This is a genomic window from Streptomyces sp. GQ60, from assembly GCF_059758875.1.
In genome coordinates this window covers 112,285-169,955 of record NZ_JCAXEG010000012.1, presented here as the reverse complement: position 1 = coordinate 169,955, position 57,671 = coordinate 112,285, and the positions used below count along the sequence as shown (strand labels likewise).

The 57,671-nt window shown below is 68.3% G+C and carries 51 protein-coding genes (2 of these 51 only partly in view); 28 read left to right on the top strand and 23 right to left on the bottom strand.

The genetic code is table 11. From position 1 onward, the window contains the following. Positions 1–2,089, bottom strand: the 5' end (the start) of a protein-coding gene (locus AC6CKD_RS27195) for a caspase family protein (protein ID WP_498330729.1). The gene continues 3,242 nt to the left of window position 1, outside the view; the window shows 2,089 of its 5,331 coding nt (coding positions 1–2,089); the start codon lies at positions 2,087–2,089; its stop codon lies beyond the left edge, outside the window. Positions 2,090–2,194: 105 nt separating this feature from the next. Between AC6CKD_RS27195 and AC6CKD_RS27190 the strand changes: the two genes are divergently transcribed. From AC6CKD_RS27190 to AC6CKD_RS27135, 12 genes are all read left to right on the top strand, one after another. Continuing rightward, positions 2,195–2,836 carry a Crp/Fnr family transcriptional regulator gene (locus tag AC6CKD_RS27190; protein ID WP_498330727.1) on the top strand — a complete coding sequence of 214 codons (642 nt, stop codon included), beginning with the start codon at positions 2,195–2,197 and terminating at the stop codon, positions 2,834–2,836. 129 nt (positions 2,837–2,965) lie between these two features. Then, a complete protein-coding gene (locus AC6CKD_RS27185; RefSeq protein WP_498330725.1) occupies positions 2,966–3,865 on the top strand; it encodes a hypothetical protein in 900 nt (299 codons plus the stop codon). Continuing rightward, entirely contained in the window at positions 3,862–5,934 is a 2,073-nt protein-coding gene (locus AC6CKD_RS27180; RefSeq protein ID WP_498330724.1) for a hypothetical protein, read from the top strand. Before AC6CKD_RS27185 ends, AC6CKD_RS27180 begins: the two co-directional genes overlap by 4 nt. Further along, positions 5,931–6,854, top strand: a complete 924-nt coding sequence (locus tag AC6CKD_RS27175; RefSeq protein WP_498330722.1) for a hypothetical protein — start codon at positions 5,931–5,933, stop codon at positions 6,852–6,854. The genes AC6CKD_RS27180 and AC6CKD_RS27175 overlap by 4 nt, the downstream gene beginning before the upstream one ends. Further along, complete coding sequence (locus AC6CKD_RS27170; RefSeq protein WP_498330792.1) at positions 6,854–7,393, top strand: Pycsar system effector family protein; 540 nt, start codon at positions 6,854–6,856, stop codon at positions 7,391–7,393. The genes AC6CKD_RS27175 and AC6CKD_RS27170 overlap by 1 nt, the downstream gene beginning before the upstream one ends. 145 nt (positions 7,394–7,538) lie before the next feature. Beyond that, positions 7,539–11,981 (top strand): NACHT domain-containing protein, encoded by a 4,443-nt coding sequence (locus AC6CKD_RS27165; RefSeq protein WP_498330720.1) that lies wholly within the window; start codon positions 7,539–7,541, stop codon positions 11,979–11,981. A 128-nt stretch (positions 11,982–12,109) separates the two neighbouring features. Then, positions 12,110–12,811: a Crp/Fnr family transcriptional regulator gene (locus AC6CKD_RS27160; protein WP_362731402.1), complete on the top strand. Its 702-nt coding sequence runs from the start codon at positions 12,110–12,112 to the stop codon at positions 12,809–12,811. A gap of 109 nt (positions 12,812–12,920) precedes the next feature. Next, positions 12,921–13,712: a hypothetical protein gene (locus AC6CKD_RS27155; RefSeq protein ID WP_498330718.1), complete on the top strand. Its 792-nt coding sequence runs from the start codon at positions 12,921–12,923 to the stop codon at positions 13,710–13,712. After that, positions 13,709–13,993, top strand: a complete 285-nt coding sequence (locus AC6CKD_RS27150; protein WP_498330717.1) for a hypothetical protein — start codon at positions 13,709–13,711, stop codon at positions 13,991–13,993. Before AC6CKD_RS27155 ends, AC6CKD_RS27150 begins: the two co-directional genes overlap by 4 nt. Next, positions 13,990–14,745, top strand: coding sequence for a hypothetical protein (locus AC6CKD_RS27145; RefSeq protein WP_498330715.1), 756 nt, complete (start codon positions 13,990–13,992; stop codon positions 14,743–14,745). Before AC6CKD_RS27150 ends, AC6CKD_RS27145 begins: the two co-directional genes overlap by 4 nt. After that, positions 14,742–15,050, top strand: a complete 309-nt coding sequence (locus AC6CKD_RS27140; RefSeq protein ID WP_498330713.1) for a helix-turn-helix domain-containing protein — start codon at positions 14,742–14,744, stop codon at positions 15,048–15,050. The genes AC6CKD_RS27145 and AC6CKD_RS27140 overlap by 4 nt, the downstream gene beginning before the upstream one ends. Next, positions 15,047–16,183, top strand: a complete 1,137-nt coding sequence (locus tag AC6CKD_RS27135; RefSeq protein WP_498330712.1) for a hypothetical protein — start codon at positions 15,047–15,049, stop codon at positions 16,181–16,183. The genes AC6CKD_RS27140 and AC6CKD_RS27135 overlap by 4 nt, the downstream gene beginning before the upstream one ends. A gap of 279 nt (positions 16,184–16,462) precedes the next feature. On the opposite strand, the gene AC6CKD_RS27130 is transcribed toward AC6CKD_RS27135, so the two are convergent. The 10 genes from AC6CKD_RS27130 to AC6CKD_RS27085 form a co-directional block, all read right to left on the bottom strand. Beyond that, on the bottom strand, positions 16,463–16,786 hold the full coding sequence (locus tag AC6CKD_RS27130; RefSeq protein ID WP_498330710.1) for a hypothetical protein: 324 nt from the start codon (positions 16,784–16,786) through the stop codon (positions 16,463–16,465). Between the two features lie 38 nt (positions 16,787–16,824). Continuing rightward, positions 16,825–17,043, bottom strand: a complete 219-nt coding sequence (locus tag AC6CKD_RS27125; RefSeq protein WP_453351873.1) for a hypothetical protein — start codon at positions 17,041–17,043, stop codon at positions 16,825–16,827. Between the two features lie 72 nt (positions 17,044–17,115). Next, a complete protein-coding gene (locus tag AC6CKD_RS27120; protein ID WP_356652635.1) occupies positions 17,116–17,778 on the bottom strand; it encodes a Crp/Fnr family transcriptional regulator in 663 nt (220 codons plus the stop codon). Positions 17,779–17,921: 143 nt separating this feature from the next. Then, entirely contained in the window at positions 17,922–18,977 is a 1,056-nt protein-coding gene (locus tag AC6CKD_RS27115; RefSeq protein ID WP_498330707.1) for a serine hydrolase domain-containing protein, read from the bottom strand. Between the two features lie 87 nt (positions 18,978–19,064). Further along, entirely contained in the window at positions 19,065–20,162 is a 1,098-nt protein-coding gene (locus AC6CKD_RS27110) for a glycosyltransferase family 4 protein (protein ID WP_498330705.1), read from the bottom strand. Continuing rightward, entirely contained in the window at positions 20,159–20,695 is a 537-nt protein-coding gene (locus tag AC6CKD_RS27105) for a dCTP deaminase (RefSeq protein ID WP_498330703.1), read from the bottom strand. Before AC6CKD_RS27105 ends, AC6CKD_RS27110 begins: the two co-directional genes overlap by 4 nt. Continuing rightward, on the bottom strand, positions 20,692–21,228 hold the full coding sequence (dcd, locus tag AC6CKD_RS27100; protein WP_498330701.1) for a dCTP deaminase: 537 nt from the start codon (positions 21,226–21,228) through the stop codon (positions 20,692–20,694). The genes AC6CKD_RS27105 and dcd overlap by 4 nt, the downstream gene beginning before the upstream one ends. Beyond that, positions 21,225–22,445 carry a bifunctional UDP-sugar hydrolase/5'-nucleotidase gene (locus AC6CKD_RS27095; RefSeq protein WP_498330699.1) on the bottom strand — a complete coding sequence of 407 codons (1,221 nt, stop codon included), beginning with the start codon at positions 22,443–22,445 and terminating at the stop codon, positions 21,225–21,227. The genes dcd and AC6CKD_RS27095 overlap by 4 nt, the downstream gene beginning before the upstream one ends. Beyond that, the gene (locus tag AC6CKD_RS27090) at positions 22,442–23,761 is read right to left on the bottom strand and encodes a carboxyvinyltransferase (RefSeq protein ID WP_498330697.1); all 1,320 of its coding nucleotides are present in this window, start codon (positions 23,759–23,761) and stop codon (positions 22,442–22,444) included. The genes AC6CKD_RS27095 and AC6CKD_RS27090 overlap by 4 nt, the downstream gene beginning before the upstream one ends. A gap of 4 nt (positions 23,762–23,765) precedes the next feature. Further along, positions 23,766–24,206, bottom strand: coding sequence for an ATP-binding protein (locus tag AC6CKD_RS27085; protein ID WP_498330695.1), 441 nt, complete (start codon positions 24,204–24,206; stop codon positions 23,766–23,768). 176 nt (positions 24,207–24,382) lie between these two features. Here AC6CKD_RS27085 and AC6CKD_RS27080 point away from each other — a divergent pair, with 176 nt between their 5' ends. Beyond that, positions 24,383–25,660: a helix-turn-helix domain-containing protein gene (locus AC6CKD_RS27080; protein WP_498330693.1), complete on the top strand. Its 1,278-nt coding sequence runs from the start codon at positions 24,383–24,385 to the stop codon at positions 25,658–25,660. Continuing rightward, positions 25,657–26,211 (top strand): flavoprotein, encoded by a 555-nt coding sequence (locus AC6CKD_RS27075; protein WP_498330691.1) that lies wholly within the window; start codon positions 25,657–25,659, stop codon positions 26,209–26,211. The genes AC6CKD_RS27080 and AC6CKD_RS27075 overlap by 4 nt, the downstream gene beginning before the upstream one ends. A 109-nt stretch (positions 26,212–26,320) precedes the next feature. Here the strand turns inward: AC6CKD_RS27075 and AC6CKD_RS27070 are convergent, their stop codons facing one another. From AC6CKD_RS27070 to AC6CKD_RS27050, 5 genes are all read right to left on the bottom strand, one after another. Then, positions 26,321–26,704, bottom strand: coding sequence for a hypothetical protein (locus AC6CKD_RS27070; protein WP_498330689.1), 384 nt, complete (start codon positions 26,702–26,704; stop codon positions 26,321–26,323). Positions 26,705–26,816: 112 nt separating this feature from the next. Continuing rightward, positions 26,817–28,502, bottom strand: coding sequence for a relaxase/mobilization nuclease domain-containing protein (locus tag AC6CKD_RS27065; protein WP_498330687.1), 1,686 nt, complete (start codon positions 28,500–28,502; stop codon positions 26,817–26,819). Beyond that, positions 28,499–28,894: a plasmid mobilization protein gene (locus AC6CKD_RS27060; protein WP_498330685.1), complete on the bottom strand. Its 396-nt coding sequence runs from the start codon at positions 28,892–28,894 to the stop codon at positions 28,499–28,501. Before AC6CKD_RS27060 ends, AC6CKD_RS27065 begins: the two co-directional genes overlap by 4 nt. An 859-nt stretch (positions 28,895–29,753) precedes the next feature. Further along, positions 29,754–30,452, bottom strand: a complete 699-nt coding sequence (locus tag AC6CKD_RS27055; protein WP_498330683.1) for an ATP-binding protein — start codon at positions 30,450–30,452, stop codon at positions 29,754–29,756. Beyond that, entirely contained in the window at positions 30,449–31,372 is a 924-nt protein-coding gene (locus AC6CKD_RS27050; RefSeq protein ID WP_498330681.1) for a hypothetical protein, read from the bottom strand. The genes AC6CKD_RS27055 and AC6CKD_RS27050 overlap by 4 nt, the downstream gene beginning before the upstream one ends. Before the next feature lie 568 nt (positions 31,373–31,940). On the opposite strand from AC6CKD_RS27050, the gene AC6CKD_RS27045 reads away from it, so the two are divergent. From AC6CKD_RS27045 to AC6CKD_RS27035, 3 genes are all read left to right on the top strand, one after another. After that, positions 31,941–32,192, top strand: a complete 252-nt coding sequence (locus AC6CKD_RS27045; protein ID WP_267040274.1) for a helix-turn-helix domain-containing protein — start codon at positions 31,941–31,943, stop codon at positions 32,190–32,192. A 277-nt stretch (positions 32,193–32,469) separates the two neighbouring features. After that, a complete protein-coding gene (locus AC6CKD_RS27040) occupies positions 32,470–32,706 on the top strand; it encodes a helix-turn-helix transcriptional regulator (protein WP_498330679.1) in 237 nt (78 codons plus the stop codon). A 57-nt stretch (positions 32,707–32,763) separates the two neighbouring features. Beyond that, complete coding sequence (locus tag AC6CKD_RS27035; RefSeq protein ID WP_384027909.1) at positions 32,764–34,041, top strand: tyrosine-type recombinase/integrase; 1,278 nt, start codon at positions 32,764–32,766, stop codon at positions 34,039–34,041. Between the two features lie 26 nt (positions 34,042–34,067). Here the strand turns inward: AC6CKD_RS27035 and AC6CKD_RS27030 are convergent, their stop codons facing one another. Beyond that, positions 34,068–38,348: a hypothetical protein gene (locus AC6CKD_RS27030; RefSeq protein ID WP_498330677.1), complete on the bottom strand. Its 4,281-nt coding sequence runs from the start codon at positions 38,346–38,348 to the stop codon at positions 34,068–34,070. A gap of 189 nt (positions 38,349–38,537) precedes the next feature. Beyond that, positions 38,538–39,722, bottom strand: coding sequence for a magnesium and cobalt transport protein CorA (locus tag AC6CKD_RS27025; protein WP_498330675.1), 1,185 nt, complete (start codon positions 39,720–39,722; stop codon positions 38,538–38,540). 154 nt (positions 39,723–39,876) lie between these two features. Here AC6CKD_RS27025 and AC6CKD_RS27020 point away from each other — a divergent pair, with 154 nt between their 5' ends. Further along, a complete protein-coding gene (locus tag AC6CKD_RS27020; RefSeq protein WP_498330673.1) occupies positions 39,877–41,019 on the top strand; it encodes a winged helix DNA-binding domain-containing protein in 1,143 nt (380 codons plus the stop codon). 232 nt (positions 41,020–41,251) lie between these two features. Beyond that, complete coding sequence (locus AC6CKD_RS27015) at positions 41,252–42,793, top strand: AMP-binding protein (protein WP_498330671.1); 1,542 nt, start codon at positions 41,252–41,254, stop codon at positions 42,791–42,793. 103 nt (positions 42,794–42,896) lie between these two features. On the opposite strand, the gene AC6CKD_RS27010 is transcribed toward AC6CKD_RS27015, so the two are convergent. Both AC6CKD_RS27010 and AC6CKD_RS27005 read right to left on the bottom strand, forming a co-directional pair. Further along, entirely contained in the window at positions 42,897–43,385 is a 489-nt protein-coding gene (locus AC6CKD_RS27010; RefSeq protein WP_478688332.1) for a glutathione peroxidase, read from the bottom strand. 39 nt (positions 43,386–43,424) lie between these two features. After that, on the bottom strand, positions 43,425–44,333 hold the full coding sequence (locus AC6CKD_RS27005) for a hypothetical protein (RefSeq protein WP_498330669.1): 909 nt from the start codon (positions 44,331–44,333) through the stop codon (positions 43,425–43,427). A gap of 276 nt (positions 44,334–44,609) precedes the next feature. On the opposite strand from AC6CKD_RS27005, the gene gcl reads away from it, so the two are divergent. Further along, positions 44,610–46,391, top strand: a complete 1,782-nt coding sequence (gene gcl, locus AC6CKD_RS27000) for a glyoxylate carboligase (protein ID WP_498330790.1) — start codon at positions 44,610–44,612, stop codon at positions 46,389–46,391. A 695-nt stretch (positions 46,392–47,086) separates the two neighbouring features. Continuing rightward, positions 47,087–48,001 (top strand): class A beta-lactamase, encoded by a 915-nt coding sequence (bla, locus tag AC6CKD_RS26995; protein ID WP_498330667.1) that lies wholly within the window; start codon positions 47,087–47,089, stop codon positions 47,999–48,001. A 458-nt stretch (positions 48,002–48,459) separates the two neighbouring features. On the opposite strand, the gene AC6CKD_RS26990 is transcribed toward bla, so the two are convergent. The 3 genes from AC6CKD_RS26990 to AC6CKD_RS26980 all read right to left on the bottom strand — a co-directional run bounded on the left by AC6CKD_RS26990 (position 48,460) and on the right by AC6CKD_RS26980 (position 51,960). After that, the gene (locus AC6CKD_RS26990) at positions 48,460–49,917 is read right to left on the bottom strand and encodes a catalase (RefSeq protein WP_498330788.1); all 1,458 of its coding nucleotides are present in this window, start codon (positions 49,915–49,917) and stop codon (positions 48,460–48,462) included. A gap of 244 nt (positions 49,918–50,161) precedes the next feature. Beyond that, positions 50,162–51,052 (bottom strand): 2-hydroxy-3-oxopropionate reductase, encoded by an 891-nt coding sequence (locus AC6CKD_RS26985; RefSeq protein ID WP_498330665.1) that lies wholly within the window; start codon positions 51,050–51,052, stop codon positions 50,162–50,164. Positions 51,053–51,126: 74 nt separating this feature from the next. After that, the gene (locus tag AC6CKD_RS26980; protein ID WP_498330664.1) at positions 51,127–51,960 is read right to left on the bottom strand and encodes a TIM barrel protein; all 834 of its coding nucleotides are present in this window, start codon (positions 51,958–51,960) and stop codon (positions 51,127–51,129) included. Positions 51,961–52,086: 126 nt separating this feature from the next. On the opposite strand from AC6CKD_RS26980, the gene AC6CKD_RS26975 reads away from it, so the two are divergent. From AC6CKD_RS26975 to AC6CKD_RS26945, 7 genes are all read left to right on the top strand, one after another. Then, positions 52,087–52,338 carry a YkoF family thiamine-binding protein gene (locus AC6CKD_RS26975; RefSeq protein WP_498330662.1) on the top strand — a complete coding sequence of 84 codons (252 nt, stop codon included), beginning with the start codon at positions 52,087–52,089 and terminating at the stop codon, positions 52,336–52,338. Next, entirely contained in the window at positions 52,335–52,733 is a 399-nt protein-coding gene (locus tag AC6CKD_RS26970; RefSeq protein WP_478690747.1) for a helix-turn-helix domain-containing protein, read from the top strand. The genes AC6CKD_RS26975 and AC6CKD_RS26970 overlap by 4 nt, the downstream gene beginning before the upstream one ends. Positions 52,734–52,887: 154 nt before the next feature. Further along, positions 52,888–53,403, top strand: coding sequence for a 2-oxo-4-hydroxy-4-carboxy-5-ureidoimidazoline decarboxylase (gene uraD / locus AC6CKD_RS26965; RefSeq protein ID WP_389699372.1), 516 nt, complete (start codon positions 52,888–52,890; stop codon positions 53,401–53,403). Positions 53,404–53,411: 8 nt separating this feature from the next. Further along, positions 53,412–53,819 carry a hydroxyisourate hydrolase gene (gene uraH, locus AC6CKD_RS26960; RefSeq protein ID WP_498330661.1) on the top strand — a complete coding sequence of 136 codons (408 nt, stop codon included), beginning with the start codon at positions 53,412–53,414 and terminating at the stop codon, positions 53,817–53,819. 3 nt (positions 53,820–53,822) lie between these two features. Further along, on the top strand, positions 53,823–54,746 hold the full coding sequence (gene pucL / locus AC6CKD_RS26955; RefSeq protein WP_327255912.1) for a factor-independent urate hydroxylase: 924 nt from the start codon (positions 53,823–53,825) through the stop codon (positions 54,744–54,746). A 208-nt stretch (positions 54,747–54,954) separates the two neighbouring features. Continuing rightward, the gene (locus AC6CKD_RS26950; RefSeq protein WP_498330660.1) at positions 54,955–56,358 is read left to right on the top strand and encodes an 8-oxoguanine deaminase; all 1,404 of its coding nucleotides are present in this window, start codon (positions 54,955–54,957) and stop codon (positions 56,356–56,358) included. Positions 56,359–56,730: 372 nt separating this feature from the next. Continuing rightward, a protein-coding gene (locus AC6CKD_RS26945; RefSeq protein WP_498330786.1) for a nucleobase:cation symporter-2 family protein crosses the window boundary here: on the top strand, positions 56,731–57,671 show its 5' portion. 481 nt of this gene lie beyond the right edge of the window; only the first 941 of its 1,422 coding nucleotides appear in the window; the start codon lies at positions 56,731–56,733; its stop codon lies beyond the right edge, outside the window.

Here is a 57,671-nt window from a genome sequence, read left to right as displayed (position 1 = left end):
CGACGAGCGAGCGCAGAGCTCGCACGATCGACCGTTGGACCTGCTCCGCCGACCGATCGGCAGTGGCACGCAGATGCTCGGCGAGCGCCTTGTGGTACAGGCGGTACGCGGACCTTCGGTCATCGTCGATGACTTCGGCGACGTACGCCTCTGCCACATCCAGGACCCAAGTGATGTCCGCCTCCGTGCAGGGAACCCCTGAGATCACCGAGCTCAGCGTGGTCCACACGTGGCCCCGGGGCAGCCCCTTGCCCTCCGAGAAGGCCAGCGCGAGCAGCATGCGTCGCACCCGGGCCTCGTCCGGTCCGAAGCGAGCCAGATAGTCATCGAAGGCTTCACCCACCTCGCTGGGCAGGTCCTCGGCCCAACCCTGCCGGCTGGTGTCGACGGTGGATCCGTCGGAACGCAGGGTGCGTGCCGTCGTCCTCGCGTAGAGGTAGACGCCGGCTGCCTTCGCCGCCACCGCGTCGGCGACCGTACGGGCGCGATCGGCTTGATGTCGGTACGGCGTCGGAATCTCGGGTTCGTCGCTGGCGAGTAGCATCCGTGAGACATAGCCGGACACGTCCTCCTGAGTCGCCCGGTAGCCTTCCTGACCCAGGTCCATGACGGTGAAGGTGCGCCCCAGTGGGCCCACGAGTTCGTGGCGGGCTCCGACGAGCAGCCTCACGCCCGGAATCTCCGACATGGGTCGCAGCAGTTCGCGAGTGATCCGGCGAGGCTCGCCGTGGCCGCCGGCGTCCGCCGCAGTATCCGAACCCGCTTCGTCCACGGCATCCACCACAACGACGATGGGTGCCCCGTGACGCCCGCGCCGTGTCAGCTCCTGCAGCAGGGCAGCGGGGCCTTCGGTACGGGTGTCCAACGCGGTCGCGATCCGTTCGACTACCTCCTCCAGCCGTTTGTGGCGGGCGTGGACCGCTGCCGACACGCATCCGGCGGGAAGCACAGTCGAAGTGTCGACATCGGAGAGGTCCAGACGAGCCCGGTACCCGGAGTCCGAAAGGGCGACGATCCGTCCGAGCACTGCGGACTTTCCGCAGCCGGGGCTGCCGGTGACGACCCTGCCGCGACCGTCGCCTCGGGGCGAGGTGATCCAGGCTACGAGTTCGGACAGCACCCGGATCCGCCCGCTGAAGTACAGGCCCTGTTCGGACTCGAACTCCACTCCCCGGGAGCGGGGGCCGAAGTGCTCGTCCAGGTCCCGATCGGCCACACGTCGTTGGACCTGTAGATCAGTTCCCTGGGGCGGAAGCTCCTCCCGGTAGTTCGAGTTGGCCAGGAACGGTGCGAGACCGGTTACCAGTCCACTGGCCAGCTCGGCTCGCTGGCCGTGGCCTCCGGTGTCGAACTGCTCGTTGACCGCCTTGACGAGTTCGGTCAGGTCCAGGTACTGCTGGCGCTGTCCGGTCCTGTCTGCAGTGGTTTCGACGGCCGCGATCAGGGCCGTGACGAACATGCCGTCCTCCGCGATGTCCTTGTGCCGGGCCGAGCCCAGGAACCACAGGCCAGTCGAGGTGTGACCGGAGGTGCTCCGGTAGGCGATCGTCTGGAGAGCGACCGCAGCGGCATCCGCGCTGCCCGCTCCTGCGGAGCAAGTGTCGAGGATGAGCAGTAGGTGACGCAGCTCGCCGCGGCAGAGGATGCGTACGAGGTCTTCGGTGGCCAGGGCGCTGGAGACGAGGTCGTCCTCCTGCGAGTCCCAGCACAGCAGGTAGTGGCGGTCCCGTTCCTCCACGGAGCCGTGGCCCGCGAAGTACACGACGACGACGTCATCGGCCGTCAGATCGGCATCGGACGACCAATGGGTCAGTTTCCGACGTATCTGGTCGGCGCTTTCGTAGTCCCCCAGACCCGGTAACACAGCCGTGTAGCCGAACGCCTGGAACAGCTCGGTCGTCGCCCGTACGTCCCCGGGTACGGAGGCCAGCTGCTCTTCCTTCGGAAGGTGGCAGTACTTGCCGCTCCCCAAGGCGATGAAGAATTGCCTTCCCACCCCACCACCCGACGACGTCGTGGACCGCAGGCCCCGAACTTTACCCAGGCAGAGGGCGTTTCGGTGCGGGTTGCCGCTGAGTCGAAGTGGCACGACCACTTCCGGTCAACATCACCCGTGCGCCGATACTGCCGGCCACATCGGCGTACAACTCGGGGGCCGATGTGTACCGATGCGGGCGTGATGGGAAGGCGACGCGTGCTGTCCGATGAAGTCTGGCGCGACCTGCGCAGTCAAGGCGTGACCAGGATGTACTCCGAGCGCAGCGTGATGCTGCGGCAGGGATCCCCGGGGACGCACCTCCTCGCCCTCACCTCCGGGTTGGCCAAGGTGGTTTGCCGAGAACCGAATGGCGCCAGGACGTGGCTCGCGTTTCGAGGGCCGGGGGACCTCCTCGGAGAAGTCTCGGTCTTCAACGGGACCTCGCGGACGGCGGACGTCGTTGCCCTGACGCCCTGCGCTGCAGTCGTTCTGGACGCACAGCGCTTCGTCCAGTTCGTCGAGGAGCGTGGACTGGTCATGCATCTGATGCGCCAGGCACTCGCCAGGATGCGCGAGTCCGACATCCACCGAGCCGAACTGCAGACCTTGCCATTGGTCGTGCGGCTGGCGCGCACACTGCTGAGGTTGGCCGTGCTCACCGATCAGATGGCGGAGAGCAACGCCGTCCGGCTGACGGGGCTGAACCAGGAAGAGGTCGCGCAGGCGATCGGCGTCACACGCAATGCGGTCATCAGTGGGTTGGGGCAGCTGCGGGCCGTCGGGCTGGTCGAAACGGCGCGGCGGGTGATCGTCATCAGGGACGTGGAGGCCCTGCAGCGCTGGGCGGCGGCCGACTGAGGTCGGCGGTCTGTGACCCGGGACACATCCTGTGCGCCCAGCGCTGTGCACTCGGCGGAGTGGCGCGGATGGAACCTCGAAGCAGCCCGACCACGGCTGCTTACCGGACCATCCGTGAGGAGATCCCGCATGTCTGTACCCGTGCCTGTTCCGTACGCCGAAAGCCGACCGCTTCCGCCCTACCGCGCCCTGTTCGCCGTTGACGCGAAGGACTTCACCGGCCTGCCGGCCGCTCAACACGGCCCGGTCAGCCAGCTCATTCCCCAGCTGGTGGACCAGGCCCTGGAGCGGGCCGGCCTGCACCAGTTGCGCGATGCCCAGCGTTTTCCCGCCAATACGGGGGACGGCGTCGTCTTCGGGTTCGATCCGGTGCACCTGCCCTTCGTGCTCTGGCCCTTCCTGGGCGTTCTGGACGACGTGCTCGGTTCGTACAACCGGCAGGCCGTCGGTCCGCGGATCAGGCTCCGGGCCAGCATCCACGTCGGCCCACTGCCCGACGCGGGCGAGCCCGGGGACGGCAACGGCACGGCCCGCAACGACATGCACCGACTCCTGGATTCGCGTCCGGTCAAGGCGATCCTCGCCGCGGCGAGCGAGGAGGTGACCCACCTCGCCGCAATTGTCTCGGAACGGGTCTACGAGGACGTCGTGTTGGGTGCCTACACGGGGCTCCACCCCGACCGGTGTGTCGAAGTCTCGGCCAGCGTCGAGGGTAAGAACTTCTCGCAGCGGGCCTGGCTGTACGTTCCTTCGCCTTCCGGGAATCTCGTGCGGGCGGGCATCCAGCCGCGTGAGGAACCCGTAGGTGCGGTGCAGACGGCGCCCGCCGCAGCACCGGACAAGGGGCCCGGCACGGAATTCAGCGGCAACTCCCAGCACGTCGGGGAAGGCGCCGCGGTGATGGGCAACGTCGGCCGTGACTTCACCTATACCGCGCCCGCGACCACGTACCGCGGAACCAACCAACACTGGGGCAGCGGAGACAACGTTGCGGGTGACAAGCGGACCGGCGACGGGGACCGCCGGTGAACGCCGGACCCGGCCCGGCCGCCGAGCCGGACGTCCAGCCGAACACCGACCAGCCTGCTCCGTCGGTTGGCCCGGCGGCCGGTCAGCACAGTTCACTCCGTGAGGGCAACCAACGGGTGGACAGCGGGGTCGCGTTGATGGGTAACGTCGGCGGCGACTTCACGTATTTGAACATCAGTGCGTGGACCGACGAAGCCACCGAGCGAATCCTCAAGCCGCGCCTGCGCGAGGGACCGTATCCGGCGGAAGAGGTGCGCGGCCGTTTGTACGGATTCGTTGAACCGCCGTCGTACGCACGCTGCCGGAAGGCGCTGGACAGCCGGATCGTGCTGCTCAGGGCGAGGGCCGGAACGGGCGCCCGTACGGCGGCGTTCGCCCTTCTCGCCGAAAGGCACGGCGAGGGTGGTGTCACGGGCCTGGACGCGATGGCGGATCTGTCGGCGTGGCGACCGAAGGCCGGCCGCGGGTACCTCCTACAGGGTTTGCCGGCGGCATCCGCCCGGTCTCTCGACGGCGTGCGGCTGGCGGGCCTGGCCGAGGCCTTACAGGGTGCCGGGGCGCACCTGATAGTCACCATGGCGCAGGATGCCCGGTTGCCGTCAGACACGAGCCGGTGGGAAGAGGCGCATGCCGCGCCCGGACCGCACGAGGTCGCGGAGAGGCGACTACGGCTCGTGGCCGCTGAAGGGAGGCTCGACAGCTCACAACTGGATTCCGCACTGGGGCACCTGGCCTCCCCCGAATTCACCGAGTACCTCTCGACGCATCCGCTGCCGGGCGACGCAGTCGACCTATCGGACGGGTTGCGGCAGTGTGCGGAGACGTCGGCACCGACAGGGTCCGTGATCGAGGACCTCCTGACCGGTACCGAGGCCGCCGCCCGGTCCGCGCTCGCCAAGGCCCGGCACAGTGCCGACGCGGTCTCCTTGATGGCGGCCGTCGCTCTGCTCCGGGGACAGGACCGCACGGTGATCGAGCAGTTCGCCACAGCAATGCGGCCCTTGCTCGGTGCGCGTGCTGCCAAGACAGGACAGAACGAGACACCGGAGGAACAGCCGTCGGATGTCCTCGGCCCCTCGTTCGAGGACCGGCTCGAAGTCATCGGCGCGCGCCCGCTGGCACCTCGTAGTTCTTCCGCCGACCGGTACCGCTATCCGGTGCAGCCGATCGTCTTCTCCGGCAGGCACCGCTCTGCGACACTCCTGCGGCACCTGTGGCTGGACTTCGAGGGCATGCCAGACGCGCTGTGGGGAGCGCTGGAGCAGTTGCGCTATCAGCCGGGCTTGGATGTGGCCGCCGGAGAGGCGATCGGCCGGGTGCTCGCACATGCCACCGGCCCCGGTGCGCTGACTCAGCTGCACCGCTTCGCCTCTTCGGGCGACCGCTGGCGCCGACGTCTGGTGGCAGTCGCGCTGGGAGAGATCGTCCAGCACCCCCTGGTGTCCGGTGCGGTCAAGGAGCAGATGCGCCGGTGGAGCCGGTCATCTGCCGTTCTCCGCTGCACGGTCGCCGAGACCTGTGCGGGTAGCTACGGTCTTGCCCGGCCGGCCGCGGCCCTCAAACTTCTGGACACCGTCCTCGACGGTTCCTCTCCGGACTTGGACACGAAACTACGTTCCGCCGTCTCCTTCGCGCTGGGCGCCCTCCTCACCGAAGAGGCGAACCACATCGAGGTCCTGGAGACGGTGACGAGGTGGCTGGAAGCGGGCCGGGGAACGCCCCGTCACACACTGGCGGTGCATGTGATCCACTCCATGTCCCTCTCGACGTTCCCCCAGCCGGGCGCACCGGGTGCGGTCCGGATGAGCCTGGCCCGGACGCTGGAGCGCCACCCCGCGCAAGGCTTCGCCCTCGTCGTGCTGGGTCTTGACGACCCGGCCACGTACGAAGCGGTGGCCCAAGGGCTTGGGCGGGTCGAAGCCGACCCCGACATGTTCCAGAGGACGGCCTTCGACCTCGTTGTAAGCGAGCTCTCCCGTACCGCTCGCCATCGTCGGGGAGTCATCCGCTTCCTACTAGGGCGCCACCGAGATCACACGAACACATCGCGAAGGAGGAGTGCGTCATGAGCAGGCCACTGTTTACGTCGGTCAGTTCTTCACCGGTTCGGCAGCTGCTGCGGCAACGGTTCGGATCGTCTTCGGATCGCGCGCTCGTCTTCCTCTCGGATCAGGAAGCGGACCGCCTCGAGCCGCCCCGGGGCGGAGACATCTGGGGATACCCCCGACCGTCGATCGGGGCGGCCTTCCGACGGGAGTTCGACTCGATCGGGTGGGTCTCGCTGGCAGAACGCCGGACCGTGGTGGAGGTGCCACGCCGGGGTCCTGCGACATCGATGCCTTCGCGAGCACGCTACGAAGTCGCCTGGAACGTCAGCAATCCGGTGGTCGCGGCACGCAGCGGCCTGACGGAGGATGCCGCGCGCCGGCTGATCGACCAGGCCGTCCGTGGAAGTGCCGGACTGCCGGGTGCTTCTGATCCCCTTCGACAGCCGCCGACCCTGTACGGGACCGCTCAGGTCGAGCCCCCCGGTCAGCCGCGGAACATCGACGGGGCGGGCCTGACCTACTGGTTCCTGGATCCTCCAGCCGGCCTCCTACCGGCTGCAAGTCATCCTGCCGAGCTCCTCCTTCCGCCGGGCTTCGGCGAGGCCCACCGCGAGGCGTACCGCTTCTACCGCGAGGTGGTTGCCGGTGGGCCGGTCGGTCTGGCGGCACTCTGGCTGCTTCACCATCCCGACCAGGCCAGGGAGGTGCTCGACTGGACGGTCGCACACGGTGACCTGCTCACCGAGCGGGACGGATGGGAGCGGACGCTGGCGGCAACGCTTCAGGGACTGACGAAAGAGGACCGGGGCTTCGTCGGGGTGAACCTGGCGCGCCTCCTCAGCGAAGTCGGCGTACCCCAGGGCGATGAGGTCTTGCGCAGGATAGGTGACGCGGGTGTACCGCACAGCGGCATGAACGGCTTCCACGGAGGGGCGCCGTGATGTGGGCTCTACCGTCTCGCCTCGCCCATTTGAGAACCCGGCCCGAACGCCATGCCTCGGACGCGGACCACGTGGTGGTTCTGTCGCGAGAACTCATCGCGCAGAACTATTTGGAGATCGGCCGGGCTGACGGCAAGGCAGCCATTCTTCTGGCTACTGGGGGAACACTCTTCGGGCTCCTTCTCGTACGGCGTCCCCTCGATGTCTTGTGGGCCGTCCCTTTGTGGTGGACGGCAGCGGCCACCACGACCGGGGCGGTGGTCTTCCTGCTCCTGGCTCTCGCCCCGCGCCGTGGGGCACGAGCCAGCGAGAGGCACGGCCTCCTCGCATACTACGAAGACGTGGTGCGTGCAGAGACGCGCGCCGACTTGTCGGCTGGGCTTAGGCGGGACGGCTCGGATCCCCAGCCCCGGCTACTCCGTGCGCTGAGGGAGACCAGCAGGATCGCCCGAGCCAAGAACCGCTGCGTGCGGTACGCCATTGTCATGTTGCTACCGGCGATCACCGCGGCCTTCCTGGCCGTTGCGCTCGGTCGCTGACCAGGATCGAGCGAGAGGTTCGGGGCTGGCCCGAGAGGGGGAGGTCGAGTGCGCCCAATGCCCCCTGCAATGCGCGGTATCTGCGGTACCGTCCGGCGCAGGCGCGCGTCTGGCGCAGCCTTCTGGGGTGTGGAGGGGAGTAACGGTGGCACCGCGGCCGGGGGGCGAGACGGACAAGTTCGGCAACCGCTACGAGGGTGTCTGGACCGTCAGACATGCCCTGTACGTGCTGCTGGGCAGAGGCACATCGATCACTCTGGAACCGGGTTCCCCCTCGGGCGACGGAATCGAGTTCGCGTACCGGTATGACGGGGGGACGCAGGTCCACCAGGTCAAGCGCCAGAACCGGAACGCCAACAGTTGGAATGTTGCTTCCCTCCGAGGCAAACAGGTCTGGAACAGTCTGCGATCCCACGCCGACGCGGGCCGCGCATTTCACTTCGTTTCTCTGCTTCCTGCCCGTGAGCTCGACGAGCTGGCCGACCGCGCCCGACGCTCCGACGGCTTTCCGTCCTTCGAAGTCGAGTGGCTGACGGATGGGCTCAGAGGGCCCTTTCAGGCATTGGCCGCGCCCGATGTCTATGGCTCGGCCGAAACGGCCTGGCGCATGCTGAGAAGCCTCTGGGTGGAATGGCACAACGAGCGGGACATCGTGAACATCAATGCGGTCCTGGCCGAACAGGTCCTTGCTGGGGCTCCAGGGCGCCTTGCCGCCGTCGGACTCGGCGACCTCTTGCTGAACAATCTGGGGACCACTCTCGATGCCCCGGGCATCATCGCCCGACTGGGGGAGTACGGGCTGAGGCAGGTCAGAGGGACGGGCGGGGACAAGGCGGGGGACGAGGCCGCCGAGGCGACGCGTCGGTGGGCAGCGAGCGTCGAACGTGAGCTGCTCCGCCCGGAGATCCCCCGCGAAGCGGCTGATCAGCTCGTGGAGATCCTTGCGAGTGACGTACGGCAGACCGTAGTTCTCACGGGTGCCGCAGGCAGCGGAAAGAGTGCAGTGCTGCACCAGGCTTTCACTGCCCTGACCAAGCTGGGTACCCCCGTGCTCGGGTTCCGTCTCGACCGCCTGGCTCCCTTTACTACGACCCATGAGCTGGGCCGAGGCATCGGTCTGGTCACATCACCGGTCAATGCGCTCGGAGCCGCGGCGAACGGGCGCCCGTGTGTGCTGATCGTGGACCAGCTCGACGCGGTCAGCCTGGCCTCGGGGCGCATTCCGGACACGTTCGACGTGGTGGCCGACCTGATCGGTGAGGCGATGGCGCACCCTGCCATGCGCGTCGTCCTCGTGTGCCGGACATTCGATGCCCACGCCGATCACAGGATCCGTCAACTCACGGCATCGGACCGTTCCACATGCATTTCAGTCGATCGGCTCTCCGATGCACAGGTCGATGCCGCGATCGCGAGCATGGGCCTCGGTGCTTCTCCTTTGACGCCTTCGCAGCGCGGCTTGCTGCGGTCTCCGCTGCATCTGGTCCTTCTGGCTCAGATCGCCGGCCAGGAGGAAGCCCTTTCCTTCCGCACTACCCGGCAGCTGTTCGACGCCTTCTGGAACAGCAAACGGAAGGAGTGCATGCGTCGTCAGCCGTCCGTGCGGTTCCACGAGGCGGTGTCGGCCGTAATGACGGCCATGAGCACGAGGCAGCGGCTCTTCGTACCGGACAGTGTGCTTGATGCGGACGACCTTGCTGTGAGCGGGGACGTGTTGGTGTCGGAGCACGTGTGTGTGCGAGACGGCAGACAACTGGCTTTCTTCCATGAGAGCTTCTTCGATTACGCCTTTGCCCGCGACTGGCTCCGGCGCGATGAGAGCCTGGTCGCATTTCTCGTCGATGGGGAGCAGGAGCTCTTCCGCCGGGGACAGGTGAGGCAGGTTCTCGACCATCTGCGGGACCTGGACCCGGAGCGGTTCGGCGAGGAGGTGGAGGCGTTGCTGACCAGTCCGGAGATCCGTTATCACCTCAAAGACCTGACTTTGGCAGTACTTCACGGTTTGGAGGACCCCACCGCCAGTGAGTGGGGGGCTGTCTCACGTGTCCTGGACTCTCGCCCTCCTTTCCATTTGCAGCTTGTGAACGCGGTCAGCAAGGCAGCATGGTTCCGCCGCGCGGATGATGAGTCCGTGTTCGATGACTGGCTGATCAGTGCCGATGCAAGGGAGCGCGACTGGGCCGTGCGGATGATGGCCGCGGGCGCTGAGGCTTCTCCCGACCGAGTGGCCCGCCTGCTGGAGCCGCACACGTCGCATCATCAGTTCCCGGACTGGCTGGCGTGGGTCGTGCGCTTCGGCCGCTTCGCTGACAGCAGGAGGCTTTTCGATCTCTTACTGGTCGGCGTACGAACCGGGCTTCTCTCCGGACACGAGCACCTCATCTGGATCTCAGCGAGTGATCTGGTCGAAGAGCAACCTGCTTGGGCAGTAGAGCTGATCGGTGCTCTGGTGTCGGATCGTCCGGACGCCCTCCAACTCGATCACGACGGCAGAGTCACCGTCCTACGCAACCGGGACCACTCGGCGATCCGTGTGGTCAAGGCTGCCGCTCTGGGGGCTCCCGAGGATTTCTGCGTCCGATTCCTTCCGTTGCTCCTGGACGTCATGGCTGCAACGGCCATTCCGCCGCGCGCGTGTTGTCCGGTCTACGACAAACACTTCGGCTTCCGTAACCCAGATGACGACCCCAGCGAGTTGGGCGACGCCCTGTTCCAGAGCACGGAATCGGCTCTGCGAATCCTGGGGGACCAAGACCCTGCTCGCGTTCGGGAGCTTGTAGCGGGGCTCACGGTCCTGCCATTCGATGCGGCACAGTGGCTCCTTTATCATGCCCTGATCGGGGCAGGCCCCGGCCTGGCTGAGTGGGCTGCGGAGATCCTGCTACAGGGCAGACATCGATTCCTGTCCGGCCATCTGTCCAATGTTGCATGGGGCGCCCGAGAAGTCCTGCGCGCCATTGGCGACGCCTTGTCCGACGCCACTCTCGCGCAGCTGGAGCGTGCGCTCCTCCATCTGCGTCTTCCTCCAGACGACGAGCTCGCGCCCTGGCATGAGTTCACTCTGCTGACGGCGCTTCCCGAGGGCCGGCTTTCCGATCGGGCGGCCCGTAGGCTCGGAGAACTCCGAAGGCTCCACCATGACAAGCGGGAGCCTGAGGCACCGCGTGGGGCGACGGCAGGGTTCATCGGGCCGCCGATCCCGTCGGAGGCGGCCCAGCGCATGACCGACGACCAGTGGCTGGGCGCAATGAGGAAGCACAGTCAGGACCGCACGGACTGGACGACCTTCACGGGCGGGGCCCGGGAACTGTCACACGTGCTGCAGAGCATGACGGCGGCGGACCCCGGCCGTTTCGCGCGCCTCGCTTTGCGGATGGATGCCGGGCTGCACCCTGCGTACGGAGCGGCGTCACTGCTTGGTCTCGGTGACGCGGAGCCCCATGCCGATACGGACACCGTCTTCGCGGCGATCCGTCATCTCGCACGCCAAGGTCGGCCGGCACACGACCGTTGGCTCGGATGGGCCGTACGGAAGTACCTGGCCGGTCTGCCGCTCGATCTCTTCGAGGCACTGCTGGATCGCGCGCTCGGTGCCGAGGACGCCGGTGACACGGTCGGCGAGGACGAAGACGATGCGGAGCGGGACCTGCTGACCGCTGGGATCAATACCGTGCGCGGCAGCGCTGCCGAAAGCCTGGGCGACCTGTTGGTCCACGATGCGGACGGCTCCCGGGCAGCCTTGGTGGTACCTCGTCTGAGCAGGCTGGCCGCAGACCCCTCGCTCGCCGTCCGAGCATGCGTGGCTCACGTGCTGCACGCGGCAATGAGGTACGACCGCACTGCGGTGGCCGAGGCCTTCACCGAGCTCATCCGAGCCCCGGATCAGCTTTTGGCTTCACCACACGTGTTCCGTCTCTTCGTGGCGTTGTGTCATGGGGACCCAGTGGCGGCCAGGCCGGTGATGGAAAGGATGCTGGACTCCTCGGTGGCAGTGGTGCGTCGGATCGGTGGAAAGGTCGCCGCGCTGGCAGCCATGGAGTGGGAGACGCCGGATCTGCTGGCCAGGGTGCTGGCCGGAAACGACGGCGCGCAGCGACAGGGTGCCGCGGACGTGTGCGCTCAGCGCCTCGTGAGCACCGGGGACGCGGCCCTGGCGCATCACGCACTCGTCCGGTTCTTCCACGATCCGGACGAGGACGTGCGGGGAGCCGCCGCGGCTGTGGCAATCGCATTGCGGGGCCGGCGGCTGGGGCCCGTCCGCCGGACGGTGACCGCGCTCATTGATTCTGGAGCTTTCGAGCCAGCCCTGCCCCAGTTGCTGATCACACTTGAGCAGGCCCCTGACAGGGTCGATGAGCTGGTACTGGCATGTGTGCGGCGATTCCTCGACGTGTTCGGTGCGGCATCGGCCGACATGAGGACCGGTGCCGCGGCTGACGCGCACCACGTCGGGGAGCTACTGGTGCGCGCCCACACCCAGGCGGGCTCAGCTGCGCGGCGGTCCGAGATCCTGGACCTGCTGGACCAGCTGCTGCTCCGGGGATCCTATGGCGTGGCCCAAGCGATCGGCAGCGCCGATCGGGGCTGAGCTCCTTCACGAGGAGAACGGTGCGTGCTCCGGCCGTGCGCCGCCGTGCGCCCCGGAGTGCGTTCGGTGTACCTCTGGCCCGAGCGGAAATGCGGACCACCGCGCCGACGGCGTGCTCTGCTGTGCACATGATGCACGGCTCGAACATGTATGGTCGCGCGCCGTTTCTCGACACCTTGACGGATGGGGCGCGCACGGCCTTCGCGCTGCTTGGGACCCGGAGCACCTTCGCCGTGGGGGACGTGCTGATCAGTGAGGGCGACCGCGCGCAGGAGTTGATGCTGCTCCACCAGGGGGTGGTCAAGGTGACCGGCCGTCTGGACGGTGACGGGGCAGCCCTCATGGACATCAGGGTCGAAGGGGAGGTGGTGGGTGAGGTAGCAGCCATGGATTTCGGGCCGAGATCGGCGACGGTCACCGCCTGTGGTGACGTGGTCGCCACCGTGGTCCCCAGGTGCGAACTGCTGCCTTTCCTCCGGGCCAACCCCGAAGCGGAATTGGCCCTCAAGAGGGTGATCGGCAGCCGATTGCGCCGCTCCGACCGCTGGCGCCTGGATTTCGGTAGGCACCCGGTCCTGGTCCGGCTGGCCCGGGTACTGGTCGAACTGGCCTTGGCGCAGGGGAAGCCGGGCCGAAATTCGGTGCGGATCGAGGTGAACTTGTCCCAGTCCGAATTCGCCGCGCTCGCCGGTGCCAAAACGGACACCGTGCAGAAGACGCTTCGCCAGCTTCGTGAGGACGGGCTCATCACCACCGGCGAACGGCGGACTCAGGTGCGGGACCTGGCCCGACTGCAGGAAGTAGCGCTGCTCAGCATGCCAGTCACGTAGCGCCACAGCCACAAACCCGTATTAATGCGGGTTTGTGGACTGCTCCACCTCCTTCCTCGCACAGTTGGCTGCACCGCACCCAACAAGCATTGGAAGGTGGCGAGTTGTCATGAACGAACCCTCCTCCCCTCCGCTCCCGGACGTCATCCCGCACCGTCGGCTGTGCCTGGCGGCGGACGTGGAAAAGTACAGCCGTCTCGACACCCGGGCCCAGTCGGCCACTCAGGCCGACCTGGTCCGGTTGCTGGACGAGGCGGCGACGTTGACCGGACTGGACCGCGCGGCTTGGGCCCGCCAACCGCAAGGCGACATGGAGTTCGCCGTACTCCCCGCGGACACCCCGGAAGCCACCGCGCTGGGGCCCTTCGTGCACCACCTGTCGGCCTGCCTGAGCACGCTCAACGCCCGTCCGGAGACCCCGCGGATCAGGCTGCGGCTGGCCATCGACGCTGGTGTCGCCACGGACGCCACTCTTGGTCACGCCGGACCTGCGCCGGTCGCCGTGGCACGCTACGTGAACGCCCCCCAGTTGAAGGCCGTGCTGGCCGCCCTCACCTCGGCCGACCTCGCCGTCATTGTGTCGGATCGGCTGTACCAGGACGTTGTACGGTTCGGGCACCCCGGCCTCGACCCGGCGCAGTACGTCCGTGCCCATGTGCAGGTCAAGGAGTTCGGAGGCTACGGCTGGATCCGTGTGCCGGGGCACGGCCCCGACGGCATCAGGCCGGTCGTGGAAGAAGTGACCGAGCCGCTGCCGTTGCCGCAAGCGCCCGTCCAGAGTCGGGCGAACCTCTCCCAGCACGTTCACCAAGGTGTTGCCGTCGGCGGGGACGTGAGCGGCGGTGTGAACGTCGGCGTGCCCATGATGCCCCCGTCAGCCAGCCGCTGGCGCGTGTGGTGACCGATTCGGGCAAGGCCGCGCTCCACGTTGCTGGGGACAGCACCCAGTGGGCGGACTACGGGGTGAACGTCGGCCACGACGTGCATGGCGTCATCAATGTCTACCTGCCGTCCACCGCCGCGCGAACGCCCTGGTGCCGGACCCAAGGAGCGAGCCCGATCTCGGGGAAGCGCCACGCCGCTGCGCGGTCGGCGCTGACTGCCCTGGGGAGTGCCTGCGAGCTGGCTGCCGCGGCGCTGTCGTATGCCGGCCTGGTGGGGTCGGAGAAGGAGAAGCCATGATCAGGACTGACCCGGCCGGAGCGTTCTCCCTGATCGAGGGAGCCCTCCGCAAGGAACCCGTGGGTGCACCGTGGCTCCTGGTGGTGAGTGTCGGCCACAGCTCGGTACGGCTGTCCCCGGAGGAATGCAGGAATGCTCTGTACGGACCGCGACGCGACGAGGGACTGCGGGCGACGATTTGGCGACAGGCTGTCGCGGAGGCCAGGCAAGAACCAGCGGGTGGGGCCGACACGGGACGCTTACTTGTCGTCTGGCTGGCGATTCCCGGCCTGTACCGCAACCTGCGTCGGATCCTGCGCCAGCTGCGGGTCGAGCGCGCCGATCTCGAGGCGGAGGCCGTATTGGCCGTACTCGGTGCCCTCGACACCGCGCATCCAGACAGCCCGGACCTGGGCGGTCACATGATCAAGGAGGCGGTGAACCGGATGTGGTCCTATGCCGACCGCGTCAGGAGGGAGGTTCCCGTTGTCGACGTAGCGCGCTTCGCCGAGGCCCGCTGCGTCACGGCACTGCGAGGGGAGCCACAACAGCCGACTGATGAGTGGGAACTGCACCTCACGCCCCCGCCACGCCGTGACGGGCTGGCCGCGACACTCCGTTTCACGGATTCGCGCACCCGACGAGAAGGGGAGCGGATCGGGGCACTGGCACACTGCGCAGGCTTGCCCGACCTGGTATTCCGGGCCCGTCGCCACGAGGACTCGGAACTCATCGGCACCTTGGCGCTGAGCCCTCTAGGGGCTCGGCGGTGAGCGCCCGGTCCGGCCCGCCCCTGGGCTTCGCGGAGGCCTTCGACCTTCCCCTGAGTGTCGACCTCCGGACCGCTGCCCGAGCCTTCGGAGTCTGTCCCGGCACGGCGTACAAACTGATCCGCCGCGGGATCTTCCCTTGCCCGGTTCTGCGCGTCGGCGGGCAGTACCGCATCCCGACCGCGTACCTGTTGCGCGCCCTCGGTATCGAGGAACGGCCGGTGTATGCCGTCGATCTGGAAGCCGGCGCCGCGTACGCGGCCCGGCTCGACGAAACCCACCCTCGCGAGAAGGAGGACCTCGTATGAACGCGTTGCAGGCACTTCGGTCGGAACCCGACCGACCTCGGATGTGTTTCGTCGTCGGCCCCATCGGCGACCAGTACGCCGCGCACGGCAGCCCCGAGCGGGAGGCCTACGAGTACCACCTGGGGATCTTCGAACAGGTGATTGCGCCTGCCTGCGAGAAGTACGAGATCGCCGCTGTGCGCGCGGACGGCATCGCGCACGCCGGTGACATCAACGAGCAGATCTGCCGGCATGTCATCGAGTCCGACCTCGTCATCGCGGACGTCAGCGGTGGCAACCCCAACGTGATGTACGAGCTGGGGCTGCGCCACATCACCGGCAAACCGACGATTCACATCGGGGAGGCTGGGCAGTTGCCCTTCGACATTGCCTCGATCAGGACGATCCGGTACCAACGGGCGCGCAGTCATCTGGCCGGTGCGCGGCGCGAGATCGAGAGCGCACTGGAGGTCGGGATCAGGGACGGCTTCGAGCTCCTCACTCCTGCACGGGTGGTGCGGGCGCTCCAGACCGTCGACGGGCAGTCGCCCCCTGAACAGAGCGGAAACGCAGGGGACACGACCGAAGAGGACCCGCCCGGCCTGCTCGACGACTTCGCCGCGATCGAAGACGGGCTGGATGAGATGACCGCTCACTTGGAGGCGATCACAGAGGTGATCGAGACGATTGGAACCCTGACCGAACAGGGCAACATCGAGATCCTCGACCTCACCCAGGCCAACGCCCCGGCGAGCGCACGGCTCGCGGCTGTGGCCCGGTATGCGGGGTCGCTCAGTGCGCCGGCCGGGGAAATCAACGCCGTCTCCGCGGCCTTCGCGGAGCAGATGACAACTCTGGACAGCGGTGTGAGGGCTGCGTTGAGCCTCATCGAGACGACGCCGCTCGACGAGCGTGGAGAGGGAACGGACGAGTTCCTGGAACAGCTCATTGCGTTGGACGAGTCGGCTCAGGAGGGACTGGCACAGATCGGCTTCCTGGGCACATCTGCTGGCGGCCTGATCCGTGTGAGCCGACACCTTCGCAAGCCGGTGAAGGACATCTCCACCGCGGTGAAGCAGATGACGTCTGCCATCACGTGCATGGGAGAGTGGGCGGGCAAAGCCCGAGATCTGGTGCAGGCCACCCCTGAGTGAACCTGCCTGGCAGGGACCCGGGCCTCTTGGGCCCGGGTCTCGTTGCGCTCTGGCTTCCCGAGCAGTGGTCGACGATGTGGCGCTGCCGAGACGGCCTGCCGCCTCGCAGTCGCGCTTCTTGAAGATGACGTACAGGCTGACGCAGACGACTGCCGTCAGCAGGATCGCGAGGGGCGCGCGGCACACGACGCGTTGCTCGGCGTGGTCCCCAAGTGCTTCCCGGAGAGCCTTCACCTTGGTGTGAGTGAACGGGGGCTTAGCACGTGCTGGGACCCCGACCTAGATGCCGTATTGATCCTGGTATTTGGCAAGGATCGCGTGCGCTTGTCCGTTCATTCGATCTCCGGCGCGGGATCGGGCGATTTCGCTGATCTCGGCGGGTGTGCGCCCAAGCCAACGCATTGTGTTGAGGGCGATACTGATGATGTCGGCGACCTCACGTGCGGCGGCTTCCCGATCGCCGCACGCGAGGTGACCTTCAAGCTCGTCGAACTGGATATCCGTGGCACGGCGAAAGTGTGACAGCGGCTTGCGTGCGAGCTCGTCACCCGCTTCCTCCCAGGCGTCCCACATTTTTTGGAACGGGCCGAGTTCGTTCTCCACCGGCGCACTCTCCTAGTTGCCGTTACGGGTTGGGTCCTTTACGGGGTGTGGGTGGGAGATCCGGGCGCCGCCGTCGCTGCGGTCGGGGAGGTTGTCTGGTCGACCATGACTCCCACTCCGATGAAGAACAGTCCGGCGAAGACGAGCGCGATCATCCGGCGGCGCGACAGGCGCGGGACCTCCACTTCGTTGATCTTTAGGCCACCACCCACGATCGCGATGGCGACACAGAGCGCACCCACGATGTGCAGAGTCACAGAGTCCTCCCCGTCAAACACCGATGCTTCTCTGTGTAATTTTCCATGTTCCTGGATGGATGTCTACGTGCTTCACAGTGTCAATCTCCGTAGACCGTCCAGGCTGTGGAGCGTGAGCCGGCGCCGCCCCGTGCTGACTAGGCCTTCTTCGCGCAGCTGTCGCAGAGCGATTGCCACGGCATCGCGCGATGCTCCGATCCGGTTGGCTAGGTCGTGCTGGCTGATCGGCACCGACAGGATGCAGTCGTTGCCCTCCGGCTCACCGAACTCGGCGGCAAGTTCGAGCAGCCATCGCGCGAGGCGGCTTTTGACGCCCAGTCGGGCCAGAATGGCCTGCTGGTCTGACTGGCGCCGCCGCCAGACAGCCGCCTTGTACATCACTGGCCAGAGGTGTTCTTCCTCGATGAAGGACAGCAGCGTGTTGGCGGCGATATCTATTCCGGTCACATCGGTGATGGTGGTGACTGTGGCGGATCGATCTTCCCCCATGAGGACACCTTCGTCGCCCATGACTTCACCCGGCCCGCGGATGGCGAGGATCACCTCTGTGCCGTCGGTCGCGCGCTGGGTCACCTTGACGTGCCCCTGCTCGATGACAAGGACGGAGCGGGAGGGCTGCCCCTCCCTGAAGATGGTCTGCTCCGCGGGGAACTGCACCCTACTGCCATGAGCCCGCAAGGCGTTGCGCTGCTCTTCCTGTAGCACCTCAATGATGGAATGTGCTTCGTTCGCCATGACGGTAACCGTACTATTCGGCAGTCCTGAGTGGAATCCTCCATGGAGATGCCATCGTGTTCGTGCGCTCTCTCCTCTCTTCGGCTCGTGTTGGGCGCCGAGGAAGGGCCAGGCGTTGGTAGCTGGCGAGCGCTGCCTGTGTCCTAATCGTTGGGTGTGTTGGGCTGATCTGACGCGAAGGCGCACGCCCGGAAGGCGTTGCGGATGCTTGTGAGTGGCTCGCGGTCACGGTTGTAGCGGAGTTTGTTCGTGAGGAGGACGGCCCAGCGGTCCTGGGCTGGGCTGATCCACATACCCGTGCCGGTGAAGCCGTAGTGGACCCAGAGGTCCTCGGTCGGGGTGCAGGGGGCGGGGTGCCAGAAGAGGCCGCGGGCGGGGGTTAGGTCGCCAGTTTCGATGCGGAGGGATCCCTTGATCCAGGCTGGGCCGAAGGCTGTGTGGGTGGGGATGAGCATGTGGCGGAGGAAGCGGGTGAGGTCGTCGAGGACCGAGAAGGTTCCGGCGATGCCGCAGGCGCCGTCGAGGAGGCGGGCGGAGAAGTCGTGGGCGGTGCCCTTGAGATGGGTGCCGGTGGTCTCGTCGTACTCGGTGGGGGCGCAGCGGGCCGCTTCGGCATCGGGGAGGGGGCCGAAGCGGGTCTGCGTCATGCCCAGGGGGTGCCAGACGCGGTCGGTGGCGAACTGGTCCAGGGGCTGGCCCGAGAGGTGTTCGGCGAGGTAGCCCAGGACGAGGGCGGCTCGGTCGGTGTACTCGACGGCTTCGCCGGGCGGGCGGTAGAGGGCCTCGTGGAGGACGCCGTCGCGGATGTCCTGGGGGTCGGTGCCGTAGAGGTTCTTCAGGTTGGCGCGCAGCGGCAGGCCGGCGGTGTGGGTGAGCAGGTGGTGGGCCGTGGCCTGGGCGAGGGGATGGCCTGCGACCTCGTCCCAGAAGGTGCCGAGGGGTGTGTGGAGCTGGAGTTTCCCCTCTTCGATCAGGGTGCCGATCGTGGACCAGACGGCGAGGATCTTGGTGAGGCTGGCCACGTCGAAGACGGTGTCCAGCCGCATCGGCTCGTCCGGGTGGTCGGGGTCCAGGAGGCCGACGGCTCCGCTGGCCTCGATGCCGTCGGCGTTCCCGACCGCCCACACCGCGCCGGGGTAGACCTCGTCGCGTACGCCGGTTTGGAGGAGGTCTTCGATCCGGTCGGTGGTGTGGGTCATGGTCTCCCGATCGTCGTGGGCCGCGGGTGGTCCGCTGGCCAGGTTAGTGACGCGGGCCGCGCGGTGCCGACTGCGCCACGGGTGGTGTCAGGCGAGCCGCCGACCGAGGTCGGTGATGGCCGTGGCGGTGGCGCTGAGGGGGAAGCGGGCGGCGTTAGTGCGGCCGGATGCCCGGAGCATCTCCAGGAGGCCGGGGGTGGTGCGCAGGCGGTGGAGGTCGTGGGCGGCGGTGGTTGGGTTGGTGAAGTCGGTGGCCAGGCCGGTGCCGGAGAGGGCTTCGCTGAGTCCGGGAACGGGTTGGTAGAGGACGGGGAGTCCGCAGGCCTGGGCTTCGAGGGCGACGAGGCCCATGGCCTCCAGGGTGGTGGAGGGCATGGCGAGCACGTCGTGGTCGGCGAAGGCCTTCCACAGTTGGGGGCGGCGGAACCAGCCGAGGTAGCGGACGTGGACGCCGAGCTGGCGGATGACCGGGGCGAGGTCGAGGAACTGGGCGCGCGGGGCCGCGATGCTCAGCTCGACCGAGCGGGTGGCCGCGACGGCTTGGAGGAGGGGTTCGAGGCCCTTCTCGGAGCTGAGGCGGCCTGCGAAGAGGATCCGCAGGTGGCTGGTGGGACGTCGGGCGGCCCGGGCCGGTGGGCTGGTCAGGAGGCGGTCGGGGATGCCCCAGGGGATCTTCTTGATCTTGCGCCTGTCCGTCTTGGGGGCGAGCTTGAGTAGGCGGTCGGCCATGGCGCCGGTGGGGACGACGATCGCGTCGGCAGCGGAGGCGGTCTCGCGGAGAACCCGTAGCTGCGTGGTGTGGTTCTCGGCGTGCAGGAGGTCGGTGCCGTGGACGAACGCGATCCGAGGGTGGGCGGGTAGGGCCCGCAGGAGGGCGGGGGTGGCGCCGAAGGCCAGGTGGTGCAGGTGCAGCATGCTGATCTGGCGCGGGTCGATGGCGGCCGTCATGGCGTGGCGCAGGTTGGTGACGTACCGGCTGAAGGCGTGGCCGTCGAGGCACTTGCCGGAGGCGTGCAGCAGGTCGATGCCGACCGGGGTGCGGGGTCGGGGGCCGTCGGGGGCAAGCATGAAGGCGTGGGCGGGGATGGCGGGCTGGGTGCCGGCGTAGAGGTCGAGGAAGAGTTCGACGCTTCCGCCGGGGCTGGGGAACGGCAGGTCGAGAGCGGTGGCGACAATGCGATTCACCGGCGGCCTCCGGGATTCTCCTCGTAGAGGCGGGACGTCTCGATGCCCTCGCTGGTGCGGTACTTGAGGCCGTGCTGCTGGTAGCTGGCCGGGGAGCCGTGCGTGCGGAGGAAGACGAGCTTGCCGAAGGTCATGCCGGGCCGGACGCGTACGGGGCGGGTGGCTCGGATCTCCAGGGTCCAGCGGATCGCGTGGCCCTGGTGTCCGAGCGGCGCGGAGACGTGGACCCAGATGCCGAGGGAGCCGGTGGTCCGGTCCCCGTTGAGGAGCTGGGCGTACGTCTCGGAGCCGGTCCGCTCCAGGGTGTGTCCGAGGTAGAGGTGGCTCGGCTCCAGGACGTAGCCGTTGTCAGGGAGGGTGAGTTCGGAGAAGGCGGTGGGACTGGCGGCGTCGAGGTCGCCCTCGCAGACGCGGAGCGTGCTGCCCAGGCGCCAGTCGTACGCGTTGGGGGACAGGCGCTCCGGGTCGTACGGGTCGATGGTGATGCGGCCCGCCTCGCGGGCGGCGGCGATGGCCGGGCCGGTGAGGATCACGAGGTAGCCGTCGTGGCGTCGAGGTCACGCCAGTACGTGGACGGCTGGGGCCCGGAGGCCGCCTGGTACTTGCCCTCGTATAGGTCGATGGCGCCCTCGGAGATGAAGAACATGATCTGCCCGATCTTCATCCCGGCGTAGACGCGCACAGGGCGGGTCGGGGTGAGCATCAGCGTCCACTGGCCGTGGAAGCCGATGTCACCGATGGGTGCGGTGATCTCGACGAAGAGCCCCAGTCGGCCGACGGAGGAACGGCCGAAGAGCAGGGGGACGAAGAGGTCGGATCCCACTTCCTCCAAGGTGTGGCCGAGGTACAGCTCGCCGGGCTGCAGGACGTGGCCGTCGTCGCCGATCTCTGTGCGGCGGGTGGGGTTCGGGCGGTGGGTGTCGAGCACCTGGTCGGTGTAGGTGAGCAGGGTCCCGCCCAGGCGGACGTTGTAGCTGTTCGGGTTGACCTGGGTCGGCGTGAAGGGGGAGATGCGCAGCCGTCCGTCCTTCGAGGCGGAGGTGATCTCGGGCCCGGTGAGGATCACTGGTCGTCTCCGTTGGTCAGAATGCTCCGGATCGCCGAGCCGAGGCTGAGGCCCGAGGGCTGGGCTCGGCTGCTGAGACAGGTGTCGGCGAGGTAGTCGGTGGTCAGCACGCTCGCCAGGCCGGCGGGAAGCGGATCGGGGGAGGTGATCAGGGGTCCCGCCAGCTCGGTGAGGTGAGTCAGCAGTGCAGAGGGGTCGCTACGGAAGGCCGGCGCGACCTGGGCCTCGACCAGGCTGTTGTCGAACGGCTCGATGGCCAGCAGATCTCCGGCGGTGAGGACTTCGCCGAGCAGCGTCGTGCGCACGGCGGTCTCGTTGAGGACGACGGCCTCGCTACCCAGTCCGCTGCGCAGCCGGTCGGCCAGTTCTCGGAGCAGGGCGTGGCGGTCGAGCGGCTTGTTCCGATAGGGCGCGACGAGACGTCCCAGCGGCTCGGCCAGCTGTGCGTCGATGGAGGCGATCTGTTCACGGACGGAGGCCAGCTCGGTTGGCAGGACGGATCCCGAGGTGTCAGGGAAACGGGCGGTCCGTCCTACCCAGCCTTCGAGGGAGCGTTCGGCGACTGCGTAGCCGACGGCGAGTTCCTGCCCCTTGAGCACGAGGGTGCTGCCGACCCGTTCGGGTCCGGTGTGTTCGCTGTGGCAGTGGCCGGCGAAGACCACGTCGAGGAAGGGGCACGCCTCGGCGAGCTGGAGGTCCTGCTCGAAGCCGGAGTGGCTGAGGAGGACCCAGGAGTCGACCTCGTGGTGGTGCGCGAGCATCAGCTCGCGCAGGGCGTGGACTGGATCGGTGACGCGGTGGCCGGACCGCTGCCCGACCGGGATCGACTTGAATGCCTGCTGGCCGATCACGGCCGTGACGGCCGTCCTTCGGCCCGCGATGTCCACGATGCGCAGACGCCGGAAGAGCGCGTTGCCGGTGGAGTCCTCGACGACGTTCGCGCATACGGTCCGCTGGTGGAGGGCGGGCTCGAAGTAGTGCGGCCAGCCGTGGTTCCCGGGAGCGACGACGTCGTACAGGGCGAGCAGGATGTCCCGTTCGAGCCCGCCACCGCCGAGGCGATAGAACCCGGTGCCCTCGAAGAAGTCGCCGCAGTCCACCAGCAGGCTGTCCGTGCGTGCCTGGTGGAGGTGCCCGAGCAGCGGGCCGTCGGCGCCGAGGGCGGAGTGGACGTCGGTGGTGGCCATGATCTGCCGTAGGGAACGGGCCGTGGTCATGGCGCGACCTCGCAGATGTCGGCGCCGAGGTGGAGGAGCTTGCCGGGCAGGTCGGCGTGGCCACGGCGGAGCTGGTCGACTCCGCCGAGGGTGGTGATTCCGCGCGCGGTCAGCGCTGCGACCATGAGCGCGGAGCCGGTGCGGATGTCGGTGGCCTCGACCCCGGCTCCGGTGAGGCGTTGGGGGCCGGTCAGCCGGCATTCGGTGGGGGAGATCTCCTCGATGTTCGCGCCGAGTCGGGCCAGCTGGGGCAGCAGGTTCCCGTGGCGGCCGGGGTTGATGGAGTCGGCGAACAGGTGTGTGCCGGGCTGGCCGAGAGCCAGTGCCATCAGCGGAGGTTCGAAGTCGGCGTCCAAGCCGCCGGTGGCGAGTGTGGCGATGGCGCGAAGGGGACGGCCCGTCGCCCGGGCGGCGCTCCCGTCGACCACGAGGACGTCCTCACGTACCGCGGTGGGGATGCCCAGCCGCTGCAGGGCTGCCTGCAACGGCACGACATCCCGACCTTGGACGCCCTCGATGCGCGCGGTCCCACCGGTGGCGGCGACGGCGCAGGCCAGGGTGCCTGCCTCGATCTTGTCGCCCGGAACGCGCCAAGCCGGCATCTCGGCCGGTGATGCCGCTGCCGGGCTCAGGTCCAGGACCTGTTCGCCGACTCGGGTCTCCCATCCCGCCGAGCGCAGGGCGTCCAGCACGGTGAGGACTTCAGGCGACAGGTTCGGCCGACCGAGGCGCAGCGCGCGGCCGGCGACGACCGCCCGCAGGACGGCGGCGATCGTCGCACCGCGCGACCGGAACGGGAGCGCGTGGGAGACGGTCCCGCTAGCGGGTCGACCGGTCTCGACGTCATAGCCCTCGTCATGGACGGTTATGCGGTCACCGAAGGCCTCGTACACCTTGAAGTGCAGGTCTATGCCGCGCTCCCCGATCCGGCATCCCCCGGGCCAGGGCAGCCGGGCGTTCCCCTGTAGGGCAAGGAGTGCGGGCACCAGGTAGTACGACGCGCGGATCCGTGCGGCCGGGGCCAGGTCGAGTTCCGTGGGTACGGCGTCAGGGGGCATGATCACCACGCTGTCGGGTCGTCCAACGGCCCGGGCGATGTGCCAGCCCGCCCCTTGGATCAAGGTGAGCATCCAGTGGACGTCGGCGCTGGCGGGGACGTTCTCCAGCTGGACGGTCCGGCGCACGGCTGCTGCGGCGGCCAGCAGCGGCAGGGCGGCGTTCTTGGAGCCGTCGACGGTGACCGAACCGGAGAGGGGCCTCCCCGGACGTACGGCGATGACCTCCGCGCTCGGCGCAAGAGCTCGATGGGGTGCCATGCGTTCAACTCCTTTGCAGGGGAGGTTGCGTGATGGAGGGCGTGACAGAGGTGGGTACGGACAGATCGAGTTCGGCCCAGCAGGACTTGCCGCCGGCGCTGTGGTCGACGCCGTGCCGGTCGGCGAGGGCGTCGATGATCAGCAGCCCGCGGCCGTCCTCGGCGTCCGTACGGGGTGGGCGTGCGTGGGGGAGGGCGGAACTCCGGTCGCGGACCTCGAAGCGCAGTCGGCTCCCGCGCAGGCGAGCGGTTACGGAGGCAGCTTCGTTTCCCGTGTGCTGAACGGCGTTCGCCAGCAGTTCGCCGGCCACGGCCTCTGCTACGCACATGCCGTCGGTGCCGATGACCGAGCGCCAGCCTCTGATCTCGTTCATCACCTGGTGCCGAGCACGAGCGGCGCCCTCGGGCGTACTCGTGACGGTCAGCGTGACCTCGTGCACTTCCATGAGCAGCCTCCTGGAGGGGTGCGGTTCCACCAGGCAAGCGGGTCAGGAGACGGCTGCGCGATGTGCCGCGCAGCCCCCGCATCGTTCATGCACGTTGTGCATGACGGGCAAGTTCCTTGCAGTTAGGCTCGGTTGAGCAGGCAGGATCGGTCTCGGCAGAAGGGGCCGTGGCGGAGATGGTCGACACGCAGGGCGAGGTGCACCGGATCGGTGAACTGATCCGCCGGGCTCGGGTCTTACAGGGCCGCTCGCAAGCGGACGTGGCCAGCGAGCTGGGATACCACCAGTCGAAGATCAGCCGACTGGAGGGCGGACGCGGAACGGACGACATCCGGGTTCTGCGCGACGTCGCCCGCATCCTGCGCATTCCCCCGGCCAGACTCGGTCTGGCGGAGGCCGCCCCGGAAGCCGATCCCCACGATCCGGAGACAGAGGAAATGCTGCGCCGCCGTACCTTCCTTGCCGCCAGCGTCACCGCGCTCACAGCCTCGGTCGCGCCGACGGCTGCGCACCCGGCGCTCGTCCAGGCACTCCTGCCCGGGATGCCGACGGCTCCGACGACGGAAGCGGCGGAGTCCGGGGAACTACGAAACCGGGCAACGGCCATCCGGCGCCTCTGGAGCACGTGCGACTACGCGGAGCTGGAGCGGACCCTTCCCGGCCTGATCACCGATCTCCGCCACTGCATCGCCGACTCCCCGCAGGCCGAGGAGCTTCCCCAATTCCTGGCCACGGCCTACCAGACTTCGGCCAGCCTCTTGCTCAAGCAGGGAGACCCCGGCACGGCGTGGCTCGCCGTCGGGCGTGCGATGGCCGAGGCCGAACGCTCAGGTGATCCACTCGTCCTCGCCGCCAGCGTTCGCCTCCACGCGCACGTCCTGGTACGCGAACAGCACGCCGGCCAGGCCGTCACGTTGATCAAGCACACGGCCTCACAACTCGCCGGTGCTTACGACCGGCAACCCCACCATCACCTCTCCGTGCTCGGGTTGCTGCTACTGCGCGGAGTCACGGCTGCCAGCAGAGCCGGGGACCGCGCTGCCACCGCAGAGTTCCTGGCCGAGGCCAAGGAGGTGGCGAAGTACGTCGCCCTGGATCGCCCCGACGCCTGGGCCAACTTCAGCCCCACCAATGTGGCCCTCCACGAGGTCAGCGCGGCCGTGTCCTTCGGTGACGCGGGCGTCGCCATCGACATCGCCCGTCCGCTCATGCGCCGCCACATCCCGGTTCCCGAGCGCCGGGCCGCCCTGTGGGTGGAAGCCGCCCGTGCCTACGCGCAGCAGGGCCGCCTCGCCGACGGCTACCAGGCCCTGCGGATCGCGGAGACCTGCGCGGCCCAGGACGTACGGCGACCAGCCGTCCGGGACCTGGTCGCCGACATGGCAGCGCGCGACCGTCGGCGTACGCTGCCAGAGCTCCACCACTTCAGCCGCCGACTGGGAGTACCCGCGTGACCGAGCCGCAGCGCAAGCCCTTCCTGTACGTCGTCGTCTGCGCGGCCGGGATCGCGGGCGACGTCGGGAAGCTGATCGACGCCGCGCACGAGAGGAGCTGGGACGTCGGCGTCGTCGCCACCCCGCAGGGGCTTCCCTTCCTCGATGTCGCCGCGATCGAGGAGCGGACCGGTTACCCCGTCCGCTCCGCCTGGCGCGCGCCCGGGGACGCACGGTCCTTCCCACCCGCCGATGCGATCGCCGTAGCCCCGGCCACCTTCAACACGGTCAACAAGTGGGCGGCCGGCTTCGCGGACAACCTCGCCCTCGGCATCCTCTGTGAGGCTCCGGGCATGGGCATCCCCACCGTCGTCCTGCCCTACGTGAACACCGCGCTCGCCGCCCACCGCGCCTACCGGCGGAGCCTCGCAGAGCTGCGCGAGATGGGTGTTCTGGTCGGCAGCTACGAGCCGCACCGCCCGAAGTCTGGCGGCGGCGCCGACCGCTTCCGCTGGGAGGAAGCCGTAGACCTCCTTGCTCCGTTGATCGCGGCAGGCGACGCACGCCACTGATCTACGACTGCCAGCGGGTAGGGCCTGGCGGACTTCCACATGAGGAATACCGCCGCCCGGTGGCCAGGAGGTACCCGCCACCGGGCGCAGGGTGCTGTGCTGGGGCCTGTCAGTCCTCGTAGGGGAGGTATATGCCGCCGTCCGGAGCGGCTATGGCGCACAGGCGCTCGTACTCGGCGCGGTCTTCCTCGGTCATGTGCGGGAGTACGTCCATGACCATGCGGGCTTCGGGGTGCCGGGCGAAGTACGAGAGCATGAGCTCGGTGAGGGCCTCCACGGCGTTGCCCCGTTCGAGGACGGCCGCGGCGTTGCGGGCGCTCAGTGCTGCTGTGGCTTCGAGCTCGGCGTGCGTGGCCTGGAAGGCGGTGGACTGTTCGGCCCGTGTGAAGGGGCGCCCGTCACTGTGGGACCAGGTGTTGGTGTCGGGTCGGAGCTTGAAGTCCGCGTCCAACAGCAGGGCGATGATTTCGATGCGCAGTTCGGTTTCGGGCATGCGGGGGTTCCTTACGGGATGGGGCCGGTGGTGATGTTTTTAATGCTCCGGAGAAACCCCGGTTTGGCTGACCGGGGATCGTCGGCTATGTAGGGACGGCCACGTCCGGGCGTCAGCGGCGGCGGGAGGCGTTGTTCGCGGCCTTCGGAGCGGGTTGTGTGGTCACCACGCCTGCGGGATCGGCAGGCAGGTGCGCGAGACGGCGGAGACGCCAGACGAGGACGTCGCTGACGGAGGTGGCGCTGTCCAGCTCCCGGTGCTGCGTGGCTTCTGAGAGGAGGTGGGCCGGGTTGTGGCCTGCGGCCTGGGTATCGGCGAGGGTGGCCGCCAGGGCGGGCCAGCCCGGCTCGGCCAGAACTTGTTCGGCAATCTCGGGCAGCGCCTGGCGTAGGACGGCTGCCTGTCGTCGCTGCAGTGGCAGGGAGCGGCCTCGCTGGTGGAGCACGGACATCGGCTGGGCGGCCGCGATCTCGTAGGCGGCGCGCAGGTGTTCGGCAGCTTGATGGGCGGCTTCGGCTTGCTGGGCGTGGTGCTTCTTGGCGTGCCACTTCGCCGCCGCGGTGACGAGGAAGAACGCGGTGTCGATGAGCATGGCGGTGGTGGCGCCGTCCTCTCCGCGACCGAGGGCCGGTCCGCTGTGGACGAGGTCGTGCGCGGCCTGGCGCAGGGCGTGGTCGTGCCCGCGTACGGCGCGGACGTGGGAACGCGAGGCCCGCTCGAACGCGAAGGCTGCATCACGGAGTTCTCGTCGGGTGTGGGTGGCAGAGGTGTCGGCGAGCGCGTCGAGGACCTCGCCGACAGCGGCGATCTGGGCTGCTGCCGTGCCGTCGTCGCCGTGATTGATGAGCAGCAGTGCCTGCCAGGTCGCCGTGGTGGCGCGGCGGCGGGCGTACGCCGAGCCGGTCACCGGTGGGAGAACGGGCTGCTCCGGTGAGACGCCCTCGTCCGAGGAGGGTTCTGCCGGTTGGGTCCAGCGTTCGCGGATGCGGGGCAGGGAGAGGTCGGGGGCGAGCTTGGATCCCGAGTAGAAGACGGGCTCGCCGTGCTTGTTGCGGTCGTCGGGAAGGGCCACGGTGTAGCCGAGGAGGTCCCTGGACGGTGCCACGCGCCGCTTTACGAGGAGACCGGCATGGGTGAGACGGTCGAAGAACTCCTCCTCGCTCCGGGCACCGGCCGCCGCGCGTCGGACGCTCTCGCGCAGTTCCTCCCTCGGGGTGCGTTCCCGCTGGTGGCGGTCGGCTTTGTGGTGTTCGGCGCTGGTGGGGCGCTGGGCTGCGGTTCCGTCACCGGTGTTGAGGCGGCGCAGGCCGTAGTCGGCCTCGATGAGACGGGCTTCGGCCTGGGAGCGCTTGGCTTCGTTGTGGCGGCGGGGCCGGCGGCCGTCCTCGCGGACGGTGGTGGCGATGATGTGGATGTGGTCGTCGGCGTGGCGGATGGCTGCCCAGCGGCAGGCGGCGGTGTCGCCCTCGGGGGCCATGCCGGTGGCGGCGACCATGCGGCGGGCGATGTCACCCCACTGCTCGTCGGTGAGGACCGGGTCCTCGGGCGCGGCACGTACGGACAGGTGCCACACGTGCTCGGTGGGGCGCCGTGACTTGGGCAGCGCTTCGACGGGCTGGTCGAGGAGCCTTTGCAGGTCTGCGTAGATGGCTTTCGGGTTGCGTCCGGGGTCGGGGACGAGGCTGTCCCAGGCCGCCACGAGGTGCGGGTCGGTGTGTTCCTCGTGGGTGCCGGGGCCGTAGAGGTAGCGGATCAGGCCGATGGTGCGGGTGCCCATCTTGTGGATGCGGGGGATCATCCGGCGGGGGTCTCCGTCTCGACGTAGCGCTGGGTGAAGTCGTCCACGCGCTCGGCGGTCCGTTGGACGGCGTCGAGGACCGCCTTGGCGTGCGGGGCGTCGGCGCCGGAGTTCAGGACGGTGGTGACCTGGTTGAGGTTGTGGCCGATCTGGCCGAGGGCCCGGCGCAGCGCGAACAGCTCTCTGACCATCTCTCGGTGGGTGGCGATCTCGGCTTCGGTGTGTTCGAGGTCGCGTGCGGCCTTCAGGGCAGAGTGGGCGAGGAAGCCGGCGGTGCTCATGCGGCAGGCAGCCGCGGCGTGGGTGAGGAGCTGGAATTCGTCGTCGTTCATGCGGCAACTGGGCTGGTGCATGCGCTTCTTCTCGGCGAGCAGGCGCTCACGCTGGCGCACGTGCGATGTCGTAGGGGCGGTGTGCGTGCAGCGGGGGGTGTGGCAGGTGTGCTGTCCCTCCGATTTGTGGTGCGGTCCGGCCTCGGCAGCATCCCGAAGGGCCGGCACCCCCTGGTGCCGGACCGCGCCCGCCACCCCTGGGGCGGGGGAGCCCAGAGCATTGCTCCCGACGGGAGCAATGCTCTGGGTACAACTTGCTCCTCCTGAGGCTGGAAGCGAGGGCACGTGCTCGTCGTGGCTGGGACGGTCGTGCGGTGGGTTGTGCATGCGTGTCCTTGAAGAGGTAGAGGCTGATCGTGTGAAGGGGGCTGTTGGGCGGGGTCGACCGGTTGGGGACCGCTCGCTGGTGACGCGAGACGCTGGCGGTGCTGTCCGGGGGACCGGGCGGGGACGGCCCCCGTTTCGGGGAGGCGCTCGGTCCCCGGCGGCAGGGGCGTGGGGGACCGGTCCCGTCTCGGTACCCGTAGTCATGGGTGGGGACGGTCCCCGACGTGGTGACCTGACGGTCCCCGAACCGCCGCAGGGTGGTCCCGGATGGTGGGGACCGTGGGGACGGTCCCCACTGAGTCGGGGGACGTCAGGCGGGGGTGACCTGCGGAAACAGAGTTGGGGACCGGTCCCCGTGGTGGCCGGCGCGCGCAGCGCAATCAGGGGACGGTCCCCAATCGACTGCTGTCGGTCCCCTCCTGGGGGAGGGCGCTGTCAGGCGGGACCGGGGTCAGTTTGGGGACCGGGACCGGGACCGGGTTGGGGATGGGGACGGGACCGGGACCTGGATGGGGACGGTCCCCGAACGGCTCGGGCCAGTGGTTCGGTCCCCCACGATGATGGGGACCGACCTGGTTGGGGACCGTGGTGGTCAGGAGCCTGACGGCTGGGCGCGTCGGCGGTCTGGGCCGGTGAGGATGACGCGGGTGGTCATCTCTGCCAGACGGGAGGCGACGCGGTCCCCGACTGCGTTGCGGAGTTCCGCGATCGGCAGGTTGGTGGTGATCAGGGTCGGGAGCATCTCGGTGTAGCGGCGGTTGATCAGCCGGTACGTCAGCTCCTCGGTCCACTCGGACTGCTTGGCCGCGCCGAGGTCGTCCAGGATCAGCAGCGGGCACCGGCCGAGCTCTTGGATCTCCCGCTCGGGGTCGTGGTTGGGCCGGGGCCGGAGCTGGGCGTAGAGGTCGGCGGAGGTGACCGCCTGCCAGCGCAGGCGTACTCCGGCGGCCAGCAGCGAGCGGACGGCTCCGTAGGCCTGATGTGTCTTGCCGATGCCGGTGGTTCCGGCGATCAGCAGCGAGGGGCCGTAGGCGATGCCCCGGGTACCGGCCGGCCCGTTCCGCCCGGCGCCGGTGACCGCCTCCACCCAGCCCAGGACTTCGGGTTGGGTGGCGAGTGCCTCGCGGTAGCGGGGCGGGATGCGGCGGTCGGCGAGTTCCAGGGCGGTCACCGGCTCCACCGTGGGCCCGGCGGGTGCGGTGTCGGGGTCGATGCCCTTGGCAGCGAGGATGGCCTGGAGACGGGCTGCCAGGGCGCCAGCACGCTGGGGTTCGCGGGTCGCGGTGGTCACAGCTGGCCTCCGTAAGCGGCTTCGGCGTCAACGGGGTTGGTGTACGGCTGAGGGGCCCTGCGGGCGCCAGCAGTGGCCTGGGGCGGGTTCATGGCCTCGTTGACCAGGCTGGGCAGCAGACTCGGGTAGAGGCTCTTCAGGCGCATGCGGTCGACTCCGGCTCGGATGTGGTCCGGGTCGATGCCTTCGTGCAGCAGCTTGCTGATTTCCCGGCCGACGTGGCCCAGGACTTTCTCCGGAGGGCGCTTCCCGCACGCGGCGGCGTACTCGGCGACCAGTTGCTGGGCCGTTGCGGTCTGGGGTGTGGCGGGGGCGCTCGCACCTCCCAACGGAGATCCTAGATCCATGATCCTAGGTCCTAGATCCGGACCGTGAGGGCTCGGCGCAGGCTCCCGCACCTCCCCCTGATGCTGCACGGAGGGCTCACTGAATCCGCCCTGACCTGCGGATACGGGGATCGGTGACGTGGCATGAGGTGCGGGTGCGGGCTCCGGGGCGGGTGCCTGATGGTGCACGGACGGCTCACGGAGCCCTCCCTGCGCCAGCCGTGAAGTCAGGGGTACCCGGCCGCCGTCGTGGTAGGGGCAGTTCGGGTGCCGGACACCGCTGGGGCGGTTGACCTTCTGGTGCTTGGAGAAGGTCACGATGTGCAGGTACCGCTTGCCGTCTTCCTCGCCCTCGTACCGGCAGATGAGTTCATTGCCGGCGAGCTGGGTGAGGTCGTCTTCCACCTCGATCGGGCCGTGTTCGGGGCGCAGGGACCACAAGAGGCCCGCGATGACGGCGGACTGGTCACGGAACCGGCCGTGGTCGTCGGCCTGGGTGAGCAGGCCGAAGAACGTCCGCTCGGCGGTGATGCTGACGGCGGCCAGCGATTCGGAGCTGAAGGCTTCCGGCTTGATGGTGCGGATGCGTGCCATGCCTATCGCCCCGCCTTCGTCTGCTGCTGGGACGGCGACGCCGGGGTGGGCGCGGGTGTGCGGACGGCTGCTTCGGCCGTACTGTTGGGCATAGACGTTCCTCAGATCCGTTCAGGAGTGGGCGGTTTGGACAAGGGACTCCCATCGGCTCTCGGCGCTACAACGCCGGGAGCCGATTCCTTTGTCGGGGGTGCTTAGCCAAGACAGCCATACCCAGCCCGCGCAAGTCCAGCGAATCCGCACTCGAAAAGTGTCAGATCGCATCGCTGATCGCGAACGTCTTCACAGTAAGTGCGAATCCCCGGTTGACCAAAAAGTCGACGGCATGGGAAGAGCGGCGAAGATCGCACCCCGAAAGCCATTGACCGGAGTAGGCGAGGCGATCTATGTTTCCGCCGCCCGGAGCCGCTGATGCTGTGCACACCTCTGTGGTCCGAGATGGGTCGTAGCTCCGCAATGGCAGCCTATGCGGGAATCGGCAGTTCGTTCTCCGTGAAACGGGCCCCAAAGTCCCATGTCTGGGCTTCCGTGATTACGAGAACCCGGGAACCCGAGCTACAACAGACCCATGCCCCGAAGAGCTACGGAAATCGGTCCCGCCGGAGAACGGACCGCCGGTGCCATCGAGCGCCTGCGCACCTCGCGCGGGTTCGCCCAGCGCGAGCTCGCTGCCCGTGTCACCGAGCTCGGCCACCCCATGACCAACACCATGCTGTCCCGCATCGAACGCACCCGCCGGCGCTGCGACGTGGATGACCTCGTAGCCATTGCGGCCGCCCTCGGTGTCTCCCCACTCGCCTTGCTCCAGCCCGCGACGTAGGGGTCCGGGGTGGGTGCGCTGTGACGCCGCCCCGGCTTATACCCGACGATCCCCGGTCAGCCAAACCGGGGATTCTCCAGACCATTGAAGTAGTCCGCTCCACCTGCCTGACAGCAAGCGGGGGCGGACTCGTCATGCCCGATGTCCGTCGCCACAGGTTGTCGACGGAAGACCCCGAAAGTTTCGATACGTGCGAAGTGTTGCTTGTGACAGTGAATTGCTGGCGAATGTCCGCATGTCTCCCCGTGTGTCGCCGCTAGGCAGGGGTTTTCTGAACGTGCGTGAAGCCGCCGAATACCTGGGGCTGTCGCCCGCCACCCTTTACGTGTGGCGGCACCGTCGCCAAGGTCCGCCGAGTTTTCGGATGGGGCGGAGCGGACGCGTGATGTACCGGATCGAAATGCTTGACGAGTGGATCCGGGAACAGGAGCAGGCGGACTCCCGCAGTAACACTTCCCTGAATCCGGTGAATGCCGCCCTGCAGCGCCGCGCCGGGTACGCGGCCACGGCCTGACCGATCTAACCGGCCTTACCGCCCGCCCTACGTCCAACCCTTACCCCGAGGAATTCTTTGGCTGGCTATATCGAAGACCGTTGGATCAAAAAGAAGAAGGATCCCGTCACCGGGAAGCGTGAGCGTACGACCCGTTACGGCAAGGGGTCTCGGTACCGAGTCGCTGGAATCCCGGGCGTCCGGGACATGTCGTTCGACGTGCTGGAGGACGCCAAGGGGTGGCTCCGGCGGTCCGGCACCGACAGCGAACGAGGCGAGTTCGTCGACCCGCGCGACGGCTCCATCACCTTGACGGACTTCGTCACGCGCCACTGGCGCGCCGGCGTTCGCGGCGCGCCGGGCACGGTCAAACGAGTTGACGAGCGTGTACGACTCCACATCCTTCCGCACCTCGGTGCGGTGGCGCTGCGCGACGTGTCGGCGACCGTCCTGCGCGGCTACATAGCCACGCTCGAAGGCGAGTGCTCTCCGCGGTACGCCCGACAGATCCTCACCTCGCTGTCGAACATCTTCGAGACCGCGATCGACGACAAGCGCCTGGTCCGCAACCCGATGCGGGCCAAGACGGTGCGTTGGCCGAAGGCACCCGACGAGGATCGTGACGCATGGCCGCTGGCAACGGCGCAGAGGGTGCGGGACGAGATCAATCCTCGCTACCGGATCGCGGTCGTCGTCGCGCTGGGGTGTGGGCTGCGCCAGGGCGAGGTGTTCGGGCTGTCGCCGAGGGACATCGACTTCGAACGCGGCGTCATCCGAGTGCGCAGACAGGTGCAACTCCTCTCAGGGCGCCTCTACTTCGCCCTGCCCAAGGGTGGCAAGACGCGCATCGTCGACATGCCCCGTTCGGTGGCCACGGAACTGGCCGCGTACTTCCTCGACCATCCGGCGGTCGACGTCGAGCTCCCCTGGGGCGGACCGGAGCCCGACCGGGAGAAGCAGAGCTTCCCGCTCGTCCTCACGACGACGTACGGCAACGCCATCCGCGCCAACATCTTCAACGACGAGGCCTGGAAACCGGCCCTCGCCGCGGCCGGAGTCATTCCAGTACGGGAGAAGGGTGCGCGGTGGAAGGCTTCGCGTAAGGACGGCTTCCACGTGCTCCGGCACACTTACGCCTCGGTCCTGCTCGAAGCGGGCGAGTCCATCGTCACGCTCGCGCGGTGGCTCGGTCACTCAAGTCCGACCATCACCCTCGACCACTACGCCCACTTTATGCCGGAGGCCGGCGGCAAGGGCCGCGCGGCCATCGACGCACTACTCGGCACGGTGCCCGAGTACGTACCTGAGGACCTGGTCTCGTCGCACCGGAGCACTACCGGTCTCACCGAAGGGTGACGAACCACCTCGACCCGCCGATGCCCTCAACCGTCGGTCGCAGCGAGGAGACGCGCCGCATGGTCGGGGTCGAGGTCCCATTGCAGGGTGATGGCCGTCATGCCGTCCAGCTGGAGGTAGTCCTCTGTTGGATGCGCGGTCGCCCCTTGGGCGATGGCGCTAGCGAGGTTCGCCACGCCAGAGTCCTGGAAGCCAGGGCCCTCGGCGATCTCTCTCTCCACCCGACGAGCGAGGGTGTCGAGGAAGTCGAGGATCGCAGCGATGACCGGATCCCCCTGGCGTAGTCCACCAACCACGCTGCGTGCCTGTTGGAACTGCGCCACCGCCTCGTCGGCGGTGCTCTGGTGCCTCGCGTCTGTGTCCCTGAGCGTCGCGAGGTGAGCCAGCCCGGAGAGGCATTGGAGGGCCTGGTGGGCGTCGATGGCAGCGTCGGTGAGTGGGGTCGGGTGTCCTTCAGGAAGCTCGGTGCTCCAAGCGTCGAAGAGGCCGGTCCCGGGCCACAGGGTCGTCTGAAGTTGTTGCGCCATGAGTCTGACTGGCTTGCCGTCGACAAAGGGAACGAGCAGGACGGCCCTACGGCTGCCCTGGGAGCCGGGATCGTGCTTCAGCAGCGAGCACAGCTGTTCCACTGCCGTCGGCCACTGAGTGAGTTCGGCGAGCTCCACACCCACCGCAAGTTCCGCGGCAGGCCACTCCGTTGAGTCCGCGTCTGAGACAGGTCTGGTGTACACGCTGATGCGGATCCCTGCTGCCCTGGCGCTGGACTGGAGTTTCAGGGGCAGGGCCTCTGCTCGTGCGCCGGCGGCTCGGCGGGCAAGATCTGCTGCCCGAGAGAGTGCCTGCGCGGATGGTCCTGATCGCGCCGCGGCCCTGAGCTCCTTGTGTCCGAGGGTGCCCCAGGCGAGTTCGGCCAGAACGGCATGCAGGTCTGCGAGGTTCCCCACGAGGTGATCGAGGACATCCGGAGGGTCCTGGCCGATGAGGTGCCAGCGCTCCTCATCCCGCACCTGCGTGGCGAGGCTTGGCAGGCTGTCGCCGACGTAGCTGGCGAGCGCTGCATACCCGTTGGGGTCGGCGAGCCTTCGCGTGAGGTTCTCGGCGATCCCGTTCACCAGGTGTTGCAGGTGGTCGCTTCCACCTCCTGGAACGTCGTCGCCGACGGGCAGCGTGGACAGGAACGAAGTGTCGACGGGGAGCGTCAGTGACGCGGCCCAGTCCAGTAGCGCTGCCTGCGTCGTGCGTAGGCCTTCGACCTCTTTGGGTCGACCGCGACCGACGCACCAGGCCTGGGTCAGATCCGTCAGGTATTGGTGGAGCACGGGGAGTGAAGAGGCTGCGGTTGCGGTGCGGGTGGTCCAGTCGGTATGGCCAGCCACCGTTGCACCGATCAGTGTGCGGGTACGAGTCCACGCCACCGTGGCGGGCGATCTGTCGTATTGCCGCTTCAGAAGGCTGACCCCGCTGGTGAAGTCACCAAAGGTCAGCGGCAGCCCACCGGGTAGCAGATTTTGGATGTCGGCACTCTCGCACTGTGGAAGGCAGCGCAGCAGCATCCGCCCGAGCTCCCTGACCTCCTGTTCGGCGTCCGGTCGTGCCTGGTCCGACACGTGGAGGAGACGGGCGTATGCGACCTGGCCGCCCTCGCGATCGACGACGGACGCCTCAGTGACCCACGGTGAACGGGCCGCGACGCTGTCCAGCACACGTTCCTCCCCGCCTGCGAGTTGCAAGAGCTGTTCGGCCAGGGCCACCGATGCGGTCCGGGCTGTGGAGAGGATGTCCCCCAGGAGATCGACCGGTGTGCCGACGAGTAGCTGCCCGAATGGCGAATCGGCGAGCACCTTCGGCCCACCCGCCAGATCCAGACCAGTCCCGGCAAGGACGGCGAGCAACCGCTGGGATTCGACGGGCTCCCCGCACTGGGACAGGAGGAGACTGATCGCTGCATTGCCGAGCCGTTCCACGAGCGCGTCGCGCAGCGGCGAACCGGAGGTATCCGCCGCTCGGATCTCGGTGATGGCCGCGGCGATCTCGGGTTTGAGCTGCGGCAGCAGGTCCCCGTCCACGAGCGCGAACTGAAGGGTGGTGCGGCGCAACGCGGGCGGGATCCGGTGTCGGTCGAGGGTCCGGAGCCAGTCGGCCGCAGTGCGGTTGACGTCGACCAGCCGTAGAGCCTGCAGAACGCCGGTGGTCGCCTTCCCGGAGGGGCGCTGGCCGAGTTCGACCGCGAGCTGGTCCAGTACGACGGGATCCAGCACGGGGTGTTCGGTGAGGACGCCGGCGATGAACGGCTGAAGCTGTGAGTCCGTCAGTATGCGCATCACCGCGAGTACGGTCTCGTCCAAGATCGGCGGCGGAATCGCGTGTACGGCGTCGGCCAGATGCGCCGAGCGCAGTTGGTGCAGCCCGGACAGGAGCCCGTGCCGCTCGTGGACGAGATGCTCATCGGCAAGGCGGGACAACGCCATGCGAAGGTCCGTGTCTCCAAGGCCCAGCTGTTGCTGAAGTGCCCGCACGGGCAGGTCGACGCCCCACTGGTGGGCGATCGAGATCCTGGCCAGGATCTCGATCTCTGCCTGCCGCCCTTCGGCAACGCGCCGCTCGACCTGCTCCGACAGGACATCCGAGAGCCTTCGTCCGCGGGTGAGTAGGTGCGTGAATTCCAGGGTCAGTCCGTTTGCCGCGTCGTACGCTTCCCGCCAGTGCGCGGCAGCCGTGGTGCCGGTAGCCGACAGCCCGGTGTGGATCTGCTCCGCGACCTCCTCATCGAGGGTCACCTCGATCTGGGTACAGTCGACTCGGCTTCGGAGGGGCAGAAGGTCCTCGCTCCGGACCGAGCCCAGGAGCAGGACACCGGGGATCGGGGCGAGCTCGCGGTAGAGGACATCCCATGCCTCGGCCGCTCCGACACCGACGCCGTCCACCACGAATCCGATCGGAGAGCGGGCCGAGGGTTGCAACGCCTTCGCCAGCCTTACGAGCGGGACGGCGTCGTCCGGCTGGAGCCGCCTGATGCGGTACCAGAGCACGTGTCTGGTCACGTAGGCAGCCGTCCACATCACGGCGGACTTGCCGATGCCCGACGGGCCGGTCACGAGGACGCTCTGCCCCCGATGGATCGCATCCGCCACCCGCCCGGTCAGGACAGGCCTGGGGGCCGGAAGCCCGGCAGCGATGTGGCCGGGCTGCACGTTGACGCCTTCGTGGAAGCCGGCGGCCTGGAGCGGACGGTCGAAGTCGACAGGCTCGCAGAGGCCCGTGGCCAGTGCCTCCTCCAGCGACGCACGGTCGATGGTTTCCGCGACCTCGGTCGCAATCCCTGCAATGTTCGTTCGACTCAGTCCTGCCGCTCCCGACAGGGTCGTCTCAGCGTTGGCATCGGCCCGTCTTGCGACGGCGCTGCGCAGGGCCAGCACGACTGCCTCCGCAGCTACCGGCAGCAGCCCGAGCCGTTGGGCTACAGCGGTGCGGGTGTCGTCGGCGGCGGCACGCCATGGCAAGACGTAGAGACTGGCGGCATTGCACCATGCGTCGATTTCATCTTTGGTCAGGCCGGCCTTCGAGGCCTTCGCGTTGAATGCCTGTAGCAACCGGTGGCCTCGCGGCAGGTCACTCAAGGGGTCGCCCCACTGGATGAACCATTCCCCTTCAACCGGCCGCTCGAGGACAAGAAGGGGCCGACCCTCCAGTCGAGCCTGTACACGCTTCGCGTGCGCCAGGGCCATGGCGACGAGGTGCTCGGCGACCTCGGGTGCGGTGAAGTCGCCGATCCGTTCCTGGCGGGACTTCACCTGGACGTGCCAGGGTGTCGGTCCATCACACGAGAGGTCTTCCAGGCCCTCCGGGACGATGAGATCGGAGTCGAGGGCACCGGACAGAACACGGCCGCACAGCCACGCCCCCACAGCGTCTTGATAGTGGAACCCACGGCCGGCGCGTGCTCCCGAACGCGTCGACACCCACAAAGCCTCGCCAGCTCCGCTGTTCGGTTCGCTCTGCTGCACGGGCACGGGGGGCTGGACCCGCTTGCTACGCCCCCTGCTCTTGCTGGTCATCCGAGAAGCATTGCAGGCCCGTTGGGCAGCCGTATGGCTTACCAGCACGAAGTCTCCGAGACGGTCGTTGAGGAACTTCCTCAGCGATCGCTTGTTTTGGCGCTGCCCAGGGGCGACGGGAGCCGCATTGCCCTTGGTGACTCGACACTCGCAGGAGCCGATGGAGATGGTCCAGGGCGCGCTGGTGTGTTGGATGCTCTGCGGGTCGGTCGGCAGCCACCAGGGAAGCGCTGGCATGGTGTTCGCCAGCACTCTCGGTGACGGTCAACGGCGGCTGTCCGACCCAAGCTGAAGCGCACGGAACGCGTGGAGCACCAGGTGGGAGGGGCACGGCTCGCTCCTTGGCACTGCGCATTCTCCCCAGATTCTCCCCAGGGCCCCGGATTGGCCCCTCGGAGGCGTTCGCTGTAGCGAACTCGACCAGAGGCTCTTGCCTGCCGTCTACAGCCAGTCGCGCTTCTTGAAGATGACGTACAGGCTGACGCAGACCACTGCCATCAGCAGGATCGCGAAGGGGTAGCCCGCCGCCCACTGGAGTTCCGGCATCGTTTCGAAGTTCATGCCGTAGATGGTTCCCACGAGTGTGGGAGCAAACAAGATGGCGGCCCACGAGGAGATCTTCTTGATCTCCTCGTTCTGTTCGAAGCCGGCCTCGGCCAAGGCGCGCATTTCGGCGTTCTGTTGTTGGGAGACCAGGGTGGCGTTGACCGTCAGGATTTCGGTCAGGGCCTGGCGGAAGCCGTCGACTCGCTCGCTGGTGTGCGTGACGTGGTCGGCTACGTCGCGGAGGTAGCGCTGGAGTTCCTCGTCCGTGCCGTACTTCGCGAAGCCGGCCATCAGGCTGTGGAGCATGCCGACCAGGGGGCGGGTGGCGCGTTGGAACTCGACCATTTCCCGGGAGAGTTCGTAGATGCGGCGGGAGACCTCCGGGTCGCCGCTGAAGACCTCGGTCTCGATCTCGTCCATGTCGATCTGGACACCCTCGACGACCGGGGCGTAGCCGTCGACCACCGCGTCGAGGATGGCGTACAGGGCGGCCTCCGGTCCGAGGGAGAGGAGTTCGGGGGACTCCTCCATGCGGCGGCGGACCGCCGAGAGGTCCGGGGCCGCGCCGTGGCGGACCGTGATCAGGAAGTCGGGGCCGACGAAGATGTGGAGCTCGCCGAAGTCGACCTCCTCCAGCGCGTCCAGGTAGCGGGCGGCCCGCAGGACGACGAAGAGGGTGTCCCCGTAGCGCTCCAGCTTGGGGCGCTGGTGGGCTTCCAGGGCGTCTTCGATGGAGAGCGGGTGGAGGTTGAACTCGTCGGCCAGGGAGTGGAGTTCGGGTTCGGTTGGGCGGTGCAGGCCGATCCAGGCCATGCCGTCGGGCTGTTCGCGGAGTTGGCGGAAGGTGTCGGCGAGGGTGGTGGGGGAGGCGACCCGGACTCCGTCGCGGTAGACCGCGGAGTCGATCACGCTGCGGTGGTCCGCGGGGGTGGGGGCCGGCGGGGGCGGCTTCGGCGCCCGTGGGGGTGTGGCCGGGGGAGCGGAGGGAGGGGCGGCCGGGCGCCGCCATCCCGCGCGCTTCGCGGGCACCGGCGCGGAGGCGGACGGGGGCGAGGGGCGGCGGTCTGGACGCTCCGACATCGCAGGTCAGCTCCCGGTCGAACGGGTGTTTACGGGCAAGGGGCAGGATATCCGGGTGAAAGGAAGCCGGGGTTCAAACGGGTCCGTGCGCGTGGGTGTGACCGGTCCGGAGTTGCGGACAGAAGGTGTCCGCATAGGCCGCTACGTTGCAGTCATGGCCTCCAAGACGACGCGTCCCGTACTCGACACCCGTGCGCTGAACCGTGCCACGCTCGCCCGTCAGCTGCTCCTGACCCGCACCGAGATGTCCGCGCAGGACGCCACGCGGCACCTGTTGGGACTGCAGGCCCAGAACGTGAAGTCGCCCTACTTCCAGCTCCACGCCCGCCTCGCCGGATTCGAGCCGGCCGAGCTCGCCGGGCTGATGGAGTCCCGGCAGGTGGTCCGGATGGTCACCATGAGGTCCACCATCCACACCCACACCGTCCACGACGCGCTCACCCTGCGCCCCCTCGTCCAGCCCGCCCGCGACCGGGAGGTCAACTACTTCCGCAAGGGCCTGGTCGGAGTGGACCTGGACAGGCTCGCCGAGCGTGCGCGGGCGTTCGTGGAGGCGGAGCCGCGGACCATGGCGGAGATACGGGAGGAACTGCTCAAGGAGTGGCCCGGAGCCGACCCGCAGTCGCTGTCCGTCGCCGCGCGCTGCCGGCTGCCACTCGTCCAGGTCACCCCGCGCGGGGTGTGGGGGAAGAGCGGGCAGGTCCGCCTCACCACCTTGAGCGAGTGGGTTGGAGGAGAGGGGGGAGTGCCTGGTGGGGAGGGGCGGGGGATCGATGAGGTTGTTCTGCGGTACCTCGGGGCCTTCGGGCCCGCCTCGGTCAAGGACATGCAGACGTGGGCCGGGCTCACCCGGCTGCGCGAGGCCTTCGAGCGGCTCAGGCCGGTCCTGGAGGTGTTCCAGGACGAGAACGGCGTCGAGCTCTTCGACCTGCCCGACGGGCCCCGCCCCGATGCCGAGCAGCCCGCGCCGCCCCGCTTCCTTCCCGAGTTCGACAACCTGCTCCTCTCCCATGCCGACCGCTCGCGGGTGATCGCGCCCGAGCTGAAGGGGAGTACCTGGTCCGGGAACCAGGCCCACTGCACGCTGCTCCTCGACGGCTTCCTCGCCGGCCTCTGGAAGCTGGACGGCGGGACGCTCACCGTCGAGCTGTTCGCCGACGCCTCCGCATCCGGCAAGGCGGAAATCGTGGCCGAGGGGGAGGCGCTTGTCGCCGCCATGGGGGACAGCGGCAGTGCGGGGGAGGGCCGCCGCTCGGGTGGCTCCGGCTCCGTCCGCTTCGGGCCCATCCGCGGCTGATGGGTTAGGTCGGGCGGGCCGGGAGGTCCTGCGGGCCGGGCCGACGGGCGGGGCGGGCGAAGCGGCCCGCCGCGCCCGCGCTCTGGTGGCCCGTACGCCGGACACGGCACGATGCCTGGCACGACCGAGATCACCCGCGATCGTTCTCGTTCGTGGCGGGCCGCTCGACGACCGACGGGACGCGGCGCGTCATCCAGGCAGCTGTTCGGGATTCGGGACCTAGGAGAGAGCAATGCGGATTCCCATGACCGTCACGGACTTCCTCGACCGCGCGGAGCTGGGGTTCTCGTCCAGCCCGGGCGTGGTGGACGAGCCGGATCAGCCCGGTCCACCGGTCCCCGATTCGACCTACGGAATGCTCGGCGAGCGCGTACGGGCCTGGCAGGCGGGATTCGACGCGCTGGGGGTCGGCGAGGGCGAGCGCGTGGCGGTGGTCAGCCACAACTCCGCCCGGCTCCTGGAGCTGCTCTTCGCGGTGCCGATGAGCGGGCGCGTCTGCGTACCGGTCAACTTCCGGCTCCAGCCGGAGGAGGTCGCGTACGTGGTCCGGCAGAGCGGGGCCTCGGTGCTGCTCGTCGACCCGGAACTGGACGAGCCGCTGTCGGCCGTCACGGCCCGCCACCGCTTCGTCCTCGGACCGCAGACGGATGCGGAGCTGATGCGCTTCGGGGTGGAGCCGCGCCCCTGGTCGCATCCGGACGAGGACGCGACGGCGACGATCAACTACACCTCGGGGACCACGGCCCGCCCCAAGGGGGTCCAGCTGACCCACCGCAACATCTGGGTGAACGGCCTCACCTTCGGCCTGCACACCCGGGTCTGGGAGCGTGACGTCTACATGCACACGCTGCCGATGTTCCACTGCAACGGCTGGGGCATGCCCTTCGTGATGGCCGGGCTCGGCGTCAAGCAGGTCGTGCTGCGCAAGGTCGACGGCGCCGAGATCCTGCGCCGGGTCGAGGAGCACGGCGTCACGCTGATGTGCGGTGCGCCCGCCGTGTGGAACACCGTGCTGGACGCGGCGGCGAGCTGGGAGGGCGAGATCCCGGGCCGCGACCGGGTCCGCGTCGTCTGCGCGGGCGCCCCGCCGCCGAGCCGGACGATCCAGCGGATGGGCGAGGAGCTGGGCTGGGAGTTCACGCAGATCTACGGCCTGACCGAGACCTCGCCGCTGCTCACCTTCAACCGGACCCGGCCCGCCGACGCGGAGCTGCCGGCCGCGGAACGGGCGTACAGGCTGTCGCGCGCGGGGCTGCCCGCGCTCGGGGTCAAGCTGCGGGTCTCCGAGGACGGCGAGGTGCTGGCCAGGTCGAACGTCGTACTGGAGGGGTACTGGGACAAGCCGGAGGAGACCGCGGCAGCCCTGAAGGACGGCTGGTTCCACACGGGGGACGGGGGCACGGTCGACGAGGCCGACGGCCATCTGACGATCTCCGACCGGAAGAAGGACGTGATCATCACCGGCGGCGAGAACGTGTCCTCGATCGAGGTGGAGGACGCGATCTTCAGCCATCCGGCGGTCGCCGAAGTCGCCGTCATCGGCGTGCCGCACGAGAAGTGGGGCGAGACGATCAAGGCCCTCGTGGTCCTCGCCGAGGGAGAGGCCGTCCAGGAGGCGGAGATCATCGCCCACTGCAAGCAGCGGCTGGCCGGGTACAAGGCCCCGACGACGGTCGAATTCCGCGCCACCATCCCGCGTACGGCCACCGGGAAGATCCAGAAGTTCAAGCTCCGCGAGCCGTACTGGTCGGGTCTGGAGCGGCAGGTGAACTGACCTCCTCCCCCTGGGCGACCTGGGCGATCGGGGCGATCGGGGGAGACGGCAGAGGGCCGGTACGGGGCTGCGCGCGCAGCCCCGTACCGGCCCTCGGGTGGTGCTAGGCCGGCAGCAGGGCCTCGATCGCCGCGATGACCTCGGCGGCCTCGGGCTCGGTGCGCGGGCGGAAACGGGCCACGACCTCGCCGGCGGGGGAGATCAGGAACTTCTCGAAGTTCCAGGTGATGTCGCCGGCCTCGCCCTCGGCGTCCGGGACCTTCACCAGCTCCTTGTAGAGCGGGTGGCGGTCGTCTCCGTTGACCTCGGACTTCTCCAGCATCGGGAAGGTGACCCCGAAACCGGCGGCGCAGAAGGTCTGGATGTCGTCGGCGTTGCCCGGCTCCTGGCCGCCGAACTGGTTGCAGGGCACACCGATGACGGTGAAGCCCTTCTCCTCGTACTTGAACTGCAGACGGGCCAGGCCCGAGTACTGGGGGGTGAGGCCGCACTGCGAGGCGGTGTTCACGAGCAGGATCGCCTTGCCCTTGTACGCGGCGAGGCTGGTGGGCTCGTCGGACAGGGTGGTCAGCGGGATGTCGTACAGGCTCATCAAGCTCTCCTCGGCAGAAGCACGCAATATCCCCCGAGCCTAGGCCCCCATGCCGAGCAGGTCTTCCGCCGGGTCGTTGACCGGCTGGGGCATGCCCGTGAGGTCCATGACGAAGAGCGGTATCCCGAGGTCGTCCGCGCGGGCGCGCGCGTCTTCCGTGTATCCGGCGAGCGAGAAGTAGACGCTGGTCGCGCAGGCGGTGAGCCCGTTCAGCCAGACGCACTCCACCGCCCGCAGGCCGGCCGGGGCCGTGGTCGGGTCCACCTGGGCGACCAGCCCGGGGGCCCGCAGGTCCACCGCCGTCGACGGGATCGGCCGCCCGTCGGGCTGGCGCACGTCCTGGAAGCCGAGCCAGCGCAGGTACAGCGCGGCGGTGACCACCGCGTCCCGGGCGGTACGGATGGTCACGGGGCGGAAAGGCGGGCGGGGCACGGCAGGGTCGGCCGGGGACGGGTCGGCCGGGGTGGGCGACGGGCCCTGCGGCGGGGCGTGCCACGGGTCCTGCGCCGGGCCGTGCGCCGGATCGGCCCTCGGGCCGGACGCCGCGGCCGCCGCGGCCGGCCCCGAGGGCGCCGCCGGCCGCCCGCGGGACTCCCCCGCGCGAGGGGGAGTACGTACGTCCCAGCCCGGGGTCCCGTCGAAGGCCCCGCCCCCGAGTGCCCCCGCGACCCCGCCCGCCGGCTCCAGCGGATGCACCGGGACCAGCACCACCGTCCCGCAGGAGGTGCACCCGACCTCCGGGTGCGGCCACTCGCTCTCCCGGCCGCAGGCCCCGCACCGCACCGCGACCCAGCTCTGCGTCCAGGTGCGGTGGGTCAGTTCCCGGGGCGGTGACGTCAGGTCCAGGGGAGGGGTGACCGGGTTCCCGCAGGCGCAGGGGAAGACCGGGACGGCGTAGCCGTTCTCGCGCAGGCACGCCGGGCAGCGCACCGGTACCGCATCCGCCATGAGAACCGGACCCCCTTGGTCGCTCTTCGTCGCTGTGCGTAAGCCCATGGTCCACCATCTGCCACCGGAGGGGCGGGCAGACCCCCGATTTTCGGTCGGCCACTGGATTTTCGTACAACTCACCGCCCCATCGGCGGCTTTTGGTGGGTTCCGGGGTGCCGTACCGCCTTGACGTTGTGGGGAGTCGCCGCTTAGCTTGTTCCGTATAGCAGAACAAAACTTCCGGATTACGGAAAAGCCTGACCGCCAGACCCGCAGGAGAACTCGATGCCTCGTATGACAGCCGCCGCCGCTGCAGTGGAGATCCTCAAGCTCGAGGGTGTCGAACAAGCGTTCGGTGTCCCCGGTGCTGCGATCAACCCGTTCTACCGCGAGCTCAAGAACGTGGGCGGAATCGCGCACACCCTGGCCCGCCACGTCGAGGGCGCCTCGCACATGGCCGAGGGTTACACCCGCGCCAAGGCCGGCAACATCGGCGTCTGCATCGGTACCTCGGGCCCGGCCGGCACCGACATGATCACCGGCCTGTACTCGGCGATCGCGGACTCCATCCCGATCCTGTGCATCACCGGTCAGGCTCCGGTCTCGAAGCTCCACAAGGAGGACTTCCAGGCCGTCGACATCGCCTCGATCGCCAAGCCGGTCACCAAGAAGGCGACGACCGTCCTGGAGGCCGCCCAGGTTCCGGGCGTGTTCCAGGAGGCCTTCCACCTGATGCGCTCCGGCCGTCCGGGCCCGGTCCTGATCGACCTCCCGATCGACGTCCAGCTGACCGAGATCGAGTTCGACCCCGAGACCTACTCGCCGCTGCCGGTCTACAAGCCGAGCGCCACCCGCGCCCAGGCCCGCAAGGCCCTGCAGTTCCTGCTCGACTCCGAGCGTCCGCTGATCGTCGCCGGTGGCGGCATCATCAACGCCGACGCGTCCGACCTGCTGGTCGAGTTCGCCGAGCTGACGAACGTCCCGGTCATCTCCACCCTCATGGGCTGGGGCGTCATCCCGGACGACCACGAGCTGGCCGCCGGCATGGTCGGTGTCCAGACCTCGCACCGCTACGGCAACGCCACGTTCCTGGAGTCGGACTTCGTGTTCGGCATCGGCAACCGCTGGGCCAACCGTCACACCGGTTACAACCTCGACGCCTACACCAAGGGCCGCAAGTTCGTCCACGTCGACATCGAGCCGACCCAGATCGGCAAGATCTTCGCCCCGGACTTCGGCATCGCCTCGGACGCCAAGGCGGCCCTGGAGCTCTTCGTCGAGATCGCCAAGGAGCTCAAGGCCGAGGGCAAGCTGCCCGACTTCAGCGCCTGGGCCGCTTCCGCCCAGGAGCGCAAGGCGACGCTGCTGCGCCGCACGCACTTCGACAACATCCCCATGAAGCCGCAGCGCGTCTACGAGGAGATGAACAAGGCGTTCGGCCCCGAGACCCGCTACGTCACCACCATCGGTCTGTCCCAGATCGCCGGTGCGCAGATGCTGCACGTCTACAAGCCGCGCAACTGGATCAACTGCGGCCAGGCCGGCCCCCTCGGCTGGACCATCCCGGCCGCGATCGGTGCCGCCACCGCGGACCCGGAGACCCCGATCGTCGCGCTGTCCGGCGACTACGACTTCCAGTTCATGATCGAGGAGCTGGCGGTCGCCGCCCAGCACAAGGTCCCCTACGTTCACGTCCTCGTGAACAACGCCTACCTGGGCCTGATCCGTCAGGCGCAGGGCGGCCTGGGCATCAACTTCGAGGTCAACCTCGAATTCGAGAACATCAACACCCCCGAGCTGGGTGTCTACGGTGTCGACCACGTCAAGGTCGCCGAGGGCCTGGGCGTCAAGGCGATCCGCGTCACCGACCCGGACAAGCTGGGCGAGGCCTTCGAGACGGCCAAGAAGTGGGCCCAGGAGCACCAGGTCCCGGTCGTCGTCGAGGCCATCCTCGAGCGCATCACCAACATCTCGATGAGCAAGACCGTCGACATGAGCGACGTCACCGAGTTCGAAGAGGTCGCGACCGAGCTGGGCCACGCCCCGACCGCGCTCCGCAACACGCTGCCCGTCTAGTCCCCTCAGGCTGGTCCAGCACCACAGAACGGCCCCCGTCCCTCCTCCAGGAGGAACGGGGGCCGTTCCGCGTTCCGTACGGGATCCCCTACGCACCGACCGCAACCTCCGACGTCCCCGGGAACGACCCGCGGAACCGAACAGGCACACCCCCGCCCGGGTCCGTCGGGGGCCAGGATCCCGGTGATGTTGGATAGCGGCATGGTGAGACGCAAGAAGGAGAAGAAGAAGCGGCACGCCTGGGGGATTCCGAAGAGGATCGTCTGCTGGCGACGCCGGAGGGCTGGCGCTTCATGATCCAACCCGTGGAAGGCGGAATGCTCTGCGGGCGCCTGGACATTCCGATCGACACCGCCCCGCAAGACGCGCGAGCCGCTGCGGCAGTCATGGTGGTGGAACTCGCACGCGACGTCCACGACACCGACGTCGAGGTGACCTGGGATCCGCCCCTGGAGCCTTGGTCATGGACCGCCCAAGTAACCCTCGTAACCGGGATCGAACCCGTCCCGTCGGGCGCCGGAGGTTAAGCGGCAAGCTGAGTACGGGTACTCATGCATGCGTCTACGAGGCGCGCAAGGGTGGCGGGAGCGCCATGAGCCGGGCGCCTCGCTTGGCGGGTGTCGCATCCGTCGCGGATCCAGCCCGGCAGCCGTGTGCGTCGACGTACGTCATGACCGCCTCAGAAGGGGAACACCTTGCGCACCCCAGGACCACGCCCGTCCCGCCGCACCGTGCTCGCTCTCGGCGCCGGCGCGGCGCTCTCCGCCGCCCTGCCCCTCGGAGCAACGGCGCACGCCTTACCCGCCGGGGACGGCATCACCTCAAGGCTGAGGGAGGTTGAGCGGCAGCACTCCGCCCGCCTCGGCGTCTTCGCCCGCAACATGCGCACCGGCAGGACGGTGGCGTACCGGGCCGACGAACGCTTCCCGATGTGCTCCCTGTTCAAGACGATCGCCGCCGCCGCCGTGTTGCGCGACCTCGACCGCGACGGCGAGTTCCTGGCCAAGCGCATCCGGTACGCCGCAGAGTACGTAGAGAAGTCGGGCTACTCCCCGGAAACCGGCAAGGCCGAGAACCTCGAAGCCGGCATGACCGTCGCCCAACTGTGCGACGCGGCCATCTGCCACAGCGACAACACCGCAGGAAACCTGCTGCTCCGCGAACTGGGGGGACCGGCCGCCATCACCCGCTTCTGCCGCTCGATCGGGGACGGCAGGACCCGGCTCGATCGCTGGGAGCCCGAACTCAACTCGGCAGAACCGTGGCGCGTCACCGACACCACCACCCCCCGCGCCATCGGCAGGACCTACGCGCACCTCGCGCTCGGTGACGCACTCGTACCCCGGGACCGGGAGCGGCTCGTCGGCTGGCTGCTCGCCAACACGACCAGCGGCGACAGATTCCGCGCGGGCCTCCCCGCCGACTGGATTCTCGCCGACAAGACCGGCGGCGGGAGGTACGGGGGCAACAACGACGCGGGCATCACCTGGCCCCCGGACGGCACGCCCATCGTGATGGCCGTCCTGACGGCCAAGCACGAGGAAGACGCCCCGGCCGACCACCTGCTGGTGGCCGAGACCGCCGCATTGCTGGCGGCGGAACTCGTCTAGAAGAGCGCTCTGGAAGACCGCGGCACACGATGCTCGCGGTCTCCGGGCATGCCGAAGAGCCGAGTCACGGGACCGTCCGTGACTCGGCTCTTTGAGTGTGTGTTGCTTGTGTCGCTTGTTACCGCCCGACGGTACGAGGCTGGCGCGACAGGACGTTCGCACCGCCGGGCGGAGAGGGTGGGGGAGGTTCTCGTCTATATGCAGGGGACTCTGTGCGTGTCCCCTGTATATAGAGGAGTGGTTTGGCTGGGACCGTGGCGAACGGCGACGAGAACTCCGGCTTCGTCTCCCTCAGGTCAAGAGACGGGCCTCGGAACCCATTACCACCGCACTGGCTCGCACGCTCGCCACGGTCCTCGTCCTGCCCTCACCGCGTACCACCCCTCATCCGGGTTCGCGGTGTGGGCTCAGCACCCGGATCCTGACCTCCCGTCAGGATCCCGGCGCAGCCTTGGGGCTCAGGCGTCGCGCAGGGCGCGGACGGCCTCCTCGACGCGCTTGCCGTAGTCGGCGTCCGCGGCGTGGAAGTGAGCCAGGTTCTTCTCGATGACGTCCTCGAGGGTGACCTGAGACAGGCCGCCGGCGATGGTCGCCACCAGACGCTGCTTCTCGGCCTCCGACATCAGGCGGTAGAGCTCACCGGCCTGGAAGAAGTCGTCGTCCTTGGTGTGGGCCGGAGCCTCGTGGGTGCCCGTGTAGCCGGAGACGGCCTTCGGGGCGCCCAGCGCCAGACCGGTCTCGGCCGGACCCTGGTGCGAGTTGGGCTCGTAGTTCTTGTCGTAGCGCGAGCCGTTGCGCAGCGCCATGACGCCGTCGCGGCCGTAGTTGTCGGCCTTCGTCGCCTTCGGAGCGTTGACCGGGATCAGGGTGTGGTTCACACCGAGGCGGTAGCGCTGGGCGTCGGCGTACGCGAAGAGGCGGCCCTGGAGCATCTTGTCCGGCGAGGCGGTGATGCCCGGGACGAAGTTGTTCGGGGAGAACGCGGCCTGCTCGACCTCGGCGAAGACGTTGTCCGGGTTGCGGTCGAGGACCAGACGGCCCACGCGCTGCAGCGGGTAGTCGCTGTGCGGCCACACCTTGGTGAGGTCGAACGGGTTGAAGCGGTAGTCCGCGGCCTCGGAGGCCGGCATGACCTGGACGTACAGGGTCCAGCTCGGGTTCACACCGCGCTCGATGGCCTGCAGCAGGTCGGTCTGGTGCGAGTTGGCGTCGGAGCCGACGAGCTCGGCGGCCTGCTCGCCCGACAGGCAGCGGATGCCCTGGTTCGTCTTGAAGTGGTACTTGACGAAGAAGGCCTCGCCCTGCGCGTTGGTCCACTGGTACGTGTGGGAGCCGTAGCCGTTCATGTGGCGGTACGACGCCGGGATGCCGCGGTCACCCATCAGCCAGGTGATCTGGTGCGTCGCCTCGGGGGCGTGCGCCCAGAAGTCCCAGACGTTGTCCGCTTCCTGCTTGCCCGTGAAGGGGTCGCGCTTCTGGGAGTGGATGAAGTCGGGGAACTTGATCGGGTCCTTGATGAAGAACACCGGGGTGTTGTTGCCGACGAGGTCGTAGTTGCCCTCTTCGGTGTAGAACTTCAGCGCGAAGCCGCGCGGGTCGCGGACCGCGTCCGCGCCACCCAGCGAGTCGGCCACGGTGGAGAACCGCAGGAAGGTCTCGGTCTTCTTGCCGACCGTGTTCAGGAACGCGGCGCTGGTGTACGCCGTGACGTCGTCGGTCACCTCGAAGTAGCCGTACGCGGCAGAGCCGCGGGCGTGGACCACGCGCTCCGGGATGCGCTCGCGGTTGAAGCGGGCGAGCTTCTCAAGGAGCTGCTGGTCCTGGACCAGGAGCGGGCCACCGACGCCGGCGGTAGCGGAGTTCTGGTTGTCGGCGACCGGGGCGCCAGACTCGGTCGTCAGCGTGCGCTTCGACATGGTGACCTTCCGTACGGGGAACTGCTGACGGAATCCGTCTTCCGTCATGCGGAACAGCCTAATTTCGGCATGAACTCGACGTCAACAGTTTGTTGAAAGAAAGAGTGGAGGAGAGGTAATCCGGACGGTGCCGGCACTTGGGCGCGACAGGACAGGTGTCAGCACCGGCACCATCCGGAAACTCAGGGCCCCGCTAGCGGGGCGGGTGGCGGCCCGGTGAGCGGGCCGCCTGTCCGAGCGGAGCTCAGATCTGGGCGCCGGAGAGGCGCTCGACCGCGCGCAGCAGCGCGGAGTGGTCCAGGCCACCGTCACCCTGGGCGCGCAGCGAGGCGACCAGCTGGGCGACGACCGCGCCGACCGGGAGGGCCGCACCGACGTTGCGGGCGGCGTCGGTGACGATGCCCATGTCCTTGTGGTGCAGGTCGATCCGGAAGCCGGGCTTGAAGTCGCGGTTCAGGAAGTTGGCCTTCTTGCGGGTCAGGACCGTGGAGCCGGCCAGACCGCCGTTGAGCACGTCCAGAGCGGCTTCGAGGTTCACGCCCGACTTCTCGAGGAAGACGACGGCCTCGGCGCACGCCTGGATGTTCACCGCGACGATGAGCTGGTTGGCGGCCTTCACCGTCTGGCCGGAGCCGTGCGGGCCACACAGGACGATGACCTTGCCGAGGGCCTCGAGGACCGGCAGGGCCTCGTCGAAGTCGGCCTGGTCGCCACCCACCATGATCGACAGGACGGCCTCGATGGCACCGGCCTCGCCACCGGACACCGGGGCGTCGATGACGCGGATGCCCTTGGCGGCGGCGTTCTTCGCCAGGTCGATCGAGGTCTGCGGGGTGATCGACGACATGTCGATGATCAGCGCGCCGGACTTGGCGTTCTCGAGGATGCCGTTCTCACCGTAGGAGATGGCCTCGACCTGCGGGGAGGCGGGCACCATCGTGATGATCACGTCGGCGTCCTTGACCGCGTCGGCGATCGAGCCGGCGACAGCGCCACCGGCCGCGGCCAGGCGGTCCAGCTTGTCCTGCTCCAGCGTGAAGCCGGTGACCGAGTAGCCGGCCTTCAGGAGGTTCTCGGCCATGGGGGAGCCCATGATTCCGAGACCGATCCACGCAATGTTGGGGAGGTTGCTCATGATGAGGGTCCTTCTCTTAATGCTTCGTACGAAAAGTTCGTCAGGTGCCTGGCTGTTCGCCCGGACTTTTCCGCCTACTTCGCGGCGCGGGCCTCGGCGGGCAGCCACGCGAAGGAGGCGGCGGCGTCGGCGGCCTTGTACTCGAGACCGACAAAGCCCTGGTAGCCGGCCTTCTGGAGCTGGTCGAGCAGTTCTTCGAGGGGCAGCTCGCCGGTGCCGGGGGCACCGCGGCCGGGCTTGTCCGCGATCTGGACGTGTCCGGTCTTGGCGGCGTACTTTTCGATGACCTCGGAGAGGTCCTCATCGTTCATCGCCAGGTGGTACAGGTCGAGCAGGAACTTGGCGTTCCCGAACCCGGTGGCCTCGTTCACCTTGTCCACTACCTCGATGCCGGCCGGGGCGCTCACCAGGGGGTAGAGCGGCGACTCGGGCTTGTTGAGGGTCTCGATCAGGAGGATCGCGCCGACGCGGTCCGCGGCCTGAGCCGCCACGACCAGGTTCTTCAGCGCGAGCTCGTCCTGAACGGCCGGGTCCACGCCTTCGACGCGGTTGCCGTACAGGGCGTTCAGCGCCTTGCAGCCGACCGAGGCGGCGAAGTCCGCAGCCACGTTGATGTTGGCGTTGAAGCGCTCCGACTCCTCACCGGGAACCGATACCGCACCGCGGTCGGGCCCCGGCAGCTGGCCGGCGTAGAAGTTCAGGCCCACCAGCTGGGTGCCGGCGTCCTCAAGAGCGGTCTTGAGGGCGTCGAGCTCCTCCTGAGCGGGGGTGGGGGTCTCGATCCAGGGCCACCACAGCTCGACCGCCGTGAAGCCCGCTGCGGCGGCGGCCGCGGGACGCTCCAGGAGCGGGAGTTCCGTGAAGAGGATCGAAAGATTTACATCGAAGCGCTGGTCCGTGTATCCCATGAGGGGTGTGCGCTCCTTCCGTATTGCGGAAGTTAGTTTCTGCCTGATGGAAGACTGCAAGCAGGGCGGCCTGCTTGTCAAGTGCCGCCTCCCGAAAAGTCCGGACTGCCAGGTAGCTTGAGCGGCGTGCGATTGAGAGTGGAGTTCACGACCGAGCCCTTCGATCTAGAAGAGGCCCCCGCCCATGCCGTAGCCGCTCGCGAGGTCATCCAGACGGCCCAGCTGGACGCGGTGGACGTCGGCCCGTTCGGCAATACGGCCGAGGGGGAGTCCGAAGCGGTGCTGACCGCGGTCACCGCGCTGCTGCGCGACTCCCTGGAGGCCGGAGCCACGCGCGTCTCGCTGCAGGTCAATGTGATCGGGGAGGACACGCCATGACCGAGCCCCGGGACCACCCCTTCGTCGCCGCGGTCAAGCCGCTGGTGGACGCGATGGGAGGCGAGCTGATGGATCCGTCCCTGGCCCAGCCCGACGACGTCGTGCTCGCCTGGGAGGGTCAGGACCTGCTCGCCGTGCGACTTCCGCAGCTCTCGGACTCGCTGGACCACATCCTGGCGGCGCTGGAGCGCCGGCACGGCGTACCGTTGTCCCAGCTCGACCGGAAGTCCAAGCAGGACGTCGTACGGATACTGGAGGCGCGCGGCGCCTTCTCGGTCCGGCACGGTGTGGAAACGGTCGCGGGAGCCCTGGGCGTCAGCCGCTTCACGGTCTACAACTACCTGAACCGGGACTCGAGCACTCCCAAAGGGTCCGCCGCGACCAACCAAGAGTGAATCCTGATTGACCCACCGTGACGAGCCGCCGCCCAATTCACCCGGGCGGCGGCTTTTGTGTACGGGAAGTTTCAACAAAGTGTTGACGCCGTGTTGTCGAGGGCGTTAGCTATGCGCAGCCCGTCAAAGCAACAACAGGCCACGGAGGCCTACCGTGACTTCGAGTCCGACCCCGGGTCTCACCCGGTTCAACGCCTTGGACGACAGCGCGGCCACGGCCGAGCTGCACGAGGTGTGTGCCAGCTCGGCATGGGGCAGCAAGCTGCTCGCCCAGCGCCCCTTCACCAGCGTCGAAACCCTGTTCTCCGCGAACGAGGCCGCCATGGCCGAGCTCACCGCGGAGGACTTGGGCGAGGCGATGGGCGGACACGCGCCGATCGGCCGGCCGAAGCCGGGAGACCCGACCTCCGCCCGCGAACAGCGTGGCATGGCCGGTGCCTCGGAGGAGCTCAAGACCGAGCTCCTCGAACTGAACCTGGCCTACCAGGACAAGTTCGGCCACGTCTTCCTCATCTGCGCCACCGGTGCGACCGGTGAGTTCATGCGGGACGCGGTCAAGGTCCGGATCGAGAACTCGCCGGAACAGGAGCGGGAAATCGCTCGTGGCGAGCTCGTCAAGATCAACCGGATTCGCCTGACCCGCCTCGTGGAATCCGTAGAAGGAGAGTAAGACCGAGCATGAGCACTGAGACCACCGCGTCGGTGTCCACGCACATCCTGGACACCAGCATCGGAAAGCCCGCCGAAGGCGTCGCGATCTCCCTGTCGGCCCGCACGGGCCTCGACGGCGAGTGGGCGGCCCTGGGCGGATCCGCCACCGATGCCGACGGGCGCTGCAAGGACCTGCCGGCGCTGCCGGAGGGCACCACCCACGTGCGCCTCGACTTCCAGACCGAGACGTATTTCGTGAGTAAGCACCGTTCCAAGAAGCAAGCCGCCGAGGCACAGCAGGACGCCCCCCGCGTAAGGGACAGCGGTGCGTTCTTCCCCGAGGTCACCATCACCTTCGCGGTGAACCCGGGCGAGCACTATCACGTACCGCTGCTGCTCAACCCGTTCGGCTACTCCGTTTACCGAGGGAGCTAGCACATGGCCACCATTCTGGGCCAGAACCAGTACGGCAAAGCAGAGAACCGCGTAGTCAAGATCACGCGGGACGGCGACACCCACCACATCAAGGACCTGAACGTCTCGGTCGCCCTCTCGGGCGACATGGACGACGTGCACTACTCCGGCTCGAACGCCAACGTCCTGCCGACGGACACCACCAAGAACACGGTGTACGCGTTCGCCAAGGAGTACGGCATCGAGTCCGCCGAGCAGTTCGGCATCCACCTGGCGCGCTGGTTCGTCAACAGCCAGGAGCCGATCCAGAAGGCCCGCATCCGGATCGAGGAGTACTCCTGGTCCCGGATCGCGACCTCGGACGCGAACTCCAAGTTCATCGGCTCCGACGAGGTGAACCACTCCTTCGTCCGCGAGGGCATGGAGACCCGCGTCACCCAGATCACGTACGACGGCAAGAACTGGGAGGTCATCTCCGGCCTCAAGGACCTGGTCGTCATGAACTCCACGAACTCCGAGTTCTGGGGTTACGTGAAGGACAAGTACACGACCCTGAAGGAGGCCTACGACCGCATCCTGGCGACCCAGGTTTCGGCTCGCTGGCGCTTCGCCTGGTCGGATGACGAGCAGCGGATGCCCAACTGGGAGAAGTCCTACGCCGAGACCCGGAAGCACATGCTCCAGGCCTTCGCGGAGACGTACTCCCTGTCGCTGCAGCAGACCCTGTACCAGATGGGTTCGCGCATCATCAACCACCGTTCGGAGATCGACGAGGTTCGCTTCTCGCTCCCGAACAAGCACCACTTCCTCGTCGACCTCGAGCCCTTCGGTCTCAAGAACGACAACGAGGTCTACTTCGCCGCGGACCGCCCGTACGGTCTGATCGAGGCGACGGTCCTGCGCGACGGCGTGGACGCCCGCATCCCCGTGGACATGACCAACCTCTGATGTGGCACGCGCGTCCCGGGGCTCCGCAGTGGCCCCGGGGCGGCGCGACACCTGTCAGCACTTTCAACACTTAGAACTTCCTGAATCGGCACCCGGACGCACCACACGGGGCGGCAGTACTGTCAGCTGTCAAGGCCCCCGGCTCCGGCACTCAAATCCCCTGGGTTTTGCCGTGCCCGCACCGCCACTGAAAGCACGAGGAAGTCCCATGGCAGCATCGGCAGCCAATGACAGCGCCGTAGAGCGCATCGTCATCGAAAACTGTGCGATTGCGACCGTCGACGCCAACGACACCGAGTACGCCTCGGGTCACGTGGTGCTCGCCGGTAACAAGATCGAGTTCGTCGGCGCGGGCAAGGCCCCCGAGAACCTCGAGAACGTCGTCCGCCGCATCGACGGCACCGGGCACCTCGTGACCCCCGGTCTGGTCAACACGCACCACCACTTCTACCAGTGGATCACGCGTGGCCTGGCCACCGACCACAACCTCTTCAACTGGCTGGTCGCGCTGTACCCGACGTGGGCGCGCATCGACGAGCAGATGACGTACACGGCCGCGCAGGGCTCCCTCGCCGCGATGGCCAAGGGTGGCGTCACCACCGCGATGGACCACCACTACGTCTTCCCCAAGGGTTCGGGCGACCTCTCCGGGTCGATCATCCGCGCCGCGTCCGAGATGGGCGTCCGCTTCACCCTCGCCCGCGGTTCGATGGACCGCAGCGAGAAGGACGGCGGCCTGCCGCCGGACCACGCGGTCGAGACCCTCGAAGGTGCCCTCGCGGACACCGAGGCGACCGTGAAGAAGCACCACGACGCCTCCTTCGACGCGATGACCCAGGTCGCCGTCGCCCCGTGCTCCCCCTTCTCCGTCTCCACCGAGCTGCTGAAGCAGGGCGCCGAGATGGCCCGCCGCCTGGGTGTGCGCATGCACACGCACGGCTCGGAGACCGTCGAGGAAGAGCAGTTCTGCAAGGAACTGTTCGGCATGGGCCCCACCGACTACTTCGAGTCGACCGGCTGGCTCGGCGAGGACGTGTGGATGGCGCACAGCGTCCACATGAACGACTCCGACATCGCCGCGTTCGCCCGTACCAAGACCGGTGTCGCGCACTGCCCGTCCTCCAACGCCCGTCTGGCCGCCGGCATCGCCCGCGTCCCGGACATGCTCGCCGCCGGTGTCCCGGTCGGCCTCGGCGTGGACGGCACCGCCTCGAACGAGTCCGGTGAGCTGCACACCGAGCTGCGCAACGCGCTGCTGATCAACCGTCTGAACCCGGTCCACCGCGAGCGCGCCCTGAACGCCCGCCAGGCCCTGCGCCTCGGTACGTTCGGTGGCGCCCAGGTCCTCGGCCGCGCCTCGAACATCGGTTCGCTGGAGGTCGGCAAGTGCGCCGACCTGGTGCTCTGGAACCTGAACACCCTCCTGCACTCTTCGATCGCCGACCCGGTCACCGCGCTGGTCTTCGGTGCGGCGGCCCCGGTCACCGCGTCGTTCGTCAACGGCAAGCAGATCGTCGAGAACAACCGTCTCCTCTTCGCCGACGAGGACGCCATCGCCGTGTCCACGCGGGAAGAGGCCCAGCGCCTCGCGCGGATCTCCGCGCAGGCCTGATCCCACGGAGTCCGGCCGGGGGGGACGGCCCCCGGCCGGCGGCCGCGGACCCGAGCGGGGTCCGCGGCAGCTGTTCCCGGGTAGCGCCCGAGGATTTTTCCTGGGGCGCCCCGGGGGCGGTGACCCGTGCCACGTGTCCCGCAGCTCGTGAACCGCGCCACTGCCACGGCACCGCCGGCTCATTTTTGACTTCCGCACCCGCGGCCCTCGGGCCGAACCGCGTGGAAACGCCTCGGGCGAATCGTTTCCGCGCTCCTTGGGACAAGCATGCGCAGCACCCACAACTCCATACAGCTCGACTCGCACAGCTTTCGCACCACCTCCCAGACACATCACGTCCCTGCCGACGTGTTAAACAGTTCGGAGGAAGCCGTGGCCCAGGCGCCCAGGTTTCGCAAAGACGCAGTCGCAGTACCGCAGGCCGCAGGCGACTCGGTCGCAGGCAGCTCAGGGGAGAAGCACCCGGTCGACGAGACCTTGCCCCCACTGAAAATGTTCACCAGCGGTCTCCAGCACGTAGCCGCCATGTACGCGGGTGTAGTCGCCCCGCCCATGATCGTCGGCCCGGCCGTGGGCCTCTCCGCCACCGAGACCGCCTTCCTGATGGGCGCCTCGCTCTTCACCGCAGGGCTCGCCACCCTCCTCCAGACCCTCGGGTTCTGGAAGATCGGCGCCAAACTCCCCTTCGTGAACGGCGTTTCCTTCGCCGGTGTGACCCCGATGATCGCCATCGGAAAGGGGGAGGGCGACAACGCCATCCCGATCATCTTCGGCGCGATCATCGTCGCCGGAATCCTCGGCTACTTCGCCGCCCCGTACTTCGGCAAACTGGTCCGGTTCTTCCCACCGGTCGTCACCGGTACGGTCATCACCCTGATCGGCGTCTCACTGCTCCCCGTGGCCTTCAACTGGTCCCAGGGCGGCAACAGCACCGCCACCGACTACGGCTCGATGAAGAACATCGCCATGGCCGCCGCCACCCTCGCGATCGTCCTGTTGATGCGCAAGTTCCTGCGAGGCTTCCTCCAGCAGATCTCCATCCTCCTCGGCCTGGTCGTCGGCACGCTCATAGCGCTGCCGCTGGGCATGACGAACTTCGACGCCGTCGCGAACGCCGATCTCGTCGGCTTCCCGACCCCGTTCCACTTCGGGGCCCCGCAGTTCCAGGTCGCCGCGATCATCTCCATGTGCATCGTGATGCTCGTGTGCATGACCGAGTCCACCGCCGACATCCTCGCGCTGGGCAAGATCGTGGGCCGCCCGGCGGACGCGAAGACCATTGAGGGCGGCCTGCGCGCCGACACCCTGGGCAG

What these genes read in the sequence shown, in the direction of transcription:
- AC6CKD_RS27120 (WP_356652635.1), bottom strand. Translation starts at nt 17,778, where the DNA reads ATGGCGAACGAAGCACATTCCATCATTGAGGTGCTACAGGAAGAGCAG.
- AC6CKD_RS27070 (WP_498330689.1), bottom strand. Translation starts at nt 26,704, where the DNA reads ATGCCCGAAACCGAACTGCGCATCGAAATCATCGCCCTGCTGTTGGAC.
- AC6CKD_RS27045 (WP_267040274.1), top strand. Translation starts at nt 31,941, where the DNA reads ATGCCCCGAAGAGCTACGGAAATCGGTCCCGCCGGAGAACGGACCGCC.
- AC6CKD_RS27010 (WP_478688332.1), bottom strand. Translation starts at nt 43,385, where the DNA reads ATGAGCCTGTACGACATCCCGCTGACCACCCTGTCCGACGAGCCCACC.
- AC6CKD_RS26990 (WP_498330788.1), bottom strand. Translation starts at nt 49,917, where the DNA reads ATGTCGAAGCGCACGCTGACGACCGAGTCTGGCGCCCCGGTCGCCGAC.
- AC6CKD_RS27080 (WP_498330693.1), top strand. Translation starts at nt 24,383, where the DNA reads ATGGTCGACACGCAGGGCGAGGTGCACCGGATCGGTGAACTGATCCGC.
- AC6CKD_RS27025 (WP_498330675.1), bottom strand. Translation starts at nt 39,722, where the DNA reads ATGTCGGAGCGTCCAGACCGCCGCCCCTCGCCCCCGTCCGCCTCCGCG.
- AC6CKD_RS27175 (WP_498330722.1), top strand. Translation starts at nt 5,931, where the DNA reads ATGAGCAGGCCACTGTTTACGTCGGTCAGTTCTTCACCGGTTCGGCAG.
- AC6CKD_RS27020 (WP_498330673.1), top strand. Translation starts at nt 39,877, where the DNA reads ATGGCCTCCAAGACGACGCGTCCCGTACTCGACACCCGTGCGCTGAAC.
- AC6CKD_RS27095 (WP_498330699.1), bottom strand. Translation starts at nt 22,445, where the DNA reads ATGACCACGGCCCGTTCCCTACGGCAGATCATGGCCACCACCGACGTC.
- AC6CKD_RS27170 (WP_498330792.1), top strand. Translation starts at nt 6,854, where the DNA reads ATGTGGGCTCTACCGTCTCGCCTCGCCCATTTGAGAACCCGGCCCGAA.
- pucL (WP_327255912.1), top strand. Translation starts at nt 53,823, where the DNA reads ATGGCCACCATTCTGGGCCAGAACCAGTACGGCAAAGCAGAGAACCGC.
- AC6CKD_RS27090 (WP_498330697.1), bottom strand. Translation starts at nt 23,761, where the DNA reads ATGGCACCCCATCGAGCTCTTGCGCCGAGCGCGGAGGTCATCGCCGTA.
- AC6CKD_RS26985 (WP_498330665.1), bottom strand. Translation starts at nt 51,052, where the DNA reads ATGAGCAACCTCCCCAACATTGCGTGGATCGGTCTCGGAATCATGGGC.
- AC6CKD_RS26980 (WP_498330664.1), bottom strand. Translation starts at nt 51,960, where the DNA reads ATGGGATACACGGACCAGCGCTTCGATGTAAATCTTTCGATCCTCTTC.
- AC6CKD_RS27160 (WP_362731402.1), top strand. Translation starts at nt 12,110, where the DNA reads ATGATGCACGGCTCGAACATGTATGGTCGCGCGCCGTTTCTCGACACC.
- AC6CKD_RS26970 (WP_478690747.1), top strand. Translation starts at nt 52,335, where the DNA reads ATGACCGAGCCCCGGGACCACCCCTTCGTCGCCGCGGTCAAGCCGCTG.
- AC6CKD_RS27145 (WP_498330715.1), top strand. Translation starts at nt 13,990, where the DNA reads ATGATCAGGACTGACCCGGCCGGAGCGTTCTCCCTGATCGAGGGAGCC.
- gcl (WP_498330790.1), top strand. Translation starts at nt 44,610, where the DNA reads ATGACAGCCGCCGCCGCTGCAGTGGAGATCCTCAAGCTCGAGGGTGTC.
- AC6CKD_RS27005 (WP_498330669.1), bottom strand. Translation starts at nt 44,333, where the DNA reads ATGGCGGATGCGGTACCGGTGCGCTGCCCGGCGTGCCTGCGCGAGAAC.
- AC6CKD_RS27135 (WP_498330712.1), top strand. Translation starts at nt 15,047, where the DNA reads ATGAACGCGTTGCAGGCACTTCGGTCGGAACCCGACCGACCTCGGATG.
- AC6CKD_RS26950 (WP_498330660.1), top strand. Translation starts at nt 54,955, where the DNA reads ATGGCAGCATCGGCAGCCAATGACAGCGCCGTAGAGCGCATCGTCATC.
- AC6CKD_RS27155 (WP_498330718.1), top strand. Translation starts at nt 12,921, where the DNA reads ATGAACGAACCCTCCTCCCCTCCGCTCCCGGACGTCATCCCGCACCGT.
- AC6CKD_RS27065 (WP_498330687.1), bottom strand. Translation starts at nt 28,502, where the DNA reads ATGATCCCCCGCATCCACAAGATGGGCACCCGCACCATCGGCCTGATC.
- AC6CKD_RS27085 (WP_498330695.1), bottom strand. Translation starts at nt 24,206, where the DNA reads ATGGAAGTGCACGAGGTCACGCTGACCGTCACGAGTACGCCCGAGGGC.
- uraH (WP_498330661.1), top strand. Translation starts at nt 53,412, where the DNA reads ATGAGCACTGAGACCACCGCGTCGGTGTCCACGCACATCCTGGACACC.
- AC6CKD_RS27115 (WP_498330707.1), bottom strand. Translation starts at nt 18,977, where the DNA reads ATGACCCACACCACCGACCGGATCGAAGACCTCCTCCAAACCGGCGTA.
- AC6CKD_RS27050 (WP_498330681.1), bottom strand. Translation starts at nt 31,372, where the DNA reads ATGGCACGCATCCGCACCATCAAGCCGGAAGCCTTCAGCTCCGAATCG.
- AC6CKD_RS27015 (WP_498330671.1), top strand. Translation starts at nt 41,252, where the DNA reads ATGCGGATTCCCATGACCGTCACGGACTTCCTCGACCGCGCGGAGCTG.
- AC6CKD_RS27185 (WP_498330725.1), top strand. Translation starts at nt 2,966, where the DNA reads ATGTCTGTACCCGTGCCTGTTCCGTACGCCGAAAGCCGACCGCTTCCG.